Consider the following 47324-nt stretch of genomic DNA (forward strand, 5'->3'; position numbering starts at 1 on the left):
TTCAATATAGTGACAAGCCATCTGCCGGCGCCTTTGGGGCGCTACCACTTTTTTGACATAGCATCCTGTAGGATGTCGGATTTAAGACATTCATCAGCGTACATCTTCTTTAAGCGGGCATTTTCAACTTCAAGCTCTTTAAGACGGCTGATAAGTGTGGCGTCCATACCACCATATTTAGATCGCCAGTTGTAGAAGGTGCTTTGGCTGATGTTATGCTCACGGCAGAGCTCGGTAATAGGGACACCTTGTTCGGCTTGTTTTAGGATGTTGACGATTTGGTTGTCGCTAAAGCGTGTCTTTTTCATAGGATTCTCCTGCTGATGTATTCTAGCAGTTACTCTCTATTTATGAGTGTTCTTATTTATTGGGGGGATTACCCTGGATATTGTTCTCTGTTAATCTGACTGTACCGCTAGCGATACCTGTTACCAACGCACCTTCATGCTTGCTTGGTAAAGGGTTTGGCGATAGTGCTTGCGCATCTTCTGCGTTATAAACTGAGATAAACAGGTATCTGGGCAACTCGCTTTTGTTAGGGCCAGATGAGTGCAGCAATCTGCTATGCATAAAACAGATCGAACCAGGTTTACCAATACAAGGTACAAACTGTTGGCATTTCTCGCTTTCTACCTCATTACTCACTTTGCCCACAAACTTGCCGTCTTCCCAATGCGAATACAACTCTTCTTTATGGCTACCAGGCACCACCAACAGCGGTCCGTTTTCTAATGTAACTTCTCCAATCATGAGTAGTGCGGTTAGCATGTCATCATTGGTGTGAGGCGTAAATGGAAAGTCCTGATGCCATTTAACAGTGGTTGTGGTGTTGGGCAGTTTAGCATTGACTTTACTATGATGAAATCGTGTGCCGTTGCCGCCGATCAAATCGCCTGCCATTTCTGACATGGTAGATTTAAGTGCCATATCAGAGAACTTATCAGATATCTCTGTAGGAGATGTGACACGTCTTAAAGAAGGGTTATCGGCACTATGATCCTTTGGATCAATATCAAACCTTGCTCTACCATCCAGTGTCGCTCCCCACGCTTCGGTATGCGTCTTACTTTCATCGATCCAGGATTTTATCTCACCCAATAGGTCTGTCAGCTCAGCAGCCTCAATGGCATTTTCTACAACCAAATAACCATCATCATAATACTGTTGGATTTGCTCGCTCGTTAACATCTTAAATTCCTTCTATTTGCTTATAGTAAAACATCAATAAATCCGCTATCCCGTTACTTTTATCAAGCGAATTAACAATTGATTAATTCATAGTTTGATCAATATCTTCTTGACTTGGAACCGTCAGTCCATGGACGCTTAGTATTTTCTCTAGGTCACCTGACTGCTTCATTTGCTCGATACCATCTGCAATGATTTTATATGTTTCAGTATCTCCCTTTTTGACTGCTATACCGCCAACAATGGGAAAGAACTCTTGTGTAGAGCTTACCTTAACCCGATCACCTAACTTAGCAGCGGCAGACTTCATGACTGCTGCATCGTCATACTGAATATCAACCGCTCTAGACAATAGCGCTTGTGTGGTTTGAGGTGAGTTTTCATACTCATTGATGGTAATGGCAGGCTTATTTTGTGTGACACATTCTTGCGAGATGTCTGCCAATTGAGTAGAGAATGCCGTGCCTTTCATTGTACCAACCGTTTCGCCACATAGGTCATCTGCGCCTCTAGGTTCAACGTCTGAGTCACTACGTACCAATAAAGAGATGTCCGTCTTATAATAAGGAATCATATCAATTTGTTCTAGACGTTCTTTGGTGATATACATTGACGAGTACAGTACATCAAACTTACCACCTTTTAAGCCAGGAATTAAGTTTGCCCATCTTGTATCTTCCCATTTAGGCGTGATCGCACCATTAAGCTCAGCCACTTTGGCCATGATTTCTACGTCTATACCGCCTGGGTTGCCTTGTTCATCTAAATACTCATAGGGCGGAAACGTCATGTCTGACCCTATCGTAATTATTTGCTTATCAACACTTGCGTTTGTAGATGTGGCGTCACTATTTTCTGTATTGCTAGTGGGTGTTTCATTTGAACAAGCAGTTAGCGCTAAACCTGCAGTGACAGAGAGTAATATAAGTTTTAGTTGTTTCATCGTATTCATTCCTAAAGGGTTAGTGAATTTAAACAACAGTATCAACGGTGCTGATAACGTTAACAGGGCATACCCTAGTTATACTAAATTGCGTCTATTAAAAGCAATTTTGAAAAACCTACGCACTACTAATGTAAATCCTATTTAAAAACACAGTGCTGTTTTCAATACTCTCTGTATAGTAATAATCACACCCATAGGAGTATTTTATGACGAACTCAATAAGCAACTCTATGAAATCTGAAGCACAGGCACGTATTGACCTAGCCGCTTGTTTTCGCTGGTTTGCAAGGCTAAATATGCATGAAGCAGTTGCCAATCATTTCAGTGCTTCCGTGTCTGAAGATGGTAGCAAGTTTCTTATCAATCCAAAATGGCAACATTTTTCAACCATTAAAGCCAGTGACTTAATATTATTAGACACCAATAATCCTGATGAAGAACTGTTGGCAACAATTGACCCAACCGCATGGGCCATACATGGTCAAATCCATCTATCAAGACCTGATATTAAATGTGTGCTGCACTTACATCCTATTTATACAACCACCATCTCTACGTTAAAAGACCCTGTTATTAAGCCTATTGATCAAAATACGGCACGTTATTTCAATCGCGTGAATTATGATAGATGCTATCAAGGTATGGCTGATACCAATGCAGAAGGTAAGAGATTAGCAGGCTTATTAGGCAACCATAGCCGTCTGATGATGGGCAATCACGGGATATTGATCGGCTCACACAGTATTGGTGTGGCGTTCGATGATATGTATACGATTGAAAGATCTTGTCAGGTCTTAGCAACCGCCTACGCAACCAATCAGCCCTTAAACATCATTCCTGATGACATCGCAGAGAAAACCGCTCAAGATTGGGAGTCTATTGAGGATTTTAGCGAAGCCCACCTTGAAGAAATAAAAAGACTATTGTTAGCACAAGAGCCTGATTTTATTAAATAATTTATATTGCTTGGCGCACATCAAAAAACCACCTGCAAATAGGTGGTTTTTTATGGTCTTAGTAATTGTCTTAATGGTTGTATTAATAATTGCCAGTTGCGTTGTCGTGATTGCCACGCTGTGCTGATGCTATAAGTCAAAGAGTTCTTAAATGAGTACGAGGGTCTGTACGTTTATTACGTTTGCTCATTAGCACTTTTATTTAAAGGAGGACTACGTCGTAGCGCTCTAGTCATTCACTGACGATACTATGAGCACGTTAAGTTATGAAAATGCTGGATTATGAACACGCTGGCGTGCTACTAAAAAAGTAAACCGATATACATACATATATCGGTTTACTTTTGGTTTGAATAATAACTGCAATTACTGATCGACGTTTTTGATAAATTGATTAAACCTCTCATTGGTACTGTTTTCTAGTTCGGCTGGTGACCCTTGTTCTATGATATGACCACCTTCCATAAATATCACTCTATCCGAAATCTTAAAGGCAAAGCTCATCTCATGGGTCACAATAATCATGGTGAGACCCTCTTTGGCGAGTTGTTCCATGACTTTTAATACTTCACTCACTAATTCTGGATCTAATGCAGAGGTTGGCTCATCAAACAATATGATAGAAGGTTCCATCGCTAATGCACGGGCAATGGCCACTCGCTGTTTTTGACCACCAGATAACTGATGCGGATATTTTTTAGCATGCTCTCTCATACCTACTTTATCGAGCATTGCAATCGCTGTTAGCTGGTTAACGCCTTTGTCATACATTTTGTGATATTGAGGTGCTAGCATGATATTTTCTAAAACTGTTTTATGTGGAAACAAGTTAAAGTTTTGAAAGACCATACCGATATGCACAATTTGTTCTTTAAAAGGTTTAGACTTATCGGTTAATTCGGTATCTTTCAAAAATGGGTTGCCCATTAAATCAACCGTACCTTTATTCAGCGCCTCTAGACTGTTTAAGGTGCGAATAAATGTGGTTTTACCTGATCCTGATGGTCCAATGACCGACACCACCTCACCCCATTTTACTTTTAGGTCAATACCTTTTAATACATGATGATCGCCATATGATTTATGGATATCAGTGGCTTCAAGCGCATAATCGCCTTTTCTTTCGTTATTTATTTCTTTGTAGTTGTTTAAAGATTTATTGGTAGTGATACTGCTAACCAGCTCACCTTCTTTCAATATTGATGGGTTTTTTTTCGTAATATCTATAAATGTTTCAAACTTTTGAATTAAAAAGCCAAAGACAGTGACAATAAGTACGTAATAAAAAGCAACGGCTAGCATGGTCTCAAGGACTAAGAAGTTTTGAGAATATAACCGTTGGCCAACCAGTAGAATCTCAGTTAAAGAGATAACTGACACCAATGAGGTTAATTTTACGATGACCACAAACTCATTACTCAGTGCAGGTAAGGCAATTCTTAATGCCTGCGGCACCACAATGAGTCTTTGAATGCCTATTGGTTTTATACCTAGTGCCTTGCCCGCTTCTACTTGAGCTTGATGCACCGCATTTAGACCGCCACGATGAATCTCAGCAATATAGGCTGACTCACATAATGTGAGTGCTATTAAACCTGAAATGAATGAGGATGCTAGTAGAAAGCTGGTTTTTGGAAACACCTGCGGCATACTATAAATAAAGATAAGCAATACCAATAAAGGCAAGCTACGGAACAACCATATGTAAGTTCTACTCAATAAAGAGACCGGTTTGATTTTGGATTTTTTACCTAATGCCAGTATAAAGCCTAACACTATGCCTAAAAACCATACTAAGACGCTAAGCTCAATAACGGTTAAGGTGGCGTACCAAAAGTTTGTATTTTTTAACAAACTAAACGTGTATACCCAATCAAATTGCATGTTCTATCCTCTAAAATTAGTTAATAACTGAGTTATGACAATGTTTCGATATGCCTGCTTAGAAGGCTGCTACGAGCTTTTAATCAATCAGTAGCAAGGTGTTCATTGGGTTAGTGTTTAACCTCGATTGAGCCTTGTCTACAAACTAAAACCAGAGAGTCGAAATGCTATTGAAATAGATCATCTTTCGTACTGAATGCGATTCTAGTGCTGTTGAATTGAGATTTTCTCATTCTTTTTCATTTCTGATATGAGCTTCCGAAAAATAAGAAACACTCATGCCTGGTATATATTGGTTTGAAATAAAGGCTTGGCAACGGCTAGCAAAAGCTTGTTGAACGTTGGTAAGACTTGCATTTTTAGGTGTGGCAATACCAATTTTCATAGGACGCACATCACCAGATATCCTAACCATGACCAACTCTTTACCGTCGTATGAAAAGTCAGTTTTTGGTCGAACATTTAAAATGGTGTAACCAATATTGTTGCCAACCATCGAACGAATGACATCAACGTATTTACAAGTTTCTTTAATGTTGGGTTTTAAACGCTTGGTACGAAAAAGCGAAAGAAAATAATCGTTACTGTAAGGCATATCTAGTAGTATCATCGGATACTCAGTCAGCTCTTCCAACGTAACGGCTGTGTTTTTAGCCAATGGATGAGATTTTGCCAAAAGCACATACGGTGGTAGGTCTGCTAATGGCGTAAAATTGATTAGATTTTCATCAATATGCAAGTCATATAATAATGCGAGATCTATCGTGTTTTGATTCAATTCTTGCAGCAAGTTATGGTGATCATCTATCACTGCTTCTAAATCTACCTGACTATATAAATGAGAAAACCCATGTATGATTTCAGCATAAATAAAAGGCGCAAAGGATGAAAAACACCCTACTTTAATTTTGCCGCGCATGACACCTGTGAAGTCAGCTGACATAGAATAAAGATCAGAAGATTGCGCGAGAATCACTTTGCAAGCATTTTTTACTTGCTCACCAATTTCTGTTAATAACAGCCCCTTAGCATGTTGGCGAATAAATAACTGCGCATGGAGCTCAGATTCCATATGCGCTATTGCCGCTGATATCGACGGAGATGAGATATGGATCTTTTCAGAAGCGATGATAATACTGCCACTTTCAGCGGTGGTAACAAAGTATTCCATTTGGCGTAGAGTGATGCGACTTAACACGATAAATCCTTTTGATTAAATAATATTTATAAGTCTCCAGGTACTCCATAACTTGGTGAAATCGTTGGGTTAAAAGCTCTTACAACATAATCGTCTAATTGAGGTTCGTAAATTCCCCACAATTGCTGTAAATCCTCTATTGGAGTGTCTGACCAATCAACTCGAAGATCTACAATCGGCCACGTGGCTTTATCTACTACTAGCAGCCCTGCAGAGTGCACTTCCCCTTCTTCTCCACCTGCGTTATACCCTGATACTAAGCTTTCAAGTAGTCTGCTGGCAAGCGCGCCTTCGCTTTTTTCAAAAGTATTTAGCATAGCTTCTGGCACAGCCGTGTTAGATAGCATATTTCCGGCGCAAGAAGCATTTTTTCCAACAACCGTAGAAAATGTGCCGAGGGTGTGCTCACCGCTAAATACAAAAGGTGCCCCTGTTGTATCTAACGCCATTAATTGGCGATATTGGATAAACTCTGTACTTTTAATTAGCTCTAGGCCAGCATCAGTGGGCGTTAAATTGTATTGCATCATCTCAAGCAATACTTGAGACAAGTTAGGGTCAGTTATATTTTGACTGGTAACCACACCAACACCAGCTTTAGCACGAATACACCTAGATGCCACTGCTGGTGATGATGAGCTAACCGCCGCTCCTAACTGTCCTGTTTTTGTGCAGCGTGCAATAATAGAAAAAGTCATCGTACATCCTTAATATAAATTATAGTTTTAGATCACAGCGGTGGCATCTACTTCTACCAACCATTCAGGACGTGCCAATGCAGAGACCACAATACCAGTGGATACAGGATGTACGCCTTTTAGCCAACGACCAACCACACGATAAACATCTTCGCGGTATCTAGGATCTATGATGTAAATGGTGATTTTGCAGATATCCTCTAGCTCTCCGCCAGCCTCTTTTAACAACATATCAATGTTGTACATTGCTTGTTCTGTTTGACCTTTGACATCGCCAATACAAACGCTTTCATTAGTTTCTAGATTTTGGCCAATTTGACCTCGTAAAAACACAGTGCTGCCTTTTGCCACCACTGCTTGGCACAAGTCATTATCAATATTTTGCTCAGGATAGGTGTCTTTGGTATTAAAGGGTCTGATACGTGTGTGTTTCATTGGCTGCCTCATGTCATGTTTAAATAAAATAAGTGCTGTCTAAAGCTTCTGTTAGGCCTTATAAACAGTATGTCGCAAATCAATTTCAAGGCAAATTAAGATTTCCTTTCCAATGATTAGGTTCAGCCATATCAAATTGATTCGGTTTTTTTGAGGTATAAATTCAGGACATATGATTGTCATTTGTAATATATAAAAATTATGATGAGGTCAGTGGATATGATTTATTGAGAGGATTTGACCTTAATAGAGTTGTTATGCCAAACATTCATATTTGTTTAATAGAGAGAATAGCCATATGTCAATCAACAACAAAAATATAGATACGCTCATCGTTGGTTCAGGTCAAGCTGGTATTGCCATGAGTGAGCATTTAAGCAATCTAGGTATCAATCACTTGGTATTAGAAAAAAACCGAATTGCTGAAGCATGGAGGACCCGTAGATGGGACTCACTAGTGGCCAACGGTCCTTGCTGGCATGACAAGTTTCCAAATATGGACTTTCCTCATGACCCAGAGAGTTTTGTACCACACAATGAAGTGGCTGAATATTTTGAACAATATGCCCACATGATTGATGCGCCAGTAGAAACTGGCGTAGAAGTACAAAATATTGTAAAAAACAAGAATATGATAGGTTTTACCGTCAAAACTAATCAAGGAGACGTTGTTGCCAATAATATTGTGGTCGCAACAGGGCCTTTCCAAAAACCCGTTATTCCTGCTATTGCTCCTCAAAAAACAGACTTATATCAAATACATTCTGATCAATACAAAAACCCCGATCAGCTCCCTGATGGTGCGGTATTGGTTGTTGGTGCAGGATCTTCAGGTGTACAAATTGCATCAGAACTCAATAGTGCTGGCAAAAAGGTGTATTTATCTGTGGGCCCGCACGAGCGACCACCACGTAAATATAGAGAAAGAGACAATGTTTGGTGGTTAGGTGTATTAGGCACATGGCACGAAACAAAGCCACCACAAAGACCTATTAAAGGGTTTGCGGTAAGCGGAATGAATGGTGGTCAAACTGTCGATTTTAGAAAAATGGGTCATGATGGCATCACTCTTGTAGGAATGACCAAAGCCTTTGAAGACAATACTGTCTCTTTTAATGACGATTTGGTTGACAACATTGTCAGTGCTGAGAAAAACTACTTAGATAATCTTGAAGAGATGGATGACTACATTGAAGCGAATGGTCTAGATTTGCCTGAAGAACCTGAAGCAAAAATTATCATGGATATGCCTGACTCTATGAAAAACCCCATCCATGAATTGGATTTTGAAAAAGACAATATCACCAGTATTATTTGGGCATCCGGTTTTGGCTATGATTACAACTGGCTACCGTTCGATATTTTTCAAGAAAATGGTGCGCCGATACACAATAGAGGCATCACCAGCGAGCCAGGCATTTACTTTGTTGGTTTGCCGTACCTGTCTAGTAAAGGCTCTAGCTTTATTTGGGGCGTATGGCATGATGCCAAACGTATTGCCGAATATATTGACATACAAAGACAGTATCAAAGCTATAAACTGGCTGAGAAATCTGATTAATGTTATAAATCCATAATGCTTTATTATTAGGGCATGTTGCATAGTCAACAGGCCCTAATTTGGTTTAAGTCCCCAAACTAGTCAAAACGTCTAAGATTGAGAGAACGCCTTAGTAGTTCGCTGACTACACCAGTGACCTGGGCTGCAATGCTTACTGCGACCTCATTCTGCCTCACGATATAAGACTCTCTTCGCTTCCATTCTAAACATTTCCTGACTCAAAACTGGCTCCCTATTCACTACATTATCTGTTTCACGTACTACAGAGCTGTCAGTCTCTCTATACAAGGTATTCTGCGACTCTTGTCTAAAATCATCATAACTAATGATAGCATCAACTATGGGGCTATCAGGAACACGATTGAGGTCTGATATATTGTTTTGCATGTTTAATAACTGCGAGTTACTGACTAGCTGGTGATGGCTAAGAGAGACACTATCAGTTGTTGGAAATATTGTGGTGATATTCGAGTTTTGAGAAATGGTTGAAAAAAAATAGTTAGACATAACAATAGTAATCACCAACAACATACCGATTGTGATGATTATTTTTATGTTACTAGAAGGCTTTCTTTGACTTTTTTGTTGGCGTAACTCATGCGTTTTGATATTGATTTCATCCGTTTTATCAATAATATAGAAAATATAAGAGCAACTAGCTGTATATATAGTAAAGCGAACCTAATCAGTGGTCTCACGATACAATGTATTTTGTGACTCCTGTCTAAAATCTTCGTAACTAATGGCTGGTTCAGCTTGCGCCTCACTAGATACTGCGTCATCTGAGGTGGTATCTGTGGTCTTTTTCTCATCGATAGCCGCATTGCTATTGCTATCGACAATATCGTTATTGGCGCTCTGATTCTCACCAGTTAGCTCATCCTGTTGTGAGGCTGCTGGTGTCTCTGTAACGCTGAGCTCAGTATCAGTATCAGTATCAGTATCAGTATCGGTTTGGGCATTACTGTTGGCTACTTGTTCCTCGTCAGAACTAGGCGCACTATCCGTTGGCACCGTATCGACATTACTATTAATATTTGATTCAGTATTATCAGCGGTAGCTGTGTCTGTTGGAAAAACGCCCATAAAAACAAGTGTTGCTATAACAATAGCAATCAATACTAAACCCAAAATCAGACCAATAACGAGCGTTTTTTTATTATTTGCTGGCTTGTTTTTTGCTTCTGTAGCAGCTGGTATATTGACAGCCTGCTGTTTCTGCGTTTCTTGTGTAGCTTCGTCATCATTAGCTATAGAGGTCGTCTCATCCGTATTGCAGAGCTGGTCAGACTCTGACTCAATAATTTCATTGTTGCTCTCCACATGAGTATCATCAGAATCAATTTCTAGGAATTCATCTGTATCAATAGACAGTACTTGATCTGAGAAATCTGACTCAACAACCTCGTTGTTACTTTCTACATGAGTATCATCAAAATCAATCTCTAAGGAATCATCTGTATCAATAGACAGTACTTGATCTGAAAAATCTGACTCTGACTCAACAATTTCGTTGTTGCTCTCCGCATGAGTATCATCAAAATCAATTTCTAGGAATTCATCTGTATCAATAGACAGTACTTGATCTGAAAAATCAAACACGGTATCTGTTTCAGCCTGATCTATACTCAATGTGTTATTTAACAGATGAGTATCATTATCTGAATCGGTACGCAGCTCAAGCTCTGTTTTTCCAGAAGACTGATATTTAGGTGCTAACTTAATATTTTCAGATTGTGTTAAGTCTTCACTATTAGTGTTTTCTACACGACTGACGAACCGATCATAGATATTATTATTGGTGCGAGCACGTGGATTTCTAGTGGTGATTTCCGCCAACTTTTCTTCAAAATCTGTACCAATATCTGTTTTTTTGTCGCTCATAAAATAATACCAAACCAGTTTATTACTACAGTGTAACTATATCGTTATCAAATAATATAATTGTTCATCTTATTATCTTCAAGTACAAAATATTTTATAGTGAAAGTATATTGTAAATATCGTTACTATTCTGCATATTTTCTAACTTATAGTTAAATTTATATAAATTCGATATGTTGCAATCCTTGCTAACTGTACGAGTATGTCGCTACTTTGGCTATGACAAAGCTTTTTTAATACCTGAATATAATAACCAATGGAAAATAGAAATGAGCAATACAAACAACGCCTGGTTGGCTTTGAGTTAATAGCTCAACTAGCCCTATGTTTAATAGACTCTAATATTAGTCGGTGAATAGGTGGTTATATGGATAGAGGTATGCACTATACTGATAAGCCATAGAGTGGCTATAGTCACTCCTCTATCTACTGAATACGGCGTCAGTCTCGCTTAGCTTACTATTTACAGCACTTTCACTTGGTTTCCTTGTATCCAAGTTATATTGAACCGACTATATCAACACAGGTTTAACGGTATGGACTTAAAACAACTGAATGCCTTTATATCTATCGCAGAGTTGCGTAGCTTTAGCGCGGCGGCAACCAAGACAGGGTTGTCACAGCCTACTCTGAGCCGCTTACTCAAACAGCTCGAAACCGATATGGGTGTGGAGCTGGTTGATCGTTATCATAGGCCGCTCGATTTGACTGAGGCTGGTGCATTTTTTTACGATAAAATCAGTGCCATTCTAACAGAGATTGATACAGTGACCAGTATGACGCAGCGGTTATCCGCACCAAGTAGTATTCTTAATATTGGTTTTGTTCCTTCCGTGCTCTATGGGTTGCTCCCAGAAATCATTGCTAGGCTCAAGCAGTCCAGTCCTGATATTGAAGTCAATCTCAAAGATATCAGCTCCTATCAGCAAATGGATGCTCTAAAATCTGGTGATATCGACATTGGCTTTGGTCGTTTTGCGCATCAAGACCCATGGGTTCAGCAAATATTACTGCGCCATGAACGCTATGTCGTTGCCTTACCTAAAGCGCATGCTTTAGCACATGTACGTGAGCAGAGGCTGATAGACTTGGCAAACAACCGATTGATTCTATATCATCAAACGCGTTTGCCGATGGCCACGCCAAACGCTCATACCAAAACGCTTCATACGAATAAAGAATCGGCAACCAACGATACGCCCATTACTGAGCCTTTGCTGCATTTATTTGCACAATACGGTATTTCTCCTTTTATGACAACAACGGTGAGTGATTTACAGATCGCACTGGGTCTAGTAGCAGCAGGTGAAGGTATTACGCTCGTACCTGCCAGCCTACAAACGGTACGTACCGAACAAATCAGCTATCAACGCTTGGTGCATGAAAACGTTACCTCCCCTATCTATCTACACACGCTCAAAGACTTCGTTCATCCTAGTATTCCTGATTTACTGACTGCTATTTATCATGTTTATGAACAACGTGGTATTACTTATCGACATCAGAAATTTACCTAAAAAACTGATTATTAACCATTCGTTAGCTTAGGTGATGAAAATAATCATTATCTCGTATCATTATAGATATGCTAAAGTCGCCTATAAATATTTAACTATCACTGTTTTTATCCTTTTAGTCTTTACCATTTCATTTATAAACATTACTTATTAGTTGCAGGCACTCTGTCACAGGTCAGTGTTAGGGTGTCTCTAGAGATATAATTTGAGGTATGTATGACCGCACAACAAACAAACACGCTTGATAGCGCTACTAACCAGGAAGGCTTTAGTTGGCGTATCTTTGGTCCTGGGATTTTGATGGCGACCGCTGCCATTGGTGGCTCACACCTCATTTCATCGACACAGGCTGGCGCACTTTATGGCTGGCAGCTGGCCATTATTATTGTATTAGCCAATGTTTTTAAATACCCATTTTTCCGTTTTGGTACAGATTATGTCTACGATACTGGTGAAAGTCTGATTGCAGGCTATGCCAAACGCTCTAAGACATATCTATGGGTATATTTTATTCTCTCTATATTATCAGCGATTATTAGCACTGGCGCAGTGTCATTAATCGCAGCCGTTATTCTTGGTTTTATGCTGCCCGCCTCTATTGAGCTGTCTACCATTACATTGGCATGGATAGTGACAATTGTATGCTGGGTATTTTTGATTGCCGGTCACTACAAGCTGCTCGATGGTGTAACCAAATGGATTATGATTGCGCTAACGATTGCTACTGTAGCCGCAGTTGTCATCGCTGCTGGCAGACCGACCGTTATGGCCGTTGACTTCGTTGCAGTCACGCCTTGGAATTTGGCCACATTAGGTTTTATCGTGGCCCTCATGGGTTGGATGCCAGCGCCGCTTGAGTTTGCTGCCATTACATCCATGTGGACCTCTGCAAAACGTAAAACAGACCATACCACTCACAAACAAGGTTTGCTTGATTTCAATGTCGGGTTTTTGGTATCTGCTATTTTAGCGTTGTTCTTTCTATCACTAGGTGTTTTTGTTCAATATGGCTCTGGTCAAGAGATTCAAACGGCAGGCATTGCCTATATTGATCAGCTTATCAATATGTATACGGCGACCATCGGTGAATGGTCAAGACTATTGGTCGCTTTTATTGCCTTTATGTGCATGTTCGGCACAACGATTACTTGTGCTGATGGCTACGGCCGAGCCAATGCTGAGTGCTGGCGCTTACTCAAAGGTGAAAAAGCGATTAATAAAAAACAAATCTCATTTTGGACGACTTACGCTATCGGTGGTGGTTTGGTTATTATTACCTTCTTTGCAGGACAGCTAGGTACTATGCTCAAGTTTGCCATGATATCAGCATTTGTCTCTGCGCCTATCTTTGGTTGGTTGAACTACTCACTGGTTAAAAATCAGCAAAAACTATCAGCAGGCATGAATATTTACTCGATTGTGAGCTTATTATTCCTAGGTGGTGTTGCCTTGTTATTCTTAGCCAACCTTGCAGGTCTCTTTGGTTAAGTGAGTTTATTACAACGTATCTAAAAACGTTGCGTCCAAAAATGCAGTACATGCAAAAAACATAAAACCCCTTTTAGCTAGGCTAATAAGGGGTTTTTCTTGTTTGATATTTATCAATATCTGACAAGTCTTCCTATTATCTTTGTAAATAAATGTAAATACTCAAAACGGCTTGCCTGAATAGTTTTACTAAAATGAATAGTAATTTATATGGAATGCTATTTTTTGGATAATGCTATTTAATAATTGAATATTATTAATATTAATTAATATACTATTTAAATATAATAATTACTAGGGATAAAAATATACTTTTCAGCGAGCAATAATTGAGTATAATCGATGGCAACAAAGATAATATCACCCCTCTAAGTAAGGATTAAGACATGACTTTACCATCGGCTGGCACGCGCTTTCGCAGTGCTATGAAACAAAAAAATGATAACAACCAACCCTTACAGATTGCTGGCGCGATTAATGCTTATACCGCGATGATGGCGACTCAAGTTGGTCACCAAGCGTTGTACTTGTCTGGTGCGGGCGTGGCAAATGCTTCATTTGGCCTACCTGATCTGGGTATGACGAGTTTAGATAATGTCTTAGAAGATGCTCGCCGTATCACCGATGCGGTTGATACACCACTATTGGTAGATGTCGATACTGGTTTTGGTGGTGCGTTCAACATTGCTCAAACTATCAGAAAAATGGAAAAGGCAGGCGTGGCAGCAGTACATATCGAAGACCAAGTGGCTCAAAAGCGCTGTGGTCACCGACCAAATAAAGAAATCGTTAGTATTGTAGAGATGGTAGATCGCCTAAAAGCAGCACTAGATGCCAAAACCGATCCTGACTTTGTGGTGATGGCACGTACTGATGCATTGTCTGTAGAAGGTTTAGATGCAGCTGTTGAACGCGCCGTTGCCTTTCAAGAAGCTGGTGCTGATATGATTTTTGCAGAAGCATTAACCGATATCAAAATGTATCGCAAGTTTACGGATGTCCTAGACATTCCTGTACTGGCCAACATGACAGAATTTGGTCAGACTGATTTATATACCACTGACCAGCTATACAGTGTGGGTGTCGAGATGGTGTTGTATCCACTATCCGCATTTCGTGCGATGAACAAAGCAGCACTAAACGTTTATCAACACCTGTTGAACGATGGCACACAAGAAAAGGTCGTTGATACTATGCAGACTCGTATGGAACTGTATGATTTTTTAAACTATCATGAGTTTGAGCAAACACTAGACAAATTGTTTGCCGATAATAAGTAATACCAAAAACTAAACCGTTTTTTATTACTTTTATTTTAAAAAATCAACCCTCCCCTACTTTTAGGTTATTTATGTCATTTTTTACTGCTAATACCATCGCTAAATCTTCAATGCTTAGCTGCACGCTTGCCGCTCTGTTGCTGACAACAGGCTGTGATAAAACACCAGAAACCGTTGACGAAACCACTAGTGAGGCGAGTGAGATGAGCGCCTCTACTGCTGCCGAAACGTCACCAGCTACTACTCAAGATAACTTGCTGATGACAGAAATGACATTAGATACTGTTAACAATTTCGTATTTACTCCGCTTATTAGTAGTGGATCGCTCAATGCAGAGCAAGTAAGCTGCCTTGAATCGCGCGACAAAGACTTGGGTAGAGAAGAAATTAATAACTTCTATAACACAGAGTTTACCGATGCAGAGTTACAAGAGTTAGAGGCGTTTTATAACTCAGATCTAGGGAAAAAACTGATCGCCTTTGGTAACGAACAAATACGCATTATGAGTGGCGAAGAAGTCGAAACACCGATGGAACAACCTACCAAAGAAGAAATGGCAGAAATACAAACCTTTATGCAATCACCAGTTGGCGCTAAGTACATGCAGCTAAACAAGGCTCAAGGTGAAGGCAGTGTAATGCAAGCAATGAGTGCACCGATTCAGGCTGAGTTCGATCGTTGTAATATTACTGTTGATTTAGATGCACCACAACCACAGTCTTAGTTGCACACAACCAGCGCTATAGTCAGTCAACAATAAGCAAAGAAACTGCTTAGGGTGTGTCCCCATGTTGAACATAGAGATAAAAATGAGATAAATAGCAGTCAAACTAAGAAAAATAGTGCAGATAATATCGAGATATTAGCAAGCTACTTAACGCAGTTTGGCAAATACTTAGCCATTTTTAGCCCATTTAATACTGATTGTTCAGATTGGGGACACGCCCATAGACTTCTTGCGAAAGTGTCAGTTAACTGGTTTCTAATAACGAAACCATAAAAGCTAGCAATGACTGATGCAAGAAGTCACATTATAAGAAACACCTTTTTTTACTTTTCACCCAAAAAGCTACCAACAAAAGGAATTCAATCATGGCAGCACAAAAACAACTTTCAGGCGCAGGTCTACGAGGTCAGGTCGCTGGCAAGACGGCACTATCAACCGTTGGTAAATCAGGCTCAGGTCTGACGTATCGCGGTTATGACGTATCAGAACTCGCAGACAAATGCATCTTTGAAGAGGTGGCCTACTTGCTACTTTATGGCAACTTGCCAAACCAAAGCCAACTTGATGCTTATCAAGCCAAGCTCAAAACATTACGTGGTCTACCACAAGCGCTAAAAGACGTACTTGAACGCATCCCAAGCGATTCGCACCCAATGGATGTACTACGTACCGGTTGCTCTATGCTGGGTAACCTTGAAACTGAGACTGACTTTGCCGAAGAAAAAGACAAAACAGACCGCATGTTGGCGGTTTTCCCATCAATCATTAACTACTGGTATCGCTTCACGCATGACAACGTGCGTATCGAAACCGAAACGGATGATGAAACCATCGGTGGCCATTTCTTACATCTGTTAAAAGGCGAAAAACCAAACGAGCTACACACAAAAGTGATGAATATCTCACTTATTTTGTATGCTGAGCATGAGTTCAATGCTTCAACCTTTACCGCTCGTGTGTGTGCGTCTACCTTATCTGACATTCATTCTTGTATCACAGGTGCAATTGGCTCATTGCGTGGTCACTTGCATGGCGGTGCGAACGAAGCTGCGATGGATATGATTGAAGGTTTTGGTTCAGCCGATGAAGCCGAAACCGAGATGTTAGCTATGCTGGCACGTAAAGATAAAATCATGGGCTTTGGTCATGCCATCTATAGCGAATCAGATCCTCGTAACGTCGTAATTAAAGGTTGGGCTGAGAAGCTAGCCGCTGACGTTGGTGATGAGGTGCTATACCCCGTATCAGTACGCTGTGAAGAGGTCATGTGGCGCGAGAAAAAACTGTTCTGTAATGCTGACTTTTTCCATGCGTCTGCTTATCACTTTATGGGTATTCCAACCAAACTGTTCACTCCAATCTTTGTGTGCTCACGCTTAACAGGTTGGGCATCTCATGTATTTGAGCAACGTGCTAACAACCGTATCATCCGTCCAAGTGCAGAATATACGGGTGAAGAGCTGCGTCCAGTACCAGATATGAGTGCGCGTTAATTATTTAAAGTAGGATAATTTTTTTAAGATGTGCTTTGCGTGCTGAGAGTTAGACAACCTTTAACTGGCGCGCATGGCACACTCTATACTTAACTTTTGATATCTATGTTTACGTTTGGAGAAGTATGATGACAGTATGGCCATCATATGTCGTTTGGGTGGCAAGCTTCTTATGGTTAGTGGTATTACTAATCAAACCTATCGTCTATCCTCACCAAAACCAAAAGACGTCAAAAGTAGATATATTTATTTTCATAATATCAGCAATCACTCTACTCAGTTTTAGTTATACCAGTATCAAGTTTACGATGGATTTTTCTCAGAATAGTTTAAGTCGAGAGTGGTTAGATTTTTTGCTCAACTTATGGGGTTCTTTGTTTGTCATCAATATAGTATGCATGATAATGGCTTGGGCTAAATTATTTCGCCAAAATGCTCCGTCCTCGCATACCAATTGGTTTTTTATATTCACTACGACATTAGGAGTCGGTCATATACTGGCTTTAGGATCTTATGTTTAAACGTTCAATATCATTTTTTTAGCAAAGTCTTTTTTATCGCTTTTTATCGCTAAAAACGAGAAAACCAACGATTTTGCTAAGAGAATATCTTTTATTAATTTTAATCTAAACCAGCTAACCGCCAAAGGTGACTTATGGACAATGCACTAGTACAACCAATGAACGAACCCTTTAAAAAACCACTTCCTGATACTGACCTTTACTACTTTGACACCCGAGAAGCTGTCGAGAGCATCGAAGCTGGCGCGTATGACAAACTACCTTTCTGTTCAAAAGTATTGTGCGAAAACCTAGTACGCCGTTGTCCACCAGAAGAGCTAACCAATGCACTTAAGCAGCATATCGACCGCAAGCAAGACCTTGACTTTCCTTGGTACCCTGCCCGTGTCGTTTGTCATGATATTTTGGGTCAGACGGCTTTTGTTGATTTGGCTGGCCTACGTGATGCTATCGCTGAGCAAGGTGGCGACCCTGCTAAAGTAAACCCTATCGTGCCAACTCAGCTTATCGTTGACCATTCATTAGCTGTTGAGCATGCAGGCTTTGAAGACAATGCGTTTGAGAAAAACCGTGCCATTGAAGAGCGCCGTAATGATGACCGTTTTCACTTTATCAACTGGTGCGAATACGCCTTTGATAACGTAAACGTGGTGCCACCAGGTAATGGCATTATGCACCAAATCAACCTAGAAAAAATGTCACCTGTAGTACAAGTGGTACAAAACAAAGCAGGCGAAAAAGTCGCTTTTGCCGATACGTTAGTGGGTACAGATAGCCACACACCAATGGTCGATGCGCTCGGTGTTATCTCAATCGGTGTGGGCGGATTAGAAGCTGAAAGCGTGATGCTCGGCAATCCATCGTATATGCGCCTGCCTGATTACGTGGGTGTCAAACTTACAGGTAAATTGCAAAAAGGCATTACTGGCACGGATTTGGTACTGGCCATGACTGAGTTTTTGCGTGATGCCGGTGTGGTTTCTACCTATATAGAATTCTTCGGTGATGGCGCACGCCAGCTGACTGTCGGTGACCGCGCCTCTATCTCCAACATGACGCCTGAGTATGGCGCAACTGCTGCGATGTTCTATATCGATGAGCAAACCATCGACTATCTGCGTCTGACTGGTCGTAGTGAAGAACAAATCAAACTGGTTGAGCAGTATGCCAAACAAACTGGCCTATGGGCTGACGGTATGAAAAAAGCCGAATACGCACGCGTGCTTGAGTTTGATCTGTCATCAGTAGGCCGCAATTTGGCAGGGCCTTCGCGTCCACATGCCCGCGTATCGACCGATGATTTGGTTGCCAAAGGCATCGCTCACGCTCCTGATGAGAAACTACCTGAATCAAAGGACGGTTTGATGCCAGATGGCGCAGTGATTATCGCGGCTATCACCAGCTGTACCAACACCTCAAACCCGCGCAATATGGTAGCAGCAGGCCTGGTGGCTCGTAATGCTAATGCCAAAGGATTATTACGGAAACCTTGGGTCAAATCATCCTTAGCACCTGGCTCAAAAACGGTCAAAATGTACCTAGAAGAAGCAGGTCTGATGCCTGAGCTACAAGAAATCGGTTTTGACGTGGTTGGTTTTGCCTGTACGACCTGTAACGGCATGAGTGGTGCGCTAGACCCTGATATCGAAAAAGAAATCATCGACAATGATTTATTTACCACGGCAGTACTCTCAGGTAACCGTAACTTTGATGGACGTATCCACCCTTATGCCAAGCAAGCATTCTTAGCATCGCCGCCATTGGTTATTGCGTATGCCATCGCTGGCAACATCCGTTTTGATATCGAAAAAGACTCATTGGGCAAAGACCAAGATGGCAATGATGTTTATCTAAAAGACATTTGGTTTGATGACGAAGAAGTCGATGCTATCGTTGCCGCTGCCGTTAAACCTGAACAGTTCGATGCCGTTTATATTCCTATGTTTGATGAAACCAAAAAAGACATGGGTAAAACGCTAAGCCCTTTATATGACTGGCGTGAGATGACCACCTATATCCGCCGTCCACCGTATTGGGAAGGAAAAATGGCGAAGAAAAATACCCTAACAGGTCTGCGTCCGCTTGCCGTACTTGGTGACAACATCACAACCGACCATATGTCGCCATCAAATGCTATTCTTGGCTCATCAGCAGCTGGCGAGTATCTAGATACTATGGGTTTGCCTGCTGAGGACTATAACTCATACGCTACTCACCGCGGTGACCATTTAACCGCGCAACGTGCCACCTTTGCCAATCCTAAGTTATTGAACGAGATGGTACGCGATGAGGAAGGTGAAATTATCCAAGGCTCATTGGCCCGCGTCGAGCCAGAAGGTCAAGTGATGCGTATGTGGGAAGCGATTGAAACCTACATGAACCGTGAGCAACCGCTTATCATCATCGCAGGTGATGGCTATGGTCAAGGCTCTAGCCGTGACTGGGCTGCCAAAGGCGTGCGTCTCGCTGGTGTAGAAGCCGTCGTTGCTGAGGACTTTGAGCGTATTCATCGTCAAAACTTAGTTGGTATGGGTGCCCTACCTCTGCAGTTCGAAGAAGGCACGACTCGCAACACGTTAAATATCGATGGTACAGAAACCTTTGATGTCACAGGTGAAGTCTCTGCTGGCGGATTGATGATGTTGGTGATTCATCGTACCGACGGCAGTATCACAGAAGCGCCTATTATTTGCCGCTTAGATACAGCTGATGAAGTAAAAATGTATAACGCGGGCGGTATGCTACAACGCTTTGCCAAAGAGTTCATCGAAGGTACGTTAGATATTGTTTAAACCTTTAGTATGATATGAGTATATAAGGAGCCGATGTTGTATAACCTTTTTATATGACATCGGCTTTTATTTGCTTTTGCGTTCTATACACTGAGTTTTGTCACTTACTCCTAAGTATTAGATAGTAGCTAAATATTGAGTTTACTTAATCAATGGCGTAATATGTACCATATATTGTACAAGTTATGCAAAATATCATGAAAGGAGTAAGCCATGAGAGTCGTTAGTTTTTCAGAAGCCAGAAAACACCTAAAATCCGTCCTAGATACGGTAAACGATGATGCCAACGCCACTATCGTAACCCGCCGTGACGCTGATGATGCGGTTGTGATGTCGCTTGATTATTACAATAGCCTGATGGAAACTGTCTATCTATTAAAGTCTCCTGCCAATGCAGCGCACTTAGCGGATTCTATTGCTCAATATAAAGCTGGCAAGACCGTTACGCGTGAGCTAATTGATACGGCAGAAGATAGTGATGACAATGAGCATGCGGATAACGACATTGAGAGTGCTTAAACTCAAAGGCTTGAATCAACGCAAAGGGTCTGACAATGAGTGAACAACTAGCATGGACAGATGCTGCGTGGAAAGACTACCTGTACTGGCAAACGCAAGATAAAAAAACACTCAAACGTATTAACAAACTTATCACCGAATGTAAGCGTAATCCGTTTGAAGGCATTGGCAAACCTGAACCCCTAAAAGAAAACCTATCTGGATTTTGGTCAAGACGCATCGATGATGCCAATCGGTTGGTATATGCCGTCGATGATAACTATCTGACGATTATCTCTTGTCGCTATCATTATTAATAAGCACTTTTAGTCATTCATGTTTACTTGCTGATGGCACCATCCTAATCTTACAACAATATAAAAAGGACTTAATACAGTGGCTCAAACCAATCCTAAATCCAAACCTTCTTTCGCTCCGCAAATATCAGTCCCCGCCACCTATATGCGCGGTGGTACCTCAAAAGGCACTTTCTTTAAACTGTCTGATTTACCTGAGCGTTGCCAAGTCGCTGGCGAGTCACGTGATAAGTTTTTGCTACGTGTGATTGGTAGCCCAGACCCTTATGGTAAGCAAATCGATGGCTTGGGTAATGGCAGCTCTAGCACCTCAAAAACGGTTATTTTATCTCCAGCAAATGATGACAGCCACGATGTCAATTATCTATTTGGACAAGTCAATATCGCCAAACCCATGATTGACTGGGCGGGTAACTGCGGCAACTTAACCGCAGCTGTTGGTGCTTGCGCCATTAACATGGGGCTAGTTGCTGCCGACAAGATTGCTAATAGCATCGATGACAATACTAAAAGCGGCATTTGTGAAGTACGCATTTGGCAAGAAAACATCGGCAAAACTATCATTGCCCATGTTCCCGTCTATCAAGACGCAGATAAAAAAGTCCAGGTTCAAGAAACAGGCGACTTTGAATTAGACGGCGTCACCTTTCCCGCCGCTGAAGTCAAAATTGAGTTTATCGATCCAGTCGATGCCACCAGCGACATGTTCCCTACTGGCAACTTGGTCGATGACTTCGATGTAACGGGTTGCGGTTTAAATACCGATAGCGTCAAAGCTACCTTTATTAGCGCTGGTATCCCGACCATCTTTATGAAAGCAGAAGATTTGGGGTTTATGGGTACTGAATTGCAAGGTGATATCAATAGCGACAGCGAGCTACTTGCTAAGCTTGAGACTATCCGCGCCAAAGGCGGTGTGGCGATGGGATTATTTAAAGATGTGAGCGAGGCACAGACCAGTCAACACATTCCTAAAATCGCTTGGGTGGGCGCAGCACAGAGCTATACCGCCTCTAGTGGTAAGTCGGTCGATGCTGGCGAAATTGATTTAGTGGTACGTGCCATGAGTATGGGGCAATTGCATCACGCCATGATGGGTACAGCAGCTGTCGCCATTGCTGCAGCAGCAACCACACAAGGAACCTTAGTAAATGAGGCCGCTGGTGGTCAGAAGTTCGATGAAGTACGTTTTGGTCACCCATCAGGTACTCTACTAGTAGGCGGCAAAACAGAACAAGTCGATGACCGCTGGCAAGCCAAAAAAGTCTCGATGAGCCGTTCAGCAAGGCGTATCATGGTTGGTGAGGTTTTTGTGCCAGCAGATGCTTTTTAGTACGCCTCATAAGTAAAAACTAACAAATTGATAACTCCTAAGTGTTAGTATTAAGATCTGTTTGATATTCAAATATTAGGTATAACACAATGAGTAGGCAAGATTTTGAGCAAGTCATCAGCCCTTTCTTCTGGGTCGAGCACGAAGATAGCGTTTCTGTATGTTTGAGCGATGTGGGTTCTTATAAAGCTGAAGTTTTTGCCACACGTGCCAACGAAGGGTTTGAAGGCAATGGTTATGATTGGGGAAGTTTAGCCACTGTATTCTTGCAAGAAAAATATCCAGAATGGCAAAATGTGATCAAATTCGATCCAGAAGGCAGTATGTTTGTGGCGTATTCATCAGATAAAAATGCCCTGAGTACTTTTACTGTGGCCTTTAAGCAAGCATGCGATGACCACAATTTGATAGTAGATTTATTTTCACGTGCTGAACTAGATTAACTAACGGTAATCGCTACGGTTATTTTCGATATGCCAACCCCACCGCGCCGCGTTCCACTTAATATCAAGCCGCCCACCAATAAAGCAGAACGGGGCGCTTTACTGTGGTCTATCCTCAAAAAGCTAGCCGTGTTTGCCGCGCCTTACAAAGCGTTAATTTTACTCACGTTGATATTAACGGTACTCGGCTCGTTTACCGCGCAGGTCAACGCTTTTGTATTGCGCTACACCGTAGACACCTTAACCGACATCGCTACCCTCACCGACCCTTGGGCGGCGGGTGGACGTATGCTAGGTATTATTAGTGCGGTGCTACTCATCAAAGAAGTATTGTCTATTTTTATCTCATTTGGGCAACGCTACTTTGGCGAAAGAATCCGCATCAATCTCTCAAGAGATTTATCTCAAAAGGTGGTTGAGCGTATTCTCACCTATCGCATGGCATTTTATACCAGTAGCAATAACGACAGCGGCAAACTACAAACCCGTATTGACTTAGGTGTCAGTAGCCTCACCAGCTTGGTACAGAACTTTTTTATTGACATGCTGCCGTTATTTGCCAGTGCCATTGTGTCACTCGTCATCATGTTTTCTACCAATTTTTGGGTAGGCATGGTTGGTCTTATCATTGTGCCCATTTATTTCTTTATCAGTCAAAAACAAGCCAACCGCCTGCAAGGATTTCGGCGGCAAATGCGTGGTTACCGCGAAACAAAAAGCGGGCTGGTTATCTCCTTAATTAACGCCATCAGCGTGGTCAAGTCTTTTGTACGCGAACCCATTGAAGCCCAAAAGCACTTGGCGATTCAAAAAGACATGACTGACAATCAGCTACGTATTCGTAGCATTGCTTTTATTTATGATGGCGTCAAAACCTTTATCGAACAGATTGGCGTGGTGATGATTATCTTACTCACGGCCTATTTTGTGCTAAAAGGCGAGATGACCATTGGTATGATTTTGTTTCATGTCATGCTGTTTCAAAATGTCGCCGCGCCCATTCGTCAGTTGCATCGCATTTACGATCAGATCAACAATGCACTAACCTATGCCGAAGGATTTTTTGATATTTTAGAAGACGACAAGCAAGTCGAGACGATTGGTGGCTTACCAAGTCAGCAGTTGCAAGGCCACATTGAGCTAAAAAACGTCGATTTTACTTATCCTAATGGTACCAAAGCCTTAAACGATGTCAGCTTTACCATTAAACCCAATCGTATTACCGCGCTAGTGGGTTTAAGCGGTGCTGGCAAGAGCACCATCATCAATCTGTTGGTTAAATTTTATGAGCCAGAAGCCGGTAGTATTTGCTTAGATGGTCATGATTTAGACGACTATGATACGCAAGCTTTACGACAGAAAATTGGCCTTGTGCTACAAAGCAACCATATTTTTTCGGGTACGATTGGTGAAAACATTCGTTATGGAGACATGAGTGCAACGGACGAAGATATCATTGCCGCTGCTAAAAAAGCGTCAATACATCAGCAAGTCATTGCCCTACCAAGTGGCTATGACAGCGAAGCCAAATCGCTGTCTGGTGGTCAGCAGCAGCGCATTGCACTGGCTAGGATGTTTTTGAAGGATCCGCCTATCGTATTTTTGGATGAACCAACCGCCAGTCTTGATGCCATTGCCAGTCAGCAAGTCAAAAAAAGCTTGGATTTGATCAAAAAAGATAGAACCGTAATTATTGTGTCGCACAATATTGCGCAGATTATTGATGCTGATGATTTGGTAGTGATAGAAAATGGCCAAGTAGTCGAGACAGGCACGCATGAGGAACTGTATAAACAACGTGGCAAGTACTTTGAGATTTTTAGCGCCATGTCTGACAGCTTGAATTTGGATAAGATCAGTCAAACGCTACATGGTTAGCAATGGTTAATACGTGCTTAAATCGTTATAATGATCCTTACTTAAAAAATTCTAGGGTCTATTGAACAGTCAAATAGCGATTAGCCGTACTAATGTTTGAATGTTTAATAGACCCTAATCGTTACTATAGTTAAAAGTCGCTATAGCCAAATCCAAATCAATCCGCTAAAAGCTGCTTCATTATGACCTGTAATTTTTCTGTTAAAACGTTCGATGAACTTACCTCGGTTGATCTTTATCATATTTTAAAAGCGCGCTCGCAAGTGTTTGTGGTCGAACAAAACTGCGCTTATCAAGATATGGATGAGCTGGATTTTGACTGTCTGCATCTGATCGCCCATCAAAATGAGACCCTGATCGCATATTGCCGAATCATTCCGCCTGAATTTAATAAGTTAAAATCTAACCTGTCGGTAGCCGACGCCGCACCGAGTGATACCTCTATGTCTGCGATTGGTCGCGTGCTGGTATTAGCAGAGCATCGAGGTGGCGGCTTAGCACGGGATATGATGAACCATGCTATTGCACATTGTCGTAAAAAATATGGCAAAAAACGCCCTATCATTATCTCTGCACAAGCCTACTTGCTAGATTTTTATCAGTCTTTAGGGTTTGTACCCGAAGGCGAACACTACCTCGAAGACAATATTGAGCATGTAAAAATGGTGCTACATGTGGTCAAAAAAGTGAAAGTAAAAAAAGAAAGCACAAGCTCTACTTCTACCACGAGTAAGATTCTCAGCTTTTTACTATTAATCATGTCAGCGTTATTCGTTTTAGGTTTACTGTACTTGATGACCTAAAGCAACGACTCGCTCATTTCTCACCGCTATACCGCTATCACCAAGAAATAGACTCTCCAGCCCAATCTACAAAACTGCCTGATTGTGCTGCCGTCATACCACTCAGTACTTCTAACAAGCATTCAGCACTATAGGCTGGCGAGAATAAATGTCCGTCAGCCACATTGCCTTGAAACGGCGCTGATAGTTGCGTGTTAACCGTTCCTGGCTGCATGACTACCACGCATACGTCCTTGAACGACCTACCCCATTCGATGCTTAGGTTTTTCATTCCCATATTGAGTGCAGCTTTACTCATCCGGTAGCTATACCAACCGCCCAATTGATTGTCACTGATACTACCCACTCGCGCTGATATCGTCGCAAAAACAGCGGGTACCTTGTTGCTGCGCTTAGCTTTTACCAGCAATGATTTCATATGCTTAGCAATCAGCAAACTGGCTAGAGCGTTTACTTGCATATTCTGTAAAAAGAAATCCGTCTCCATCTGGCGCAGGGCTTTCTCCGGTTGCTGCGTTTCAGTATGCAATAATCCCGCACAGTTAATGACCCAGTCGATATGATCCGTGTGCTGTTTGATGATGTCAGCCGCTTGTTCGATACTGCTCTCATCACAGACATCCATCGATATCCAGTGTAGATTGGCTGCTTCAAAATCAGGTAGGTTCTTATTATGAGTAGCAAAGACAAACGTGTCATGTGCTGTGTTGGCGGTTAGCTGCTCTATCATCGCCTTACCAATGCCACCTGTACCACCAATGATTAGATAGGTTTTATTATTCATGATGATTTTCCTGCTCTTATTATTTGAGTTTTTATTAGTTTTATAGTACTGAACATAGCTTATTTTGGCGTACGCTTAGGGTTTTTACCGTAATGAAAATGTTTAAAAGATGGGCACTTATGAATCATTCCTATTCGTTTATTGGCAAAATCATCAGCTTATGCCTAGTCTAGTGTAATCTTAGCGATTAATAGCCCTGATGTTTGAATGTTCAATAGACCCTATATATAGGCTACAATAACCAATTATTGCTATTTTACCTTAACGCTTTTATACGGATGTTATCGCATTATGCTATCACCCCAAGACCAATTAACTGAGTTGGTACGCACGCTTGAGACACAGCAGCATGTATTTGCCACTGACCCGCTACTCATCACGGAAAAGCTGCAAAATGAAGATGGCAAACCGATACAAAAGCTGCATCGCCGCGCTTCACGTATTGACAGTAATGGTGCACTGACACGAGTATTGGGTAAGATTGATGGCCGTATCAAAGGCATCATGGTCGTAATGAGTGTGGTGTGGTGCATCTCAGGATTTTTGGGCTTATTTACGCTACTACAGGCCAATGTGGTGAATTTCTTTTATGTGTTGGTTTGCTTATTAGGGTTTCATACTATTATGCTCTTAGGCTGGCTTGCCATGACTTTGGTTAATCAAGGTAAGCAATCATCCAATTGGTTCGCCAGTTTTGTCAGTCCCAGTTATCTGATACGTGGTAAGGATGATGTGACCAAGGCGGCTGTGAATTTGTACGAACGTCAATTACATCATAGCGGTATGCGCTGGTATCTTGGCAGGTTCAGCCATCAATTGTGGCTTGCGACATTGACAGGTATGTTATTGGCAATTGTGTTTTTGTTGATTGTGCGTCAGTACAGCTTTAGTTGGGAGTCGACACTATTATCTGATCAGGCGCTTATTACTTTGACTCAGATATTAGGCTGGCTACCTAGCATGGTGGGATTTGGGGTGCCGGACAGTGCGGCTATCGCACAGAGTCGATTGGTGACAGATGCTATGCCGCTATCTGTTGCGCGGCAATGGGCCGGACTACTAATCGGTAGCTTGCTGATGTATGGCATCGTACCACGAGCGCTTGCTTGGGGGGGGTGCGCCTTAATGTTTCGCCGAAAAAAAATGCGTTTAGATCTTAAACTGCCTTATTATCAGAAGATTTTGAGTTTTTGGCAACGCCAAGTGGTTGACGCCGATGACTTTAATGAGGCACCTACTCCTATCGCACCGAAAGCCACCGTGAGCGCTGGCAAGAAACTGGTTGCACTGCTTGAATACCCAACCGAGCAAGATAGCTGGTGGCAATCAGGTTTTGATAACACACTTGAGGGCGATGTGGAGAATTTTGGCATATTAGATGATCGTGATGATATGGCACGGTTAAAAACGTATCTAGACAATCATCCAGTACAAGTGTTACTCGGTATTCATAATAGAGCATTGCCTGACCGTGGCACATTACGCAAACTTGATCAGATTGCCAGTCATGCAAAAGAGGGACTGATTGTAAAACTACTGAACGACACGGGTCTGACTGTTGATGCTTCAGATTTGCATACGTCAGAATCACAGCAAGTAGAAAACCAAGGCCTTCGCTATCAGCAGTGGCAGACTGCGTTATCTGCACGAGAAATTGGTTTGGTCGATACAGATGCGTAGAGCAATTCACCTATCATCTACCTACCACCTACTAGTGCGGCTTAACGCTTAAGCATATCGATAATTAATATAAGATTTTATTATGAATAATGACAATAACACTCATGAAAGCAATAAAAACAATGATAAACCGGTTGGTCTTTTTGCAGATAAAGCGTATAAGGTGACACCTGATTCAAATGACTCAACACCTCACTCAAAAACTGCACCACTATCTGTATCTGATACACAATCACAGTCACATATAGCAGAGCAACCGACATTAGATAAGGAACAGCAAGCCGCTAAAAAAACCATCGCTAGTGGTGAGCCACTCAAACTAGCCGTTGTCGGTCACACCAATACAGGTAAGACCTCTATCCTGCGCACCTTATTACGCGACGTGTATTTTGGTGAAGTAAAAAACGAGGCCGCCACCACACGACATGTCGAACAGGCTCAGTTAACAGATAGCCAAACTGGCGAAGTACTAGTCGCACTATATGATACGCCTGGTCTAGAAGATGCCTCAGGGTTGATGGATTGGTTAGAGGATAATACCGCCAGTCGCCGTGATGGGATTGAGCGTTTGCAGCAGTTTTTGGCTGCGGATATTGCTCAAGGGACAAATGGTGGTGCTTCAGACAGCCATTTAGATAACCCTTTAGAGAATCATGCAGATAGCTATCATGCACAAAGCTATGACTATAGCCAAGAAGCCAAAGTGATTCGTCAGCTACTAGCAAGTGATATGGCTATCTATGTCGTCGATGCGCGCGAGCCAGTGCTGGGCAAATATAAAGACGAGCTGGCTATCTTGTCTTGGGCAGCCATTCCTGTCATGCCTGTCTTTAATTTCACCGACAGTCAGAATGCCAATATCGATGAATGGCAGACGATGCTGGCAAGACGAAATTTGCATATATCGACGCGTTTTGATTCAGTTGCTTTTGAATTCGAAGATGAGATGCGCCTATGGCAAAACTTAGCCACCATGCTCACCCATTCTGAGATGCTTGAGCAATTGATGCAACGTCGGACCGAAAACTGGGCACGGCTGAGTGACGAGGCAAATATCGTTATTGCTGACTTTTTGATCAATGTCGCAGCTTTTGTGCGTGAGATTAATGACAGCGACGATCCCATGCCAGTACTGACACAAATGCAGGAAGCCGTTCGACAGAGCGAACGTACCATGCAGCATAACTTGCTCAACTTATATAAGTTCTATGACAATGCTGTCGCTGCAACCCCACTGGAGCTACAAGCCTATCAACAAGACCCATTTGACCCTGAACTTCTCAAAAGCTATGGTATTCGTACGACTTCGGGCGCGGCCGCTGGTGCACTGTTGGGCTTAGGTGTTGATGCAGCCGCATTGGGTATGACGCTAGGCTTGGGTACAGCAATTGGTGGTATTGCCGGAGGGTTGTTGTCTAATACCAGTAGTATTGCTGATAGGATTACAGGGGTGAAGCGCTTATATATCGACCCTGCTACGTTGACACTACTGGCTACTCGAGCGATTGATTTACTGACCGCGTTGCGTCATCGTGGTCATGCAGCGACAGATGCGACCCAATTGATATATAACGGCGCAAAACATGATGATGAATCAAGCGAGAATGAAGACGATAATCTAGTGACGCCATGGCCAACCAACAAACTACCAAGCGAGTTAAAAAAAGCCCGTGGTAAGCCGCAATGGTCGTCACTTAGTAGTGGCAAGTCTGAGCAAGCGCAGCTATTACGAGCAGATATGGCGTGGTCGCTCTCGGCCAAATTACAGTCGTACAATCATGACTCGCCAAATTAAGCATAATTGATAATAAGTACATACGTTATTATTCAAAACCTAGAGTACTGGTTTCAGTAAAGCACTCAATGCATCAGTACCACGTACATCTGTCTGCTGTAGATAGATTGGATATAGCGGATACTTAGTAAAGCTTGTCTCTATATCTTGCATAATTTGCTGTTGTCTATCGGCACGCAGCTGCCAAAAGTTATCAGACTGAGTAGGTGTTATCAGCTGATTGATGACGATCGCTGCTGGCGTGAGTTTGCTGTATTCTAACTGCTTGATCGCACGTCTGGTCTCAGCCAATGGCAATACATCTGCAGTCATAACCAACACAATAGCTGTTTGAGCACGGTCGTGAAGTAATGCTCCTGCTTGACGAAACAGCTGTTTGCGTTTTTCTAATACAGATACGGCTTGTTCCCAGCGGTCTGATTTTTTTGCTGCAAACGGATTTGCCACATCGTTCTTATCGTTTTTTTGATTGTGACTGTCTAAATGGTTTGCCACCGAGCGTAACTTAGACTGTCGTCGCTGCTGTGCAAGCAGTCCATCTGTCCACGCACCCATCATCTCTGGTAGTACCAATAACCGTAGAGTATGCCCTGTTGGTGCCGTATCAAAAATAATATGATCATAATCTGCATCTGCGGCGCTGACTAAGTGCTGACACATAGATTCAAGCATCGCAGCTTCCTGGGCACCTGGAGCTGATTTTGATAGCTGCAAATGCTCTCGAATCTTGGGCATCATATCTGGATTGGCATAGGCTGTAATAGTGCGCTCAACCTGTGCAAAATGCGCATCAACGATGATGTCTGGATTTAGCTCGATGGCATCTAAATAAGGTGACATCACTGTTTTTTCGTTGCTTAGGCGAACATTCAAAACATCGCCCAAACTATGTGCTGGATCAGTCGAGACAATTAAGGTCTTTTGCTGCTGGCTAGCATAGTAGCTAGCCAGTGCGGCGGCAGTCGTGGTCTTCCCTACGCCGCCTTTTCCACCGATAAATATAATCGGTTGTGTCTCTAACTGCTCTACCAATCCATGTAAAGGGTGTAACGCCATAGCTTTATCTCATTTTTCAATTAATTCTTATTTCTTTGTGCCCAATAAGTTATTAGCAGCAACCAACGTGGTCAAAGGGACATCTATCCATACCCATTCTAGTATGCCATTCGTGAAAATTTTCTAAAAATAGCGGCTGTAGCTCTAGTGTATAAAAGCTGGCAGGGTTATCGATACCTAAGCTTTCAGCAAACATGAGCAACATAAAAAAATCTTCTTCATCACGTGCCGCACGTGCCATCGTCTGGCGGTATGGCGCATGATAAAACTCATTTAGCCCATGCTTAAATCGCTGCCACCATGGTTGGTTGCTCTCTAACGGTTGAATGCTTTCTATCCCATTTGATATATTGTCATTTTCCATAATATGCTCGTATTTTACTTAGCTCTTATTATCTATAATGCCTATTTGAAACAAAAAACGCCAGCAATGGCTGCTAGCGTTTTTTATTGAACAGACATTTAATATGATTTAATGTTTAAACGTCACCGCCTTCACCTTTATGTAACGACCATTCTTTACGTAGTACAGACAAACTCTCAAAAGTCACTAAAATAGTAGCGACTAAGATAATAATATCCATAATAATAAGTAGCCAATTTCCATCGGTAAAGAAGGTTTTGAGCTGAATCAGTAGTGCAAATACGGTCATCACTAATAGGAACGACAACGGCGCTAATGTAAACCAGACAGGCTTGCCTTTACGTAACAAGATAACCGTTACAATCATTAAGGTTAACGCAGCCATTAGCTGATTGGTCGTACCAAATAGTGGCCAAATAATCATACCACCAGCACCATCGATACCACCAGCACCAAATGCTAGTAATAAACAGCTGCCCACTGCTAGTAATGTTGCGACGATACCTTTACTTAATGCAGGTAATTTGTAAATCTCACCAAATTCTTGGAAGATATAACGTTGTAAACGTACACCAGTATCCATCGTAGTACCAGCAAACAACGCTGCCATGACTGTCAGCATGGTCTGTGATAGCACCATATCAATACCTACGCCAGCACTCAGAATCGTTGCACCGCCATCGATAAAGGCGCCGATAGAGCCATCACCAAACTTTTGATAGACCGCTTGCCAATCACCAAGGGTAGCAAAGCCAGCAGTAGCCGCAAGGATTGCCCCAAGTGCTAGCATACCTTCGCCAAGTGCACCGAAATAACCAACGAAACGAACGTCTTCTTCTTTGTCAATCTGTTTAGAGGTCGTTCCTGTTGCCACCAAACCATGGAAACCAGATATGGCACCACAAGCAATCGTCACAAACAACAATGGTAGTAGTGAAGGTGTATCCATTGGTAATGAGGTATTGATCGCTGGTGCTACAATATCAGGAGTACCAATAAAGATAGCAGCATACAATAGAATTAAACCAACAAATAACTGTAAACCATTAATATAATCGCGAGGTTGCAGCAGCATCCATACTGGTAATAATGACGCTATCGCGGCATAGCTAAACAAGATAAGAATCCATACGGCGTTATCAGGTAACCCAAAAATAGTTTCAGGTAGCGCAATAGGAAATATAGTACCAAGATAGATAAGGCTGTATAAAGCAGTTACCCCAATAATTGATACCCAGACCAAATTCATTTTGTAGCGATAAATACACTGACCAATGATAAAGGCAACCACTAAGGCTCCCCAAACTGGCAATACAGCAGATGGTGTTTTAATCATCATATTAGCAATAGCCACGCCAAATACAGCATTGACCATTAGTAGTAATAAGAAGATGACAACCATCATCAAACTGCGGACACGGGTGCCCATGACAGTACCTGCAATAGAGCCAATCGACTGACCTCTGTTGCGCATACTTGCCCAAATAGCTGACATATCGTGTACACCAGCCATAAAAATAGTACCGAACACCACCCAAAGGACGGCAGGTACCCAACCCCAGATAACCGCAATGGCAGGACCAATAATTGGTGCAGCTCCTGCTACTGAAGTGAAATGGTGTCCCCATAATACATATTTATTAGTAGGGACATAATCTATACCGTCTTTCATGGTATGAGCTGGCGTAGGACGACTGCTGTCCAATGCTAAAATTTTTGTGGCAATAAATTTTGAATAAAATACGTAACCGCAGAGCATAGCGGCAACGCCAAATAGTAGTACAATAGCACTATTCATCTTATCTCTCCTTAGACAAGTAGAAAATCACCTTATGAGTTCAAGCTTTTTAAATCAAAATATATAAAATATAATAGATTAGGGTGCAGCGAGTAAATCGGCCGACCCATTAGCAGGCAGATAATAGCGATATTTTAATGTGATTGCTACCTACAAAACCTATATTTTACAATTAGAGAAAGTTACTCATTTATATACAACCTATTAAACCTTGGATTAGGGGCTGTTATAGATTTTTTCAAAGATAGTTATTCTTCAATAGAATGACGTGCTTAATGAAAGCGATACCGTCGATCAGGAATCGACAACACAAATAAAGGAAGCATAATGGCGCATTATTTTGGATTCATACCTTCAGATAAATTAAAAGCAGCCATTGCTGAGGCTGAACAAGTGATTGCATCAAATGAGACAGTCGCTTATTACCCTTACCGTGATGCACTTACCCATCAGACCGCACGAGATTTGATTGATAGTTTATTGGTCGGGTTGGTTGAAATTACGCCAAACCCTGAACGCAAAGCTTCTATGCAAAAAATAGTTGCTACTGTTGAAAAAACAGCAGATACACTACTTAATGTGTTGCTTGGTAAAGAAAATAACGAAGAAGTGCTTCCTAGTTTTCATTTTTTGAGAGAGCGAGCCACATTTATTGATAATGAAGGCGTTATGCGGGTAGGCTTTAAACTGTCCGAAACAGATGCCGAAACCATCACTAAAGGTTTTTCTGCTATCACTCCTGAGCATGTAGACATGCCTTTGTTTCGAGCAGCACTTGAAACAATGAATGACCAAACCCTGACGCACTTTATCAGCAACTACGCTGAAACCTTGAAGCTAGGTATCATTAAACGCAAATCAGTACCAGTCGCCAAGGCTGCGATTGACAAAGGTATGAGGATTGCACTTCATAAGCTACTACCAGATCTGCCTGACAGCTCATTAAATCGTTTGGCGAACTACTACCGCCCTTTCATCGTAGAAAAGCCAGAATGAGCATTAAAATTTAATTAATTTTGTCTCAACAGTCACATGCTATTGGGAAATTTTTTTTAAATTTGCTAAAATAAGCGGCACTTTTTACCGAAGGCGCATCCGATGACCCAAATCAGTAACCAAGAAATAGAAAAAACATTACGTAACTCAGATTGCCTTATAAGTAGTATCGAAGTTGCTGCTGCTTACGAACGTCTTGCCGCACAACTTAATCTACATTATGCTGGTTTAAACCCTATCGTCATGGTTGTGATGAATGGCGGACTCATTCCAGCAGGTCAATTACTGACGCATTTGACTTTCTATCATCGCATGCATTACATCCATGCGACACGTTATCGTGATAACGAAGGTACAAACGAGCTAGACTGGAAGTTTAAGCCAGATGTTGATATCACGGGTGAGCATGTATTGCTGATTGATGATATTTTTGATGAAGGCATTACCCTAAAAACAGTCGTTGAAGAATTAGGAAAAGAAAAACCATTATCGCTTGAATGTTGTGTTTTGCTGAATAAAGAACATGATCGTAAAGTTAAAGGTTTTGATGTTGATTTTGTCGGTATCAATGTCGCAGACCGTTATGTCTATGGTTGTGGCATGGACTTCCATGGTTACTTACGCCACTTGCCAGGTATTTATGCTATCAAAGAAGATAAAGTTTAAGTCCCATACTTAATGACTTATACTTATTGACTTAAGAGCATTTAGGTCCTAAAAAAGCATCCAAATTGGATGCTTTTTTATTACTTGAGAGTTATGCCTTGTTGATTTTATTACTCATACAGTATTTATATTCGTATAAACTATTTCATCGATTTTTTAGCATGGTATAAAATTAAGACAATTGTAATCCTATTTTTCAGACAGTTATAGTCAGTCCTAAATAAAAGAGGTACAACTACGCGATATGGGTTACGTTTTTCTTGCTTGCTGTGCCTGCTCAGACAGAGGCGGCGCAAAATGTAACCCGTATCGCTGTATTTATTTTATAGTGAATCAACTATACCTATCATGTATATCAAAATACAATTTAGTCAAGTTTAGCAAACTGTAATGCTAATCCAGTATGGCGTTCAGTGGGTGTTTGTACCGCTTTTTCTAACGCATGCTTGGTGCTATATATTGTCACCTGTCTTTTCGCTCGTGTGACTGCTGTATAAATTAGCTCTTTGCTTAACAACCTTGTATGACTATTATCAAACGTGATCGCTACATGGTCAAATTCTGACCCTTGCGATTTATGAATGGTCATTGCATATGCAGTCGCAACCAGTTCTTCATTTAGCAAATTGACAGCGATGCCCTGTGTTCTATTTTCAAAAAACACTTCTAATTTGTTCATATTATCTTGAGTTTGCAAACAAAAACCAATATCACCATTAAACAACCCAAGCTCATAATTGTTTTGTAACACCATAACTGGCCTACCATGGAACCATATGTTTTGCCCTAAAGGTAGTTTTAACTCAGCTAAATGCCATTGAGTTAGGTAATTATTGATATAGTGATCACCCCACTCTCCGTTGTGGCCAGCACTTAAAATTCTAAATTGATTAAAAGTGTTCATTAATGATGCAATTGTATTTTTTACTTTTTCTGGTACAGATTTTTCTATTGGTATTTCTAGAAGATTTTTAATTTTACTTATATATTTTTGGTAATTCAGAGCTATTTTTTTAATAATTTTTTCATTGCTTAGGCTATTTTTTGTTGTATTATCTGATAATGCTTGCTGAGTATTAACGTATTGAAACCTTAACGCATCATCATTTTTTAACAACTGCCAAATGACTTTAGTGTCTACAGTTGACTGGTTTATTTGATACGCAAGCTTACCAATGCCAGAGTCGGCACTAAAACGGCGGCTTTCAGTCAGCTGTGCATGAATAGATTGCAATAACGGAATATGGCATAGATCAGCCAATACTGCGCCTGCATCTACTGCTGCTAACTGGTTTGCGTCACCTAATAATATCAGTCTAGCACCTGGTTTCACCGCACTCACAAGGTAGTTTGCTAGCTCTACCCCTAACATAGAGGCTTCATCTACAATAATAATATCTTCGCCAAGCGGGTTGTTGGCATGATAACGAGGACTACCCGTACGCCCAATACCAAGCAAGCGATGAATGGTTTTTGCTTCTTGTAGCTGTAATGTTACATTTGCCGCATCCAAAGCTGCCTGTAAAGACTCTTGCATACGTTGAGCGGCCTTTCCAGTTGGGGCAGCTAACGCTAAGCTTGCGCTGTCTGTACTAAACTTAATAGGCTCATGCTCACCTACCCCGCTGTCTGCTGCTTGTTGCAAGGCTATGACTAACTGCGCCACTGTATAGGTTTTACCTGTACCTGGGCCACCAGTAATAATACTAAAGGCATGGTGATTGGCTACATTAATAGCCATCACTTGCTGAGGATTAAGGTTATCTGGCATGGTGATGGCTAATGGGGTTATCGGTTGATTCAAAATAGTATGAATGTGTTTCGCTAAATTAAACTCTGCTTGCCATGCGCGGTGTAGCCAAAAGATTATTGATTTAGCTGCGTTATTTTGTTCGTGGATAATCTGATAAATAATAGGTTGATTATTTTTGCTTAGGCTATTTTGACTGTTATCATTTATATTGTTAGTACTTATCTCTGTATTAACGGTGGCAAACAGCGAATGTGCTTTAATTAAGCCAATAAAAGTAGCCAAATCTGTATTTTTTAAACGTTGATAAAGCGCGGCTATCATATCAAAGCGCTTGGCTAGTATCTCCTTTTCGTGATTGGTGAGTGCTAGTTGCGTCCATAACTGGGCGCGTTTGGCAAATAAAGTGTCTAGCAAATCAAACAGGGATGGCTCTTCTATCAACGCTGCCACTATCTGTTCGTCTGTGGCTGTCGTTGTGGCTTGCGTATCTACTGCGTTCATATTTAGGTGAGTCACCGTTTGGGTATCAATCAATGCTAAAACAGGCATGGCCAGCATCTCTAACAGCTGCTGCTGCCACGCATATAACGTGACCAACTCACCACTCACCCGCCCTTGTTGTGGCTGTTCATGCTCAGCTACGCTAACCGTTAATACGGTGTGCCCTTCTTCTAAGTGGGCGGCTAGCATGACAAACAAAGCAGCAAATAAGGCGCTGTCGTTGGTTGAATCGACTGGTTTTGCGTTGCTATCAGTATTGATAGCAGTATTGCCATAAAAGTTGGCCGTGCTATATGCCGCATGCGTTTGCTGACGGCGTAGCAATATATAATCGCTAATATTACTGGCCCAGCTTTCTTGTGAGCCGATGGCAGCGTTGCTTTTATGGTTATTATTATTCATGTGCGTTTGTCTCTGTTTTATGGCTTAATGCGACTTATTTGATATCCAATTCATGCGATCAAGCTGACTAATCTGGCAAGCCAAACAGCGCATCTAACCCTTTAATAAAATCTATTGGAATGTCCCACGTCACTAGACCATAACGGTTATGGCTGCCCTCACCTATCAAGCTGCTGTCAGTGTTAGTCTTATTGGTAGTAGTGTTCATATCGTCACTTACGTTATCCCTGTTTGCGTTTGCATCATACACACCCCGTAAAAACACATATTCTACAGCTCCAAGGTATTTATGTTCATTGCCTACATAGTCGCTTATTCTTATGGCAAGAAACCGATGCAATGCCACTTGATAAATCGCGGCTTGTAGCCAATACCCCGCTTTTGACATTGTTTGTTTAAGATTTTTTTCACTATAATTGCTTAGGCTATTTCCTAAAAAGTTACTTTTATAATCAACCACGTAATACTTGCCCGCATACTCATATACCAAATCAATCTCACCGCGTAAATAGCGATACAGATGGTTTTTGTTTTGTGCGATCAGGCTAATGTGTTTGTCTTTATCATCAGGTAAATACTGCTCAAAGAGCTTGTTAATATCTTGCGCTCTAAAAGTTTCTGACAACCCCATATTAAACTCTAGCTCAGCAAACCGCCGTGTGGCATCAATAGTATATAAAGGCTGATTTGATGCCAATAGCGGCGCATGTAACACCTCTTCAATCCAGCCAATTAATGCCTCGTGCTTACTTGCATCAATAGAATCTGTGTTTATAGGCCGGCCACCTGCCTTATTTTTGGCTTGTAATATGCGGCTTTGCTGATCAAAACTACTATAAGCCAGTGGCAACTGATAGCTGCTGATAGCCCTATCAATCACCTGAGACCACTGTGATTTTTGATTAAAATCAATTTTTTCAAATATCTCGTGCAAAAACGTACCGGCATTGGCCCCTTTTACAAAGGTAAAACGAATATCCTCTGCGGTTTTAACGCTCATCTCACCGGCTGATAAGATTGGTAACGCTGAGGGGTCTGTTATATCAATGTCGATAGCGTCATCAATACGCTCATCTATCACTGCCATGGCTTGCATAGAGTCGTCAAGCTGACGAGCTAAAGCGGTAAAACTGGTTTTGGCCCAACCATAAAAGTAATTGATTTTCATAATGTCCGAAAACGCAGCGTACTCAATCATCTCGGTTGTGGGTTGATTGGCAGTTAAGGCAGCAGTGGTATGCGCGGTATTAGTATTGCCTGTTAAGCCGACCGCACTCGCATCATGATTGGGGTTTTTATGATAAAACGCATCCACATTATGCGCGCGTATCATGCCAATAGTGCCTTTGAGTCTATCGGGTAATTCAAACTTTGGTTCTGGTGAGTTAAACCAATAAAACACCGGTTTACGCTTCATATCTTTTATGTTGTTAGGGTCTCGCAATACTATATATAACTGCTCACTGGCACGTGTAAAGGCCACGTAGCCAAGGCGACGTAACTCATCAAATCCTTCTTTTGTCTCTATCTCGGTGTAGTAGTCCTCTGTAGTCGCAGAGCCTTGCACAGGTGAGAAACGGCGTTGATTACCCGTTGATTGATTTTCTATCGATTGCTGAGCTAACGCTGAGGGCGCTTGTTGCGCGTTATATAGGTACAAGCCATACTTCTCATTATTGCCCGATTTTCTACTGGCATCGCCCATCCCTAATACATAGACAATCGGAAACTCAAGCCCTTTTGATTTGTGAATGGTCATCAGCTGTACGCCAGACTCTGTCGGCAAGGGATATTGTTTGGCCCAGTCACTATTGGGTGCGGCGTCTATATGTTGCCTAAACCACGCCAACAGTTCATGCTCGCCCATTCCCATGCCGTATTGTGCCAACACATCCATAATGTGGCGCAAATCCATGATATGGCGGTCGCCTTCTGGATGCGCCGCTAGTGCTTGCCATACACCTTGTGGCTGTACAGGGCTTTCATCTAACAGATAATGTAATGCTGACAAAACACCAAAGTGTTGCCAGCGCTGTGCGGCTTCTTTGAGATAGGTAATAAAATCTTGATAGCTTTTTTCACTATTAGCCGCCTTGATATTCACTGCTTTTTTATTAACGACACTAGGGGCATTATGTGGTGCCACACCCGATTCATGGGTGCGCATCATGGCTTTGATGTCTTTAATGCTTAGGCCATACAGATGACTGGTCAGCACCCGATTAATCATATCGTGACGATACGGGTACAGCATGGCACTTAACAGCGCCGCGACATCCTCTGCCATGATGGTTTCAAAAATACTGACATCGCTGGTGGTCAAGGTTGGCACATTAAGCTTGACTAATTCATCTTCAACCCGTTTTAAGTCTTTTTTGGTACGTGCCAGCACACCAATATCGCTAGGCTGAATCGGTTTGCCTTTTAAGGTTTGTCCAGTATTGAGTACAGTCGCAATATGACGTGCTATGACCTCAAATTCATCATACTCAAGCGTTTTGTCTTTATCGTATGGCAAATGCAATACGCTCACCGGCTGGGCAGAGAGCACGTCGGTCACTAAGGGGCTACTGAGCAAGTTTGGCGTATGATACCAAGACAGCTGGTTGTCTGGCTTGGCCGCTTTGATATATTGGTAATAAATACCCGTACCAAGTTGCGACAGATGGTTATTGGCCGTTGCTGCCGTTGGCATTCCAAACCAGCAATTAAGCGCCTCAATCAAGCTTTCGTTTGAACGACGGTTGATATCTAGCGTCCAAAGGCTGCTGTTATCAAACTGGGCTTTCATGTAGTTATAGTTCGCTACGTCACCACCACGAAACCCATAGATTGCTTGCTTTGGGTCACCAACCAATAATAAAAACTCATGGCTGGGTTTTTTAGTCGCTGAGCTTGTATTATTATCAGCAACTTTGGACTTTTTCTTCGGCAGATAGATGCTTTCAATCATCATGGCCTGCTCACCATTAATATCTTGTGATTCGTCAATTAACGCCACTGGGTAATGGTGACGGATATAACGTGCCAGCTTTTCGCCTTGCTTGCCTGTTAACGCTTGGTTTAAGCGCACCATCTGTAAGCTAAAAGTCGTCTCGCCGCGCTCTTCTAAAATTACTGGCAATCGGTTGCGTACTGCGAGTACGATGTGGCGATTAAGATTGGCCAGCACTAATAAAATATGCTGATTGAGCCCATCAACCATATCTAACAGCGTCATTAACTTACTAATGGTTTCTAACGCAAACAGAGCCTGATGCTCTTTCTCTTTATTTTTATTAAAGTTCTTAATTTTTCCATCTTCGTTTGGGTATCTGGCATCTTGTAAAGACGTAATAATCTTTTTCTCACGATCGTTTAAATAACCAGTAAATGCCAGTTGATGTTCGGCTATTTTTTGATGCACATCAACAATGGCATCAAACTGTTTCAATAAATTAGAGTTTCCGTTAAATCCTTGAGACTTTCTATAATCAAGATTTAAATATGGCTGGATATCCGCTAGATCCAACTGAGAAAAATCATTGATTAGCTTTTCATAGCCATCAAAATCAAAGCCTTGATCTAATTTTACCTCATCAATCGGTGCAGAGATAAAGTTAAGCGAGCGCGTCACATATTTTTTATGATCGCTAACCGCCGTTAGCTTGCCTTGCTGATCTAGCAACGCATACAGTTTTGGCTGCTCGTGATATAGCCTACTTTGAAATTGACGCAACTCATCATGCACGATACTGTCAGTCACCTGCTCAATGCTGCTGTCTTCAATAATATCCATGCCTTGCTGATGACCAGTTTCGCTACTGTATTCCATCAACCACTTTTGAGCCAAGCTATCGAGCGTGCCCACAAACAGTTTATCTAGCGTGGTTAACACCAGTGCGGTACGACGAATAGCATCCGACATTGGATAGCTGTATACATGATCTAGCAAATACCCAACCAAATGCAGATTAATAGGATCTTGCATGATGCCATCTAAGCGCACATATTTGGCTTGCTCGATCAACCACGCTTCACGCGCTGTTTTTGCCTGCTTGCGTTTTTCTGCCGCTATTTGTTTTACTTGTTCGTACTCATAAGCCAAGTCTTGATTAAGCTCGCTCGTATCTGCATCCGTATCTATTTGAATTGCCGCATCAATGTCAGAATCCGTATTGATATTGGTATCAACCGTCTCATCTTTGCTATTGGTGCCATGTTTGTCTTTTTCCGCCTTACCAGTATCAGGCATCACCTGTAATATATCAGGGTATAAGGCCTCTTTATTATCAAGGTCGGCGCTCAAACTATTGACCCATTGTATGATCTGATAAAACTCTACCAAACGATCGTGGATACGCTGACGCATCTCGGCAGCAGCAGCGCGGGTAAAAGTTGTGGCAATGATTTGCTCAGGCGCGCGCTTTGCTTCAATCAGCAAACGCAGCACAATACCCGTAAGCGTCCATGTTTTACCCGTACCAGCTGACGCCTCAATCAAATGCCGTCCCATCAAATCAACATCAACCGCTGGTACAACAGCTTTAGACTCAGTCTCAGTTTCACTCTCAGCCATAGCGACACTCACATCTATATTTTCAGAAGGATGAACAGACGCACCAAACAAATCATCTGATTCACTTGGGCGCTGTAAATGTGTGTGTTCATCTGATAAATACGGCAATTTAGCAGCATCTATACTGTTGGAGTCGGTAAAGTCTGTCATATGGTCATATACTTTCAATTATTATCTATTAAATCAACAGGCTAAAAAACGGTCTGCTAGCTAGCCGTCCAAACTCTCTAATGCGGCAAACATTGGCGCGTATAGTGGTTTTGCCAAGCTAGTCAATGCAGTAGATAAGGCCTTAAAGGCATCTTGATCACGTAATACATACTGCCAAATAGCATGCTGCGAGCAAGTATCATATACCGACTCTACGTGAAATCCAGGTCGCAGCCAATCTGAAAAGTCAGCTCGTTTTGGCCAATAGATAACACCTTCTTCCATTTTTGAGCACTTACCAAGATAGCTAAGCGCATATCCGGGTAATAACGTAATGGGTACTTGACCCGATAAATTAGAAAAAATAGCCCACTTTATCATCTCAACAATCGCGTCTTCATACACAATTGGATTTAGTTTAAATGCAATTACTTTGTCATATTCTTTGATCTGTGAGCTGGGCTTATTAAAGCGCCAGATACTCACGCCATCATTTAATGCCACTTGATCAGCAGTGGTGCGGCGAGCTATTTGCCAATACAAATGCGACAGCCAAAACTTGAGTAAATGTTTGGAGCTGGCTGAGTTGGGTAATATATTTAACCACTGCTTAGGGGACTGCTCGGCATATGCCTTGCCTGCTAACATTTCTGCCGATGCCGATACAGGCACTAAGCCTTTTATCTTAACCAATGTCGGTAACCGCTTGAGCAGTGACGCGCTGTCGGCATTAATGTCAGTATGGTTTAGTACAGCCGCCAGCTCTATCTGTACAGGATGCTCAGTGGTTGGCGTTAGTAACTGCAAACCATTTGTATGATCTGCTACATCAGCAGAGCCATTAGCAACCAGTTGTTCTTTAAACTCCATGCATTGCTGTTGCAGTTTTTGTTGTTGATTGGGAATCGTAGTTTGACGCGCCACACCTGCCGGTATAATACTTTGGTACATTAATAATTGGCTGTTTTTATCGGCACTGTTATTAACACTGCTATCAACGCTATTGTCAGCCGTATTTTTATCATCAGTGTTATTAGTAGTAGCATGAGAAGCCAAGCTGTTAATCAAATACTCTTTGATGTGGTAGGTGGTCAAGTTGTTTAAAAACAAAGGCTCTTGAGGCGCCATCGCTTCTTCGCCTTGTACCACATGAACCTTTTGATTACGTAAAAAAGCTTTGGCAGGATGGCGCACTTGGTAAACCAATACACCCTCTACATCTATTTCATGAATATCAAACAATGATTGGGTAAGCGCTGTGGTCGCCTCGCCTGTCTTACTGCTATCGCGTGAATCACTTGCGCCATCTAGCGCCAGTAGCTCAGCCAATACATCTAAGGTCTGCGCATCTGCCTGACCAAGCACACCTAACTCTGTACCTAACACCTGAGCAATTGCCTCGTACTGTGTTTTAGTGGGCAGGCCAACCAGTGGCGCATGCTCGCTAGATACTCGGGACGTTAGTGTGTCAAACACAGCCTGCCAAAGCGGCGCAGGTGGAAACTGCTTTTTTTGTGCCAGTTTGGTTTTGCGCATGGCCTTACTCAAAATAGCATCCAGCTCATCAACGCGCTCAGCCAAGTGATTATCTGACGTATGGTTTTCGGCTTGTTCATCAGCAGTATTATCAGCTGCCATAGCCGTGTTGATATCCATTTCGATATCGGTTTCAAACAAACTTTTGTGAAATGGCAAAGCAGGATGCTCTGTCACTAACCACTGCTTAATCAATTTTGGCAAATAACGCTTTAGTGTGTCGGTAGCTGAGTCAATATTGTTGGGTAAATCTAACGTTTCAAGCGAGTTGACTTGCCACTGTACCTCTCCTTGCAAGAACTGTAACAACTCACTGACTGGGTTGGCAGGCAGGTGCTCATGCGTGTCTGTTAAACTTTGACCGTTATAAAATATCCAGCACGCACTCCGCGCGCACAGCAGCGCATCTAAAAACGCGCCATTATCATCATCCTCACTCACCCTATCACCACGACGAGCGATGGCGGCTTTCATCAAATCGTAGCGGTTATCGCGGTCTTGTGCAGGAAACTCCGACAAATTCATGTTAAGCATCACCACCAAGTTAAAAGGCACGTTTCTAAGTGCGCCAAATCGGCCAAAAGTAATCACACCTGTGGGTTCGGCACTGACCTGCTGACTCTCAAGCTCCACCTCGATACTATCTAACATAAAGCTGAGCTTAAGCGGTAGCTGCTCTACTCCTGCCAGCCGTTGCTCAATCTCTGTGCTGCTACTATCGCCACTTGAGTATTGCTTATAATGGCGGTTGGCGCGTAAGCTAGATTTAAAGCCGTTCATGGCGTTATAGATAGCGCGCATGGTACGGGTTTGATCAACATCTCCAAAGTAGCGATGAATGACTTGGCTCTCAATTTGGTCGAGCCAGTCTTCTGCTTTCATTTTTTGCATATAATCGCTACGGCGGGCCGCTAAACCTGCATAAATACGGCAAAGAGCCTCCACAATCATGGCATCGTTTAAGCTCACTTGAGACAGCGGTATGCTACGCTCTGGTAAGGCGGTGCTTGGCCACTCATCTTGACTTATAGGATACAAGCAATCGCTCAAACTGGCCTCTGGCATCACCAAGCCCAAAGTCAGTTTATCTAACGCTTGTGCAAAGCTAAAACGGTAGTCATAGTCATTGCCATCTAGTGTTTGTTTAAGGTGACCCTCATCAAAACCGCGAATAAATCCAGCCTCTACCAATAAATCACAACCGCGGCTCATTTGTTCATGGGTCAAGCCAAAGCTTTCAAACAAAGGCGGCAGCATCAGCCAGTCCAACACCTCAGCGGCTTCAAAGCGGGCGCTGTGGCTACCCAATAATTTATAAAAACCAATAATGGCATCCCATAACTGACGAATATCGGCATCCACCACACCCGTGACTTTAGCTGGCAGAGTCAAGCCGTCTTGCCCTTTACCACTGACAAAAATTGAGCTGATCAGCGCATGGTGACGCTCTACATCAGGTAGTAGTACAACAATGTCAGATATATGGCGTTTTTTTTCGTTAGCTGGAACTGGCTCATTAAGCCAGCGTCCAATCATAATGCGCAGTACTTCGAGCTGACGCTGTAAACTGTGACACGAATGAATACTTAGGCTATTGTCTTGCGAAGACATCGCCCAAAAACGCTCTTTCTCAAAACGTTTGTTTTCAAGTGCGGCATCTTCATACCATGGTGTTGCTTGCAGATCGTTCTCATCCTCAAGCCCTATTTGTTGGCTCACTACCTGAGAAACTTTTGCCGCCGCAGTTTGCTGAGTAGCCGTTTCATCAAGCATCAACACATCGTTTTGCAAGCGCCTTAATAAACTTGGGCTATTTTGCATACCGTTAAGCGCATCACTGCTATTGGTAGCATCAGTCAGCTTATGGTTGATACCCATAGATAACGTATCATTAAAATTATCTTGCCACTCTACAAGTACGTTTTGATCAGACGTATCTTGGTATTGCTCATTACCTGACAAATTGGCAAGCATGGCAAACGTATCACGTGACTGTTTACCCAAACGCGACAGCAAGCTATGGCCATAATCCCGTAAAAACACACTTTCTGGGTTGATGATTTGTTGGCGCTGTAACCACGATTTATCGACAATATCAGCCCAAAATAACTTTGATGGGTTGTAGTGCAGCAGGGTAATATCCATGTATTCTGATAACTGCTGCAAAAAATCCAGCTCAGTTTGTGGTAATTGCTGAATGGTAAAAATACGCAGTACTTTAGGCAACTGAGCACGCTCATCTGCCTTGTTGCCTTTTAGCGCTGACCAAAAAGTTTTTTCGAGCGCCACACGGTGTAAGTGCACATCGGCAAAAAGCTGTAACCATAAAAACCGCTGCGCTGCTTCTAGCTCAGCATAATGCGCCACCAACCAATCAGGCGTGGCGCGAGCATACTTATCAAAGCGCAGTGATAACGCGTCTTTATTGGCTAGCATTTCCTCAATATTGAGCGGCTTGTTATCTGACCAATGTGCCAACCAATCTTCACGGTGGGTTAAGTAACGGTTAAACACCCGCGCCAAATCACTTGCCAACTGCCAAATACGCGCATCCTGTTGCGCCTTATCTTGTGATCCATTGACTTGCTGACTGTTTTGTTTTGGCGCATCAATTAAAGATGACAATAGTGGGTAAACAGCGTGTTTTTCATCTTTTATAATAGCGTCTTGATAATAGGTCAAATATCCAAATAACCGCCACTGCATGACTGTCGGGGACAACACCGCAACGTCAGGTACATTTAGGGTTTTAGCAGAGTGGTCTGCTTGTAATAAATACGTATTATGGCGGCTCAGCACATCTTGCATGAGCGTCCACTGATACTGACCCCAAAACTTAGTACGTACCAAGGTGCTGATTCCAGCACGGCTGGCAATGGTTTTATCCAACCAATCGCCCAACACCATTGAGGGTACAATGACAATAAAAGGCGCAAAAACCGACTGGTTTTTTGACTGATATTGTACAAGCAACTCATCGACAAGGTTTTCGGTACGGTGTGATTGAATAATGGTAAACATAGACAATAATCTGATTGGGATGAGAAAGAGGCAAAACGATCATTTGAATACCTTGATATCCAAATGACAATGTATGTTAAATTTTAAAAAATAGGTGTTTTGTAATCAAACACTTAACACTTCAAAGTTTATCAATAACAACTTAAACAAATTCAGTCTGATCACTGTGATTCATTTTGGCATGATAATTGCTCTAACTATATTAAGGCGATATTTAAATAGCTTGCGTATACAAACTGACAATTTAGTGTGCCACTGATGACCATTTTTTGCCAGTTAAGATATTTACGTTACTATAATTCACGACATTTAATGTCGCGCTTATATCGTTTATTTTTATATAAGAAAAACATTATAACTTATACAACTAGGACTTACGCAACAATCAGTCTAGGCGAGCGTAACTGCTCGCAGAGATAGTCA

Annotated in this window: 33 protein-coding genes and 1 pseudogene; 18 read left to right on the plus strand and 16 right to left on the minus strand. The window is 42.0% G+C overall.

Annotated features, from left to right (window positions below; genetic code table 11):
* The 3 genes and pseudogenes from EI164_RS02605 to EI164_RS02615 all read right to left on the minus strand — a co-directional run.
* A pseudogene (locus tag EI164_RS02605) lies at nt 1–308 on the minus strand (transposase); the annotation flags it as partial.
* A 52-nt stretch (nt 309–360) separates the two neighbouring features.
* On the minus strand, nt 361–1188 hold the full coding sequence (locus EI164_RS02610; RefSeq protein ID WP_192518447.1) for a phytanoyl-CoA dioxygenase family protein: 828 nt from the start codon (nt 1186–1188) through the stop codon (nt 361–363).
* Nucleotides 1189–1270: 82 nt separating this feature from the next.
* On the minus strand, nt 1271–2131 hold the full coding sequence (locus tag EI164_RS02615; RefSeq protein WP_192518448.1) for an ABC transporter substrate-binding protein: 861 nt from the start codon (nt 2129–2131) through the stop codon (nt 1271–1273).
* Nucleotides 2132–2340: 209 nt separating this feature from the next.
* On the opposite strand from EI164_RS02615, the gene EI164_RS02620 reads away from it, so the two are divergent.
* The gene (locus tag EI164_RS02620; protein ID WP_225739076.1) at nt 2341–3090 is read left to right on the plus strand and encodes a class II aldolase/adducin family protein; all 750 of its coding nucleotides are present in this window, start codon (nt 2341–2343) and stop codon (nt 3088–3090) included.
* Nucleotides 3091–3456: 366 nt separating this feature from the next.
* On the opposite strand, the gene EI164_RS17390 is transcribed toward EI164_RS02620, so the two are convergent.
* The 4 genes from EI164_RS17390 to EI164_RS02640 form a co-directional block, all read right to left on the minus strand.
* Nucleotides 3457–4974, minus strand: coding sequence for an amino acid ABC transporter permease/ATP-binding protein (locus EI164_RS17390; protein ID WP_192518449.1), 1518 nt, complete (start codon nt 4972–4974; stop codon nt 3457–3459).
* A 229-nt stretch (nt 4975–5203) separates the two neighbouring features.
* The gene (locus tag EI164_RS02630) at nt 5204–6172 is read right to left on the minus strand and encodes a LysR family transcriptional regulator (RefSeq protein WP_192518450.1); all 969 of its coding nucleotides are present in this window, start codon (nt 6170–6172) and stop codon (nt 5204–5206) included.
* Between the two features lie 26 nt (nt 6173–6198).
* A complete protein-coding gene (locus tag EI164_RS02635; RefSeq protein WP_192518451.1) occupies nt 6199–6870 on the minus strand; it encodes a DUF1028 domain-containing protein in 672 nt (223 codons plus the stop codon).
* Between the two features lie 27 nt (nt 6871–6897).
* Nucleotides 6898–7305, minus strand: coding sequence for a RidA family protein (locus tag EI164_RS02640; RefSeq protein WP_192518452.1), 408 nt, complete (start codon nt 7303–7305; stop codon nt 6898–6900).
* Between the two features lie 298 nt (nt 7306–7603).
* Between EI164_RS02640 and EI164_RS02645 the strand changes: the two genes are divergently transcribed.
* On the plus strand, nt 7604–8866 hold the full coding sequence (locus tag EI164_RS02645; RefSeq protein ID WP_192518453.1) for a flavin-containing monooxygenase: 1263 nt from the start codon (nt 7604–7606) through the stop codon (nt 8864–8866).
* 162 nt (nt 8867–9028) lie between these two features.
* Here EI164_RS02645 and EI164_RS02650 read toward each other — a convergent pair whose 3' ends face one another.
* Both EI164_RS02650 and EI164_RS02655 read right to left on the minus strand, forming a co-directional pair.
* A complete protein-coding gene (locus EI164_RS02650; protein WP_192518454.1) occupies nt 9029–9373 on the minus strand; it encodes a hypothetical protein in 345 nt (114 codons plus the stop codon).
* 174 nt (nt 9374–9547) lie between these two features.
* On the minus strand, nt 9548–10750 hold the full coding sequence (locus tag EI164_RS02655) for a hypothetical protein (RefSeq protein WP_192518455.1): 1203 nt from the start codon (nt 10748–10750) through the stop codon (nt 9548–9550).
* 536 nt (nt 10751–11286) lie between these two features.
* Here EI164_RS02655 and EI164_RS02660 point away from each other — a divergent pair.
* The 12 genes from EI164_RS02660 (at nt 11287) to EI164_RS02715 (ending at nt 25841) form a co-directional block, all read left to right on the plus strand.
* Nucleotides 11287–12267, plus strand: coding sequence for a LysR family transcriptional regulator (locus tag EI164_RS02660; RefSeq protein ID WP_192518456.1), 981 nt, complete (start codon nt 11287–11289; stop codon nt 12265–12267).
* A 216-nt stretch (nt 12268–12483) separates the two neighbouring features.
* Nucleotides 12484–13755: an NRAMP family divalent metal transporter gene (locus EI164_RS02665; RefSeq protein ID WP_192518457.1), complete on the plus strand. Its 1272-nt coding sequence runs from the start codon at nt 12484–12486 to the stop codon at nt 13753–13755.
* A 386-nt stretch (nt 13756–14141) separates the two neighbouring features.
* Nucleotides 14142–15035, plus strand: coding sequence for a methylisocitrate lyase (gene prpB / locus EI164_RS02670; RefSeq protein ID WP_192518458.1), 894 nt, complete (start codon nt 14142–14144; stop codon nt 15033–15035).
* A gap of 71 nt (nt 15036–15106) precedes the next feature.
* Nucleotides 15107–15760 carry a DUF2059 domain-containing protein gene (locus tag EI164_RS02675; RefSeq protein WP_192518459.1) on the plus strand — a complete coding sequence of 218 codons (654 nt, stop codon included), beginning with the start codon at nt 15107–15109 and terminating at the stop codon, nt 15758–15760.
* 368 nt (nt 15761–16128) lie between these two features.
* The gene (gene prpC / locus EI164_RS02680; protein ID WP_192518460.1) at nt 16129–17256 is read left to right on the plus strand and encodes a 2-methylcitrate synthase; all 1128 of its coding nucleotides are present in this window, start codon (nt 16129–16131) and stop codon (nt 17254–17256) included.
* A gap of 655 nt (nt 17257–17911) precedes the next feature.
* Nucleotides 17912–20569 (plus strand): Fe/S-dependent 2-methylisocitrate dehydratase AcnD, encoded by a 2658-nt coding sequence (gene acnD / locus EI164_RS02685; protein ID WP_263972654.1) that lies wholly within the window; start codon nt 17912–17914, stop codon nt 20567–20569.
* A gap of 213 nt (nt 20570–20782) precedes the next feature.
* Nucleotides 20783–21088 (plus strand): type II toxin-antitoxin system Phd/YefM family antitoxin, encoded by a 306-nt coding sequence (locus EI164_RS02690; RefSeq protein ID WP_192518461.1) that lies wholly within the window; start codon nt 20783–20785, stop codon nt 21086–21088.
* A gap of 35 nt (nt 21089–21123) precedes the next feature.
* Complete coding sequence (locus tag EI164_RS02695; RefSeq protein ID WP_037025847.1) at nt 21124–21384, plus strand: Txe/YoeB family addiction module toxin; 261 nt, start codon at nt 21124–21126, stop codon at nt 21382–21384.
* Nucleotides 21385–21463: 79 nt separating this feature from the next.
* Nucleotides 21464–22717 carry a 2-methylaconitate cis-trans isomerase PrpF gene (prpF, locus tag EI164_RS02700; RefSeq protein ID WP_192518462.1) on the plus strand — a complete coding sequence of 418 codons (1254 nt, stop codon included), beginning with the start codon at nt 21464–21466 and terminating at the stop codon, nt 22715–22717.
* 89 nt (nt 22718–22806) lie between these two features.
* Nucleotides 22807–23160 carry an immunity 51 family protein gene (locus EI164_RS02705; RefSeq protein ID WP_192518463.1) on the plus strand — a complete coding sequence of 118 codons (354 nt, stop codon included), beginning with the start codon at nt 22807–22809 and terminating at the stop codon, nt 23158–23160.
* A 30-nt stretch (nt 23161–23190) separates the two neighbouring features.
* Nucleotides 23191–25038: an ABC transporter ATP-binding protein gene (locus tag EI164_RS02710; RefSeq protein ID WP_192518464.1), complete on the plus strand. Its 1848-nt coding sequence runs from the start codon at nt 23191–23193 to the stop codon at nt 25036–25038.
* 182 nt (nt 25039–25220) lie between these two features.
* Nucleotides 25221–25841 carry a GNAT family N-acetyltransferase gene (locus tag EI164_RS02715; RefSeq protein WP_192518465.1) on the plus strand — a complete coding sequence of 207 codons (621 nt, stop codon included), beginning with the start codon at nt 25221–25223 and terminating at the stop codon, nt 25839–25841.
* 37 nt (nt 25842–25878) lie between these two features.
* Here the strand turns inward: EI164_RS02715 and EI164_RS02720 are convergent, their stop codons facing one another.
* Nucleotides 25879–26625 (minus strand): SDR family oxidoreductase, encoded by a 747-nt coding sequence (locus EI164_RS02720; protein ID WP_192518466.1) that lies wholly within the window; start codon nt 26623–26625, stop codon nt 25879–25881.
* Between the two features lie 291 nt (nt 26626–26916).
* On the opposite strand from EI164_RS02720, the gene EI164_RS02725 reads away from it, so the two are divergent.
* Together EI164_RS02725 and EI164_RS02730 are read left to right on the plus strand one after the other, a co-directional pair.
* Entirely contained in the window at nt 26917–28305 is a 1389-nt protein-coding gene (locus EI164_RS02725) for a DUF2868 domain-containing protein (RefSeq protein ID WP_192518467.1), read from the plus strand.
* Nucleotides 28306–28387: 82 nt separating this feature from the next.
* A complete protein-coding gene (locus tag EI164_RS02730) occupies nt 28388–30100 on the plus strand; it encodes a DUF3482 domain-containing protein (RefSeq protein WP_192518468.1) in 1713 nt (570 codons plus the stop codon).
* A gap of 39 nt (nt 30101–30139) precedes the next feature.
* Here the strand turns inward: EI164_RS02730 and EI164_RS02735 are convergent, their stop codons facing one another.
* From EI164_RS02735 to EI164_RS02745, 3 genes are all read right to left on the minus strand, one after another.
* The gene (locus EI164_RS02735) at nt 30140–31156 is read right to left on the minus strand and encodes an ArsA family ATPase (protein ID WP_192518469.1); all 1017 of its coding nucleotides are present in this window, start codon (nt 31154–31156) and stop codon (nt 30140–30142) included.
* 52 nt (nt 31157–31208) lie between these two features.
* Entirely contained in the window at nt 31209–31520 is a 312-nt protein-coding gene (locus EI164_RS02740; protein ID WP_192518470.1) for a cory-CC-star protein, read from the minus strand.
* 115 nt (nt 31521–31635) lie between these two features.
* Nucleotides 31636–33318, minus strand: coding sequence for a carbon starvation protein A (locus EI164_RS02745; protein WP_192518471.1), 1683 nt, complete (start codon nt 33316–33318; stop codon nt 31636–31638).
* A 327-nt stretch (nt 33319–33645) separates the two neighbouring features.
* Here EI164_RS02745 and EI164_RS02750 point away from each other — a divergent pair, with 327 nt between their 5' ends.
* Nucleotides 33646–34314 (plus strand): hypothetical protein, encoded by a 669-nt coding sequence (locus EI164_RS02750; RefSeq protein WP_192518472.1) that lies wholly within the window; start codon nt 33646–33648, stop codon nt 34312–34314.
* Between the two features lie 102 nt (nt 34315–34416).
* Entirely contained in the window at nt 34417–34980 is a 564-nt protein-coding gene (locus tag EI164_RS02755) for a hypoxanthine-guanine phosphoribosyltransferase (RefSeq protein ID WP_192518473.1), read from the plus strand.
* A 367-nt stretch (nt 34981–35347) separates the two neighbouring features.
* Here the strand turns inward: EI164_RS02755 and recD are convergent, their stop codons facing one another.
* The 3 genes from recD to EI164_RS02770 all read right to left on the minus strand — a co-directional run bounded on the left by recD (nt 35348) and on the right by EI164_RS02770 (nt 46901).
* A complete protein-coding gene (gene recD, locus EI164_RS02760; protein WP_192518474.1) occupies nt 35348–37636 on the minus strand; it encodes an exodeoxyribonuclease V subunit alpha in 2289 nt (762 codons plus the stop codon).
* Nucleotides 37637–37703: 67 nt separating this feature from the next.
* Nucleotides 37704–42194, minus strand: coding sequence for a UvrD-helicase domain-containing protein (locus tag EI164_RS02765; RefSeq protein WP_413038426.1), 4491 nt, complete (start codon nt 42192–42194; stop codon nt 37704–37706).
* Between the two features lie 210 nt (nt 42195–42404).
* Nucleotides 42405–46901 carry an exodeoxyribonuclease V subunit gamma gene (locus EI164_RS02770; RefSeq protein ID WP_192518476.1) on the minus strand — a complete coding sequence of 1499 codons (4497 nt, stop codon included), beginning with the start codon at nt 46899–46901 and terminating at the stop codon, nt 42405–42407.
* Nucleotides 46902–47324: the final 423 nt, after the last annotated feature.

This window comes from Psychrobacter sp. FME13, from assembly GCF_014861395.1.
Lineage (GTDB): Bacteria > Pseudomonadota > Gammaproteobacteria > Pseudomonadales > Moraxellaceae > Psychrobacter.

Excerpts from the sequence above, each read along its gene's own strand:
- EI164_RS02740 (WP_192518470.1), bottom strand. The coding sequence starts at position 31,520 with ATGGAAAATGACAATATATCAAATGGGATAGAAAGCATTCAACCGTTA.
- EI164_RS02715 (WP_192518465.1), top strand. The coding sequence starts at position 25,221 with ATGACCTGTAATTTTTCTGTTAAAACGTTCGATGAACTTACCTCGGTT.
- EI164_RS02615 (WP_192518448.1), bottom strand. The coding sequence starts at position 2,131 with ATGAAACAACTAAAACTTATATTACTCTCTGTCACTGCAGGTTTAGCG.
- EI164_RS02735 (WP_192518469.1), bottom strand. The coding sequence starts at position 31,156 with ATGGCGTTACACCCTTTACATGGATTGGTAGAGCAGTTAGAGACACAA.
- EI164_RS02675 (WP_192518459.1), top strand. The coding sequence starts at position 15,107 with ATGTCATTTTTTACTGCTAATACCATCGCTAAATCTTCAATGCTTAGC.
- EI164_RS02745 (WP_192518471.1), bottom strand. The coding sequence starts at position 33,318 with ATGAATAGTGCTATTGTACTACTATTTGGCGTTGCCGCTATGCTCTGC.
- EI164_RS02635 (WP_192518451.1), bottom strand. The coding sequence starts at position 6,870 with ATGACTTTTTCTATTATTGCACGCTGCACAAAAACAGGACAGTTAGGA.
- EI164_RS02750 (WP_192518472.1), top strand. The coding sequence starts at position 33,646 with ATGGCGCATTATTTTGGATTCATACCTTCAGATAAATTAAAAGCAGCC.
- EI164_RS02695 (WP_037025847.1), top strand. The coding sequence starts at position 21,124 with ATGAGTGAACAACTAGCATGGACAGATGCTGCGTGGAAAGACTACCTG.
- EI164_RS02765 (WP_413038426.1), bottom strand. The coding sequence starts at position 42,194 with ATGGCTGAGAGTGAAACTGAGACTGAGTCTAAAGCTGTTGTACCAGCG.
- EI164_RS02690 (WP_192518461.1), top strand. The coding sequence starts at position 20,783 with ATGAGAGTCGTTAGTTTTTCAGAAGCCAGAAAACACCTAAAATCCGTC.
- EI164_RS02610 (WP_192518447.1), bottom strand. The coding sequence starts at position 1,188 with ATGTTAACGAGCGAGCAAATCCAACAGTATTATGATGATGGTTATTTG.
- EI164_RS02655 (WP_192518455.1), bottom strand. The coding sequence starts at position 10,750 with ATGAGCGACAAAAAAACAGATATTGGTACAGATTTTGAAGAAAAGTTG.
- EI164_RS02755 (WP_192518473.1), top strand. The coding sequence starts at position 34,417 with ATGACCCAAATCAGTAACCAAGAAATAGAAAAAACATTACGTAACTCA.
- EI164_RS02650 (WP_192518454.1), bottom strand. The coding sequence starts at position 9,373 with ATGTCTAACTATTTTTTTTCAACCATTTCTCAAAACTCGAATATCACC.
- EI164_RS02660 (WP_192518456.1), top strand. The coding sequence starts at position 11,287 with ATGGACTTAAAACAACTGAATGCCTTTATATCTATCGCAGAGTTGCGT.
- EI164_RS02620 (WP_225739076.1), top strand. The coding sequence starts at position 2,341 with ATGACGAACTCAATAAGCAACTCTATGAAATCTGAAGCACAGGCACGT.
- prpC (WP_192518460.1), top strand. The coding sequence starts at position 16,129 with ATGGCAGCACAAAAACAACTTTCAGGCGCAGGTCTACGAGGTCAGGTC.
- EI164_RS02640 (WP_192518452.1), bottom strand. The coding sequence starts at position 7,305 with ATGAAACACACACGTATCAGACCCTTTAATACCAAAGACACCTATCCT.
- EI164_RS02665 (WP_192518457.1), top strand. The coding sequence starts at position 12,484 with ATGACCGCACAACAAACAAACACGCTTGATAGCGCTACTAACCAGGAA.
- EI164_RS02710 (WP_192518464.1), top strand. The coding sequence starts at position 23,191 with ATGCCAACCCCACCGCGCCGCGTTCCACTTAATATCAAGCCGCCCACC.
- EI164_RS02770 (WP_192518476.1), bottom strand. The coding sequence starts at position 46,901 with ATGTTTACCATTATTCAATCACACCGTACCGAAAACCTTGTCGATGAG.
- prpB (WP_192518458.1), top strand. The coding sequence starts at position 14,142 with ATGACTTTACCATCGGCTGGCACGCGCTTTCGCAGTGCTATGAAACAA.
- EI164_RS17390 (WP_192518449.1), bottom strand. The coding sequence starts at position 4,974 with ATGCAATTTGATTGGGTATACACGTTTAGTTTGTTAAAAAATACAAAC.
- EI164_RS02725 (WP_192518467.1), top strand. The coding sequence starts at position 26,917 with ATGCTATCACCCCAAGACCAATTAACTGAGTTGGTACGCACGCTTGAG.
- recD (WP_192518474.1), bottom strand. The coding sequence starts at position 37,636 with ATGAATAATAATAACCATAAAAGCAACGCTGCCATCGGCTCACAAGAA.
- EI164_RS02730 (WP_192518468.1), top strand. The coding sequence starts at position 28,388 with ATGAATAATGACAATAACACTCATGAAAGCAATAAAAACAATGATAAA.
- EI164_RS02720 (WP_192518466.1), bottom strand. The coding sequence starts at position 26,625 with ATGAATAATAAAACCTATCTAATCATTGGTGGTACAGGTGGCATTGGT.
- EI164_RS02705 (WP_192518463.1), top strand. The coding sequence starts at position 22,807 with ATGAGTAGGCAAGATTTTGAGCAAGTCATCAGCCCTTTCTTCTGGGTC.
- EI164_RS02645 (WP_192518453.1), top strand. The coding sequence starts at position 7,604 with ATGTCAATCAACAACAAAAATATAGATACGCTCATCGTTGGTTCAGGT.
- acnD (WP_263972654.1), top strand. The coding sequence starts at position 17,912 with ATGGACAATGCACTAGTACAACCAATGAACGAACCCTTTAAAAAACCA.